Here is a 57,671-nt window from a genome sequence, read left to right on the forward strand (position 1 = left end):
CTGTTGGGATAACTTCGTATTTAACTCCGGAACTTGTTCATGGGATAACGCAGGAACTCAAAATCCAATACCAGCTGATGTAAACTGTTGGGACAACTGGGCTTTTAATGCGACCACTTGTATTTGGGATAACAACGGGACCCAACCTGGAAATATAACTGAGGAAAATCTAGAATTATGTAAAGACTCAACATTAACGTTACAAACGCAAACAAATATGTCTAATCCGAGTTATGCTTGGAGTACAGGAGCTATTACAAATAATATAACTATTAATAGTGCAGGAACTTTCACCGTTGATATTACTGGTGGGGTTTGTTCTTTTGAAACAAAAATTTTTAACGTGACGCTTTTAGAAACACCCATAATTGAAAATGTAATTTCTGATGGTAATAACATCATTATAACCACATCAAATACGGGAGATTTTATATATTCTTTAGACGGAAATGTTTATCAATCTAGTAATCTATTCTCAAATGTTGATGGTGGGCTTTATAATATATTTGTAAAACAGCAAAATTGTTTAAACACAATATCATTGGAGTATTTACATTTCTATATTCCAAAATTTTTCACCCCAAATAATGATGGTATTAAAGATAAGTTTAGTTTGGCAGGTATCGAAGTTTATAGCTCATCTGAAGTTTCTATCTTCAATCGTTACGGGAAGTTACTAAAATTCTCAAAAAATAGTGCGTTCAGTTGGGATGGAATTTTTAAAGGTGAAAACTTACCATCTGATGACTATTGGTATGTCATTATTATTGAGGGTAAAAGATTTACGGGACATTTTACATTAAAAAGATAAAATTCAACAAGAAATCTTCTTTTTTATTTCATCCAAAACATAAAGATAATCCTCTTGATTTTTCACAAAATCCCTATCCGAAACATCAATTATTAAAACATTCAGTTCTGTTTGTGATTTTATGTAATCCAGATAGCCACTATTGATTTTGTCCAAATATTCTGCTGGGATTTTTTGCTCATAGCTTCTGCCTCTTTTCTTGATGTTTTGCAGCAAACGCTCCGAGTTTTGATACAAGTAAATATACAGGTCGGGTTTGGGCATCTCTCTGTAAATAATATCAAAAAGGTTTCGATACAATCGATATTCGTCTTCCGCCAGGGTTATTTTGGCAAAGATTAATGATTTGAATATGTGATAATCGGCAACCAAAAAATCTTTGAACAAATCAAATTGAGCTAAATCATCTGATAGCTGTTGGTACCTGTCAGCAAGGAATGACATTTCGAGCGGAAAGGCATACCTATTTTGATCTTCATAGAATTTTGGCAAAAAGGGGTTGTCGGCAAAACGTTCCAAAACTGTCTTAGCATTAAAATCTTCCGAAATTTTAGTAGCCAAAGTAGTCTTTCCTGCCCCTATATTCCCTTCGAAAGCAACATAATTAAATTGAGCGAACGAAATATTCTCTAATGGACTTATTAAATGATGTGCCATTACACAATTACTTTTATCGGGGCAATCTTGAAGCAAAGTTGCAATTGATTTTTTGAGAACAGGATGTTCCCAGTCCACATTTAAATCCTGAATGGGCAACAAAACAAATTTCCTATCTTGCATCAAAGGATGTGGAATTTGAAGTTTTTCGGTTTCGATAATAACATTATCAAAAGCAATCAAATCGACATCTATAATTCGAGATTGATATCCTTTCCTTTGATTGCGAATTCGGCCTAATTTTTTTTCAATCTTTAGAACTTGAGTAAGAATTCTATGCGCTGAACTAAAAGTATTTAAAACTAAGGCACAGTTGTAGAATGGGTCACTTTCAAAACCCCAGGAGGGAGTCTCATATATTTTGGATACCTTAATAACCGTTCCAATCTCCTGATGTAATAATTCGATACAGTCCTTCACATTTTCAAGCCGATTCCCTTGATTGCTTCCTAGCGATAAAATGACCTGATGCTGTGATTTCATATTAAGCGCAAATTAACTAAAAGAATTTCAGAATAGAACTATATTTGCATAAAGTGTTGGTAACTAAATTCGGATATTGTGAATAAAAACTGTAACAATCCACCCTTTTTTGCTACTTATTAAAAAAAAATAATTATGAAGTTTTTAGGAAATGTATTTGCAACCATTATAGGTTTATTTGTCTTTTTAATGTTATTCTTTTTTGGAATCCTGATTATAGTTGCCATTTTTGGTGGGGAACCTGAAACGGTAACAGTCAAAAACAACTCAGTAATTGAATTGGATCTAAAAAACATAAAATATGATTATGCTGGAAAATACAAAGACCCCTGGATAAATATATTTTCAGACAAAAAAAGTGTGGGTTTAACTGACGTAATAAGTGCCATCGAAGACGCTAAAACTGATAGCGACATCAAAGGAATTTCCATTTTAAATGACGAGTCTTCTTTAGGAATGGCGCAAAGCAAAGCCTTGAGGGATAAACTGGAAAGCTTCAAAAAGTCTGGAAAGTTTGTAATGGCTTATGCCAATTCTTATTCGCAAAAAGAATATTACCTTAATTCTGTCGCTAGTCCCATTTATCTAAATCCTGTAGGTGAAATGGATTTCAAAGGATTGTCTGCTGAAATATTATTTTTCAAAGATCTTCAGGAAAAATCTGGCGTAAAAATGGAAGTGATCCGTCATGGTAAATACAAAAGCGCTGTAGAGCCTTTTCTAGCAAACGAAATGAGTGATGCTAACAGAGAACAGACTTCGGCTTTATTAAATTCTATTTGGAATTCAGTTGCTGCAGAAATCTCAAAAAGCAGGAATATCTCTATAAATAAACTAAACGAGATAGCCAATGGTCTTCTAGCCAGAACTCCAGAAATGGCAAAAGAGCAACATTTAGTAGATATTATAGCCTATGAAGATGTCTATCATGATGCCATTAGAAAAGCTTTAAAAGTAGAAAAAAACGAAGAATACAATAAAATCAGCATCTTCGATTATACTAAAAAAGCGATGACCACCTCAAAAATAAATGACGCTAAAGATGAAATAGCTATTATCTATGCACAAGGAGAAATCCAAAGCGGTGAAGGGGATGTCAATACAATAGGCGAAGGATCCATGCGTCGCTCTTTGCAGGAAGCACGAGAAAATAAAAACATAAAAGCAATCGTACTTCGTGTCGACAGTCCGGGTGGAAACGCATTGACCTCAGATTTAATTTGGAGAGAAGTTGAATTGACCAAAAAACTAAAGCCCGTAGTAGTCTCCATGGGAAATTATGCTGCTTCGGGTGGTTATTATATCGCCTGTAATGCACACAAAATCTTTGCGGAAAACACCACTATTACAGGTTCAATAGGGGTCTTCGGAATATTGCCTAATTTTAGTAAACTGACCTCAAAAATTGGAATCAACGCAGAGCAGGTGAATACTCATGAGAACTCTGCTGGCTACAGCCCGTTTGTTCCATTGGGCGATAAATTCAAAGCAGTAACACTTGAAGGAGTAGAACATATTTACAGTACTTTCGTGACCCATGTTGCCGAAGGACGAAAAATGACTTTTGCACAAGTAGATTCCATTGCTCAAGGAAGAGTTTGGTCTGGATCTCAAGCCATTAAAATCGGGCTTGTAGATAAAATTGGCGGATTAAATGATGCGATCAAGGAAGCGGCAACTTTAGCCAAAGTAAAAAAATACAATACCCGTAATTATCCCGAATACGATAAAGAGCTGGAAGATCTGTTAGCGAATTTACCCTTTGCACAATCCAAAGAATCATTCATAAAAGAGGAATTAGGAGAAGAAAATTATAAAGTACTGCAGGAAATAAAAAGAATGCAATCCCAAAAAGGAGTTCAGACTATGATGCCGTTTAAAATCAATATTCGATAAAAAGTCTTTTCTCGCTAAAAAATCCGTTTGAAAGCTTTTCAAACGGATTTTTTTTGGACTAATTATTCCTAAATAACCAACCATAATTTCAGATCTCAAACAACAAAATATAATTATTTAAGAAAACTTTAGTGGACGACTAATTCATAAAAGACTATTTTTATAATTAATTACAGAAGCGTTTTTGCTTAACAAACAGAAATAAACATAATACCTTATGTTAAAAAACATTTTAAAAGTCGTTGGAGTTATAATCATCTTAGTTATTGTCTCATTATTTGCAATTCCTTACTTTTTTAAAGATGAAATAAAAGCCAAAATTACTGATGCCATCAATCAAAAAGTGGATGCAAAAGTTAGTTTTGCAGATGCCAATTTAAGTCTTTTTAAAAATTTTCCCAATGCAAATGTCACCCTAGATCAATTGCTAATTATCAACAAAGCCCCATTTGAAGGAGACACCTTAATTTCTCTTGAGGAATTAAATTTAAAAATGTCTATTAAGGAACTTTTTAAAGGAAAAAATGAAGCCATCGACATTCAGGGAATCAGCTCAAAAAACGGACTAATAAACATCCTTTTCAATAAAGATGGCGTTGGAAACTATGACATCGCCTTGAAGGACAAAGTAAGCACTGATGAAAAAAGCAGTCCATTAGCATTAAACATTAAAAACTATAAATTTGAAAGTTTCAAGTTCAAGTACTTTGATGAAGTTTCAAAAATAAAAATGCTAATCGACAGCATAAATCATGAAGGTACCGGAGACTTCGCAGCTTCAAAACTAGATTTAGTTACAAAGTCTACTGCGAAAATTACACTAGATATGGACAAAGTCAACTATATGAACAATGTTCCTTTAACTTTGGACGCCGTTTTGGGCATCGATTTAGAAAAAAGCAAATACAGCTTCAAAGAAAACAAAGCGTTAATAAATCAATTGCCATTAGAATTTGATGGGTTTATCCAGCTGGTTGACGCCGGCCAGGAATATGATTTGAAATTCAAAACCCCGACCTCTTCTTTCAAAAATTTCTTAGGTATCATACCCGCGACCTACGCCTCAAGTTTAGATAATGTAAAAACAACAGGAGACTTTAAGGTGGCCGGTTTTGCAAAAGGGCTATATTCAGATGCCACTGTCCCTAAATTCAATGTCGCGATCACATCGAAGGACGCTTCATTCAAATATCCGAATTTACCCCAATCTGTTGAAAACATCCAAATTGACAGTAAAATCATCAATGAGACGGGGATTTTAAATGACACTTACATTAATCTAGACAAACTATCTTTTAAAATAGATCAGGATATTTTTAATGCCAATGCGAATATTACAAACATCACCCAGAATGCCATAGTTGATGCCGCTTTGAAAGGAACTATAAATTTAGCCAACCTATCCAAGGCCTATCCTATAAAATTAGACAAACCTTTGACCGGAATATTGAAAGCCGATGTGACCACTAAATTTGATATGGTTTCAGTTGAAAAAAGTCAATACGCAAATATTAAAAATACGGGTACAATGAGTCTGTCTGATTTTAAATACGCTGACGAAAACGGCAAAACAATGAATATTAGTAATGCTTTGGTACAGTTTAATCCTAGCATGGTCAATTTGAAACAATTTAATGCGACAACTGGAAAAAGCGACCTTAGCGTAACTGGAGTTTTGGAGAATTTTTATGGTTTCATTTTTAAAAACCAAGAGTTGAAAGGGAATTTTAACTTAAATTCCAATCAATTTACTGTTAGTGATTTCATGACTACGGAAGAAGATAGTGAAACGGCGTCGAAAAAAACAGAAGCCATGAAAATCCCTGCCTTCTTAAATTGCTCGCTTACAGCAAAAGCAAATACAGTGCTGTATGATAATTTGACTTTGAAAGACGTATCTGGGAAACTGATTGTCAAACACGAAAAACTGACATTAGAAAATATAAAAAGCTCCATTTTTGGTGGGACAATCGGATTGAACGGTGCCGTTTCCACAAAAGGAAAAACCCCTACTTTTGAAATGAATCTGGGACTAAACGAATTGGACATTGCACAATCGTTTACCCAACTGGAGATGCTAAAAAAGATTGCGCCAATTGCGGGAATTATAAATGGAAAATTAAATTCAACCATAAAATTGAATGGGTTTCTAAACGACAAAACATTGAGTCCCGATTTAAAAACATTGACCGGTGATTTGCTGGGACGACTTCTTTCGACTAACGTAAATCCAAGTAATTCGACCTTGTTGACTGCATTAGGTTCCAACTTGAAATTTATCGATGTTAGCAAGCTTGATTTCAACAACTTAAAAGCAGCAATAACCTTCAAAGACGGAATGGTAAACGTAAAGCCATTTGACATCAATTACAAGGATATTAAAGCTACTATTGGCGGAAGTCATGGTTTTGACCAGAAGATGAACTACAATTTAAAATTTGATGTTCCAGCCAAATATCTTGGAACAGAAGCCAATGCATTAATAGCTAAATTAACTCCAGCTGATGCAGCAAAAATGCAAAGCATCCCCATTAATGCAGTCTTGACAGGAAACTTTACAAATCCTAAAATCACTACCGATATAAAAAGTGCCGTGACAAACCTAACTAACCAATTAGTAGCACAACAAAAGCAGCGATTGTTAACTCAAGGAACTTCCGCTTTAAGCAATTACATTACTAAAAACCAGAAACCCGCTGACAGCACTAAAACAATTGTTCCAGTAACAAAAGAGGAGATTAAAACAAAAGCTGTCGAAGAAGTAAAAACAAAAGCAAACGATTTGCTCCAGGGGCTGTTTAAGCGAAAGAAAAAAGTTGTAGACACTACCAAAGTAAACTAATATCAAAAAGCCCAAAAGTAATAAACTTTTGGGCTTTTCTTTTATACCGAAATCCTCACGACATATCCCTCGGAACTGCGGATATTGAAGACTGTACCATCTTCAAATAGTAAGTACTGCCCTTTTATACCCGTTAATTTACCTTCAAAAGTCGGAGTTTTTTCAAGACTTAAACTTTTTACTTTGGTCGGATACTCCATAACGGGATAGTGCATTTCATACAAATCATTTTTGTTCAAAAAGAAATATTCCTGCACTTCTGTTGGTAATATCTTTTCGAGTTTTAACCTTTCTTCCATAAGATCAATATGCTCAATAGAATTTGTCAACATTTTACGCCAATTGGTTTTATCCGCATAATGGTCTTTTAAAGCTACCTCTGTAATTCCTGCTAAATAGCGATTGGGAACTTCAACGATCGAAATAGCCTGAATCGCACCTTGATCAATCCATCTTGTGGGCACTTGTGTTTTTCTAGTTACCCCTACTTTCACCTCGCTTGACAAAGCTAAATAAACGATATGGGGTTGCAGTTGTACTTTCTCTTCATATGCCAAATCTCTGTCTTGAATGCCAAGATGAGCGGTACTCAGTTCTGGTTTCATAATCCAATCTCCGACCGATGCACTAGAATAAAAACAATCATAACAGAATCCCTGACGATATATTTTTTTCTTTTTCCCGCAATTCAAACATTGGTAACCTGAAAAATTAATTTCAATTTTTTTGTTCAGTAATTGATTCACATTTAAAAAACTGTCCTCAAAAACCAAATAATATTGAATCGGATTTCCCAATTCAGTTTGCATTTTTTTTAGTACTCCCTCGTATTGCATAAATTATATTTCGTTTCTAATGCTCCTAATTCACAATAAGTTCGCCTTTTAAACCCTGAATTGGCGAGCGATTGTTAGGAGTTCTATATTTTTTTACTATTTTTGGTGATGTTGTAAAGTTAGTATTTGTTATTTGATATTCAAATCCTGATTGCAAAAACCTAATTATAAAATCTTAGCTTCTAAAATGCCTATACAGTTAATCAATTCATTTGCCTCTTGGGTTTTGAAACAGCGAATCCATCAGATTGAGCTTTTCATAAAATACCCCAATGAAGTTCAGGAAGAATTACTTATGAATTTAATTCAGTCATCAAAAAATACTGTTTTAGGTAAAGAATATGATTATGCTTCAATTAACTCCTACGCTACTTTTGCAGACAGAGTTCCTATCTCTACTTATGAAGAGTTACAACCGCAGATTGAGAGAACTCGTAAAGGTGAACAAAATGTTTTTTGGGAAACCCCAATAAAATGGTTTGCAAAATCCAGCGGTACAACCGATGCAAAAAGCAAATTTATTCCGGTGAGCAACGAAGCACTGGAAGACTGCCATTACAAAGGAAGTAAAGATTTATTATGCTTGTATTTAAATAACAATGCGGACTCGCAGCTTTTTCTTGGAAAAAGTCTTCGCCTTGGTGGAAGCGCTCAAATATATGAAGATAACAATACTTTTTTTGGCGATTTATCTGCAATATTGATTGAAAACATGCCTATTTGGGCTGAGTATAGCAGTACACCAAACAACCGGATTTCACTTATGTGTGAATGGGAAGCAAAGATTGCAGCCATAATTAATGAAACCAAAAAAGAAAATGTCACCAGTTTTGCGGGCGTCCCATCTTGGATGCTCGTTCTAATGAATAAAATGCTTGAAGATACCGGCAAAGGAAATCTATTTGAAATTTGGCCTAATCTAGAAGTCTATTTTCACGGTGGCGTAAGTTTTGAGCCTTACCGTGAACAGTACAAAAAAATACTCCCCCATAGGGATTTTAAATATTACGAAATATACAATGCTTCCGAAGGATTTTTTGCCATCCAGGACCTCAACAACTCTAGTGATCTATTGTTGATGTTGGACTACGGCATTTTTTACGAGTTTATCCCAATGGATACTTTTGGGACAATGGATCAAAAGACCATCCGATTGGCAGATGTAGAATTGTTTAAAAACTATGCGCTGGTAATTACTACCAATTCCGGATTATGGCGTTATTTAATTGGGGACACTGTGCGTTTTACCTCATTGAGTCCTTATCGAATTAGGGTCACGGGAAGGACTAAACACCACATCAATGTTTTTGGCGAAGAGTTAATGGTGGAAAACACAGATCAAGCAATTGCCAAAGCCTGCAAAGTAACTGATTCTGAAATAGTTGATTACACCGTCGCCCCCATATTTATGATAGACAGGGAAAAAGGAGCGCATGAATGGATGATTGAATTCAAAAAGAAACCGGCAGACATGGCGTTGTTTCAAAAAGTGCTGGATGAAACAATACAGTCAATCAATTCGGATTACGAGGCTAAAAGACACAATAATATGACCCTTAACCCGTTAGTATTAAACATAGCTCGTGAAAATCTGTTTTATGAGTGGCTAAAAGACCGTAACAAATTAGGCGGTCAGCATAAAATTCCCAGACTGTCGAACCAGAGAGACTATTTAGAACAGTTAAAAAACATGCAATCCAAAGTAATCCTATAAATGATAAAAATAATCCCCTTATTATTTGCTATTTTTATGTTAGTCTCTTGTGGACCACATAGAATGAGTTGTGGAGCAAGAGGAATTTGTGAAACCCCCGAAAAACAAGAAGCTCAAAAACCTAAACAAGCGGCTTCCGTTAAGGTATAAAACACACACAAAAGCCCCATTCAAAGAAACCAAGGTTTTTAATACAGTTTTATGGTAATTCTTCCATCATATCAATATGCCTGTCGTGATAGCCTAAAAGGTACAAAACCCCATCCAAACCAAGGCTTGATATTGAAGTAGAAGCACTTTCTTTCACCGTTGGTTTAGCATGAAAAGCAATTCCTAAACCTGCTAGGTTCAACATAGGTAAATCATTAGCACCATCACCCACAGCAATAGTTTGATTTATATGTAGACCTTCTTTTTCGGCAATGGCTTTTAGATATTCTGCTTTCTTTTTACCATCGACAATTTCACCTAAATATTTACCGGTCAACTTACCGTCTATAATTTCTAATTCATTGGCGTGAACGTAATCAATCCCCAATTCCTTTTGTAAGTAATGACCAAAATAAGTAAAACCTCCCGACAAAATAGCGGTTTTGTAGCCGTAATATTTTAAGGCTTTCATTAAGCGATGCGCTCCTTGCGTAATTGGTAGATTTTCAGCAACTGTTTTCAACACGTCTTCACTCAAACCCTCTAACAAAGCCATGCGCTGTTTGAAGCTTTCGCTAAAATCAATTTCACCATTCATAGCTGATTCTGTAATGGCTCGCACCTGCTCACCGACCCCTGCTAAATCTGCCAACTCATCAATTACTTCTGTCTGTATTAAGGTAGAATCCATATCAAAACACACTAGGCGTCTGTTTCTTCTATACATATTGTCTTCCTGAAAAGAAATGTCTACATTTAGAGTTCTAGAAATTTCCATAAAACTCGCAGTCATCGAGTTTTTATCCTCAATATGTCCTGCTACAGATAATTGTACGCAAGAACGAGGAAATTCCTCTTTTTCAAGAATGGAAACCCTACCTGTTAACCTTTTTATGGCATCGATATTTAAATTTTGGTCAGACATGATTCTTGTCACAGCAGACAATTGTACTGCCGTCAATGTTTCTCCCAGGATATTTATAATATAGCGCTGCTTGTGTTGTGTCTTTACCCAAATTTCATAATCAGCAATAGTAATAGGAATAAATTTAACCTTGATACCTAATTCATAGGCTTTAAACAATAAGTCTTTTAAAACAGGTCCTGAAGAGGAACCCGATTTTATTTCAAACAAAATACCAAGAGACAAGGTATCATGAATATCTGCTTGTCCGATATCTAAAACAATAGCATCATAGTTAGCCAATATAGAAGTCAAACCGGCAGTTACCCCAGGTTTGTCCTGACCCGAAACTTTTAATAAAATAATTTCTTTATCTTCTACTATCATTTTTGTTTTACTATTGATTTACTGCCAACAAAAATCGGTATTCTTCCGTTTATAAAAAAACATAATGTTTGTTTTTTCAAACAATAACAAATAGTTTAAATTATACACAAAAAAACCTGTTCAAATGACTGAACAGGTTTATATTTTTGAGAAAAACGCAATCCTTATGAAGCGATTTCCAATCTTTTTAACAAATTCTTATTTAGGGTTTCTTTTGCATATTTCACGTCAATTTCCAGTGTCTTATCATCAGAACTTGGTAATTCGTACATGGCATCAGTTAAGACCGCCTCGCATAGCGAACGCAATCCACGTGCCCCTAATTTATATTCTAGTGCTTTGTCAACGATAAAGTCCAAAGCCTCATCATTGATAGTGAACTCAACCTCATCCATCAGGAACAATTTAGTATATTGTTTGATCAATGCATTTTTAGGTTGTGTCAAAATAGCCCTTAAGGTTTCTCTGTCTAATGGATCCATGTGCGTCAATACTGGCAAACGGCCAATAATCTCAGGGATTAATCCAAAATCTTTGATATCCTTTGGGATAATGTACTGCAACAAATTTTCTTTGTCAATATTATCAACATTTTTTGAAGTCGAATACCCTACAGCTTGACGATTCAGTCGTTTCGAAATAATTTTTTCGATTCCGTCAAAAGCACCACCCGCGATAAACAAAATGTTTTGGGTGTTCACTTCTACAAATTTTTGGTCTGGGTGTTTACGTCCTCCTTTAGGCGGCACGTTTACAACTGTTCCTTCCAATAATTTCAGTAAAGCTTGCTGTACTCCTTCTCCGGAAACATCACGAGTAATAGATGGGTTATCGCTTTTACGAGCAATTTTGTCAATTTCATCAATAAACACAATTCCTCTTTCCGCTTTGGCTACATCATAATCCGCTGCCTGAAGCAAACGGGTTAAGATACTTTCGACATCTTCCCCTACATAACCTGCTTCAGTAAGAACTGTTGCATCTACGATTGCCAAAGGAACATCTAGCATTTTAGCAATGGTCTTAGCAACCAAAGTTTTACCAGTTCCTGTTTGACCTACCATGATGATATTACTTTTTTCAATCTCCACCTCATCTTCTTGTTGCTGTTGCATCAAACGTTTGTAGTGATTGTAAACCGCTACTGACATTACTTTTTTAGTCTGGTCTTGACCTATAACATATTGGTCTAAGAACGCCCTGATTTCTTTTGGTTTCTTTAAAATAAGATCCCCTAATGTTTTTGAGCCATCACCTGATTTTGTTTCTTCCAAAACAATTCCATGTGCTTGCTCGATACATTTATCACAAATATGTGCATCTATTCCTGCAATTAACAGTTGGGTATCCGGTTTCTTCCTCCCACAAAATGAACATTCTAATTTCTCTTTCGCCATCTTTTATAGTTAGCAGTGGTCAGCTTTCAGTGGTCAGTCTATATACTGCCTTCTGAATACTGAATACTTTATTTATCCTTTTTTCAACACTTCATCAATCATTCCGTATGCTTTTGCTTCTTCAGCTATCATCCAGTAATCGCGTTCGCTATCGCCGTGTACTTTATCAAATGTTTGTCCAGAATGGTGTGAAATGATTTTATACAATTCGTCTTTCAGTTTCAACATTTCTCTCAAGTTGATTTCCATGTCAGTCGCAACACCTTGTGCTCCTCCTGATGGTTGGTGAATCATTACTCTTGAGTGTGGCAATGCAGAACGTTTTCCCTCTGCACCTGCACATAACAATACCGCTCCCATAGAAGCAGCCATTCCTGTACAGATTGTTGCTACATCAGGTTTGATGTATTGCATCGTGTCATATATCCCTAATCCTGCATAAACGCTTCCTCCAGGGGAGTTCAAATAAATCTGAATGTCTTTTGAAGCATCTGCACTTTCAAGAAACAATAATTGTGCTTGAACAATATTTGCAATTTGGTCATCAATTCCTGTTCCCAGAAAAATAATCCTGTCCATCATCAATCTCGAAAAAACGTCTAATTGCGAAATATTCAGCTGACGTTCTTCAATGATATAAGGAGTCATGTTTGTAGGAGTCATTGCACCAACGATTTTATCGTAATACATCGCATTTACTCCGTGGTCCTTTGTAGCAAATTTTTTAAATTCTTTACCGTAGTTCATATTTTTGGTGTTCTAAGTTTAACGTTTATTATAGTGTCTTCTTTTATCTAAAGCAAAGGTCATACCTATTTACTAATGATGTCAAAATGTCCTCTTTTTAGCCCCGATTACCTCATTGGCATTTATTTTCATCGGAGTTCAGTGAACTTCGTTTTTAGTAAAAAGCTTTTGGCAAACTGTTTATTAGTTTTTTCATTTTTGTAAAGCGACTGCAAGAAGCTCTTACGAGAAGAATAAAAACTAAAACAGTTAAAAAAACTTGCAACGAAAAGCTGGATTAGCTTCTGACAGTTAATTCAAACAAAAGAGCGACAAAAGAAATTTCCTTTGCCGCTCAAATATACTTAATTTTTAGAAATTATTCTCCGTAAGACGCAGCAATAAATTCGTCGTAAGTAACTTCTTTTGTTGTTGGGTTTGCTTTTTCTTTAAACAATTCCAATAACTTCTCAGCCACAACTTGGTCAGAAAGTTTTTTTACTTCGTCTTGATTAGACAAAACTCTTGCAACAATTCCTTGAACTTCTTCGTCCGTAGGATTTGCTTGTCCGAATTGTGCCATTTGTTGACGGATATTTTTTGTAGTAAATGCTTTCAAATCTTCAAAAGTGATTTTGATGTCAGACTGAGCCATTGCTCTACCTTCAATCAATTGAAAACGCAATCCTCTTTCAGAACGTGCATATTCAACTTCAGCTTCTTCAGGTGATAATTTTTTCTCTCCAACAGTTTGCAACCATTTTTTCAGAAATTCTGAAGGCAAGTCAAATTTTGTACTTGAGATCAAGAATTCAGTAACATCTGCCAATAACTTTTGGTTTGATTGCTCCAAAAATTGAGATTCAGCATCTTCTTTGATCTTCGATTTCAACTCATCAAGTGAAGCTACAGCTCCAGGTCCAAAAAGTTTATCAAACAACTCTTGGTTCAATTCAGCTACTTCAGTTGTATTGATTGCTGAGATTGTAAAATCTACATCAACAGCAAGATCGTGAACATCATCATGACCTACTTTCATCACGTCCATCAATTGATGTGCATCTTCAAATAAATCTTTGGTGTTTACGGTAACAACATCACCTACTTTTTTACCAATGAATTTATCAGCAGTCGCTTTGTCTTTGAAAACATCCAAAGAGATTGTTGTTTCGTTGTTTATTTCTTTTTCTTCGTTTGTAAAAGTTCCAGTCAAATCTGATCCAGCAACTACAACTTCTTGAGGAATTGCAGTACCAAATTGTTTTTGGATACGTTCTACTTGACCATCAATCATCTTGTCGTCAGCAGAAACGATGTATTTCACGATATCGTTTTTAGCTTCTAAGTCTAATGTGAAGTCAGGAACTAAACCGATTTCATATTCAAAAACCAATTCTTCAGCAGTCCAATCAAAATGTTCGTCTACTTTAGGAAGTGGCGTTCCAAGAAGGTTTAATCTTTCCGCTTGCACGAAACGCTCTAAAGCTAAATCAACCACTTTTTGAACTTCTTCTTGTTTTATTGCTTTACCGTATTGTTTTTCAACAAGATCTTTAGGCACAGCGCCTTTTCTAAATCCTTTAACGGTTGCCAAAGGCATCTTTTCGTTTATTCTTTTTTGTACTTGACCTTTATAGTCCATGTGCACAATTGTCATTACAATTGTTTCATTTACTGCGTCAATAGCTACTCTTTTGATATCCATCTTCTTCTTTAATTTACATGATAAAATTCGACTGCAAAATTAGAAAATATATCTAAGCCAACCAAGCTTTTTTATCCCCTATCCTCAAGCCTAGGAATGCTATGGAATTTCAGCCAATTCTAAGTCCAAAAATCAGCTGCCTTCCCTTTATTTTGGGCGTGACCGCAAGGGTCAGGCTGTTCGTTCCCGCTTTTATTGTTTTGCCCTGCGGGACAAAACAATAAAGAGCTCCACTTCCATCCTTCACGCTGAAGGAGTGCCCAGCAATAAAAAAACCTTTTGGTGTTTTATAAAATAATTAGTATATATTTGATAATTAGTAAGGTCAGATTTTAGTCAGATCTAGCTATCATAAATAGGGATGATAGGTGTGATTATTGCAAACCTATATACTAGTTGTACTCAAGCGTCAAACTCCGAAATAGAAAAAAAAAAAAAAAATGAAAAATTTAACTTTCTCACTGTTAATATTAGCCTCTGTATCTGTGTTTTCCCAAAATTATGATTATCAGGTCTACTCCTATCTAAAAGAGGGTACAAAAGCACCAAATACTCATTATATAGGAGAAGCTTGGTTGAATGCCATTATTCACGATGACAAAGAATTGGGCTATAATATTACAAAAGCAACCTTTAAAGCCAACTCAACCTTGGATTGGCATAAACACAGTTCTGCACAAGTCTTAATAATTGTTAAAGGAGAAGCCTATTATCAGGAGAGAGGAAATGAACCTGTAATTTTGAAAACAGGTGATATAATTAAATGTGAGAAAGATATCGAACACTGGCATTCTTCAAGCAAGTTTAGTACTGTAACTTATTTGGCTTTATATGGTGGTGAACAGCCAACTACTTGGACTGAAATAGTGACGCAAGAATATTATGACAAGGTAGCCCAAAGGCTTAAAAGCAATTGAAAATCATCAAAGTTTATAAACCCAGCTGCGCAAAGACTTCCTGTGCAGCTGCGCAAAGTCTCCTGACTTTGAGCTCTTCTAAAAATCAGCTTACAAACCAAGGTCGGAATTAAGTCTTCAGACTTTAAAACTATGTATTGTTGCTCATACTTTACAAAACTATTCCAATATAAAACCTCTAAAAGCCCGCTGCGCAAAGTCTTCCTGTGCAGCTGCGCAAAGTCTCCTGACTTTGATCTCTTCTAAAAATCAGCTTACAAACCAAGGTCGGAATTAAGTCTTCAGACTTTAAAACTATGTATTGTTGCTTATACTTTACAAAACTATTCCAATATAAAACACCCCAGCTGCGCAAAGTCTCCTGACTTTGTGCCCTTTTATAAATAACCCTACAAGCCATATTTACCTATTGATTTGAGCTTCCCCTATGCAAATTTAGTGGAAGTCGCATTTTTACCCCCAGCTGCGCAAAGTCTCCTGACTTTGAGCCCCCTTTAAAAATGACTTTACAAACCATATTTACCTACTGATTTGAGCTTCCCCTATGCAAATCTAGTGGAAGTCGCGTTTTTAATCGTACTTTCGTTCACCCAGAAACACTCATTTTCATAAGTTTTAAAAGGCTAGAGGAGCAATGTGTGCCATAAAAACAGTCAAAAACAAATGATTAAAAAAATCCTATTAACACCATTTCAAAAATTTATTAAAACTGAAAGTTTAGCAGGAATATTGCTGTTTGGAGCAACAATTATCGCTCTAATTTGGGCGAATTCAGGTTACGGCGCGTCTTATGAAAGTTTATGGCAATACAAGATTGGAATATCCTTTCAAGAATTCGAATTAAAAAAGCCTTTGATTTTATGGATTAATGACGGTTTGATGGCTATTTTCTTTTTTGTGATTGGGTTAGAATTGAAAAGAGAATTATTAATTGGAGAAATAAACACCGTAAAAAAAGCAGCCTTTCCTTTTATTGCGGCTTTAGGCGGAGTCATAGTACCTGTTGCCCTCTATTTGTTTTTAAATAAAAACCCAGATACTGTAAAAGGCTGGGGAATACCAATGGCAACAGACATTGCTTTTGCATTAGCCATTTTAAGCACTTTAGGAAAAAGAGTGCCCTTGAGTTTAAAAATATTTCTTACGGCTTTTGCAATTATAGATGACATTGCAGCAGTTCTTGTCATCGCTATCTTTTACAGTGTAAATATCAATTGGCTTTTTATTTTATACGGTATTATTCTTATTGTCCTTTTGGGTTTATTGTACTACAAACACAAATTTTCATTAGACATCGGCTTAGTTTTGGCTGTTATTATCTGGTTCCTATTCCTTAAATCAGGGATACATCCAACAATTGCAGGTGTTCTTTTGGCATTTACAATTCCTATAAAAAGAAAACTTAAGATAAAATCATTTTCAGAAAGTCTTACCTCTATTTCTAACACTATCGTTAAGGTATCAGATGATGATGAAAATCATTTGCTGGCAAAAGATGAAATGAAAAGTATTGATAATTTAGATGCTTTAACTTCTGAAGTTCGATCACCTCTGCAACATCTTGAAAAAAAATTACATAGCTGGATTTCCTACTTAATATTACCACTATTTGCATTTGCAAATGCAGGAGTTGTAATAAGCACTAATTATGATTTTAACTTTTCTTTGATGACTACGATTGCAGTCAGCCTCCTTGTTGGTAAATTTATTGGAGTTGCATTATTTTCGTATTTGGGTATTAAATTCAACCTAACCGAATTACCTTCAGGCGTAACATTCAAGCAAATATTAGGCGTTTCAGCCATTGCAGGCGTTGGATTTACAATGTCAATATTTATAGCCAATTTAGCTTTTGGGAGCGATTTGATAAGTGTTAATTCCGCAAAAGTTGGAATTATCATTGGATCAATTATTTCTGGTATACTGGGATACTCTATCTTGCGATTAAGCAGTAAAAGTGAACCTACAACTAAGTAACCAGCTGCGCAAAGTCTCCTGACTTTGAGCTCTTTTAAAAATCACATTATAAGTCCTATTTGCCTGCTGATTTGAGAGTCCCATTTTCAAATTTAGTGGAAGTAGCGTTTCTTAATAGTACTTTCGTTCAACCACAAATAATCATTTTCATAAGTTTTAAAAGGCTAGAGGAACAATATGTACCATAAACAAATGATTAAAAAAAATTAAGGCACTAAAAATTCACCAGACCAATCATCATCAATTCTAGTAAACAAAACCCTTAAATGATTAGGACGATTTAAACGTAAATATTCAATTGTGTTGGGTACGAGTTTTACTGGAGAGAAATAATTTTCATTTGTATCGTAACTCAGCTCCTCAGGATTTATTATTGGAGTACCAGGTGCAATACTTGTGGTATAATCTTTTTTAGATTCCTGTTGTACCGTGTGCCAGTAAGTAGCGATTTGTTCTTTGTCTGTTATTAATTCGGCTTTGCCTTCGATCCGAATTTGCAATAGTTTTTTAGAATCATAAAATAAGGCGCTAAATTCAGAATTATTTTGAATATCTTTTATTTTTTGAGTTCTTTTGTCGGTATAAATCACCAAACTTGAGTCCAATAATGTTTTTCGCAACACAACCGTGCGTTGCCTTGGTTGGCCATTTTCATTTGTAGCCAAGACAAAATATCGAAAGGGATGTCTTTTTTTTGCGTGTCCGTTAATTAGTTCTCGTTTCGCTTCTTCTAGGTATTGATTTTTCAATTGTATTGATTTAATTAAAACAAAATTAGACTTTACTCATTTAAAAATATTTCTAATTATAAATGAATTTTGATATGGATTTATAATGAAAGGCTTGCTGTTTTTTAATCTTAATTAAAAAATGATAGCAATTTAAATTTTCAATAAAATTAAGGTTATTTCTTCTATTTTAAAAAAGAAAGTACCCATTTTGGTTAGGAATCTATTCCTCATATACATGCCACTTTGAGTTGGTCAAATAAATGGAATCATAAAACCGTTTAAATAAATAACAATGACGGAAACCTTAACAAAACAAGCGAAATAAATTGACAAGTTTAATAGATTGCAGTATAACAATACGCCCTAAAGCTTGCAGCAAAAAGATTATTTAAGAAGGGGTTACCGCTGCATTAAGTACAGAAATTAATAGTATGCTGACATATACAACGGTATAATCATAGATGATCGCATTAATTCCTTACTACAGAATAGTAATGTCGATACTTTAATTACTGTGGACACCCTTCTTTAACAAAATTAATCCCCTGCGACTCCAAAATCTATGTACTTCACGAAAACATTATATCAAAACAGTGTTTGTCGATCCCTAATTTAAATAAAAATGGGGATATGTTTTACCATCTCCCCATTTTAATAATTAAGTATTCAATAATACTCTAGTTTGTAATCGTAATTGTTCCGTTCATAGAAGCATGAAACTGACAGTTGTAATACAACGTGTTTGGTGCATTCATAGGAACAGTAAAAGTTATCGTACCAGTTACAGCTCCATTTCTTGTAACTCCTGAATTATATGCATTTGCAGTTCCCGTACCTTGAATGGTATTTATATAGAAAGGATGCCCTGCAGCAGACATATTAAAAGTGTAGGTACCTCCTCTTTTAAAGGTAAAGTTTGGATTATTAGAGTTGGTAAGCCCTTCGCCATTAAAAACATAAGATGAAGTACCGTTAGCCGTTACACTGTATGTTTTTGCTTCTGTACCTCCTACGTTTGACCCAATATTTCCTTGAGCAAGTAGAGTTGCTAGTTTGTCACCACTCAAATGAACATTTATATACCCGTCAAAATCAAGTAGCGCTTGATAAGTGATAGCACTACCATTGTCAAGGGCTTTGAATGTTGTTATACTTTTTCCAGTAGTTCCATCAACTGGCTTTAATGTTAGAGCTATATCTCCACCATCAGCAGCATTATTCAAGTGTATGTGCGCAGTATGAGATCCTCCTTGAGGAGTATTGAGTAATTCTAATTCTATACTCACTGTGGCATCACTGTTTTCAATAAAGGTAGCCCTTCCAGAAACTCCTGCAGTACCAACTGTTCCTAAATCATAGACTTTAGAATTGACAACCGTGACTGTTGGGACATCATCTTTGCTACAGCTGCTAAAGATGAAGGGAGTTACGAACACGAGAGCGAGTAACCTTTTTCTTAAATATTTAATTTGTTTAATGTTTAGCTGTTAATGTTAAAAACATATGGGGAAAAATATATGAAAAACAATTGTTTTGTTTGATGAAATAAGAATTTTCCTGGTAAAAAGTTTTTATAATAATTACAAGTACCATTACACAAGAAAATATAATGATGTTTTTTTCTGCTGATATTTTGTATTTTGCAACGGCATTTAATTCTAAAATAACGACATGAATACAACCCACACCGATATTATTATCATAGGAGCTGGATTATCCGGCATAGGTGCGGCCTGCCATTTGTCCCGAAAAAACCCAGACAAAACCTATGTTGTTTTAGAAGCAAGGGCAGAACTTGGAGGTACCTGGAGTTTGTTTCAATACCCTGGAATCCGCTCCGATTCGGATATGTATACCTTTGGCTATTCCTTTAAAACATGGGAGGACCAAAAGTCTTTCGCTGACGGACCGTCCATTTTAAAATACCTGAATGAAGCCGCAGACGAATATAAAGTGCGCGATCATATCATATACGAGCAACGCGCTCTGACTTATAACTTCGATACAAAAGAGAAGATATGGACGATCACTACGGTAAATACTGCCACGGAAGAAGAAACGGCTTACACCTGCCAATTTATCTTTAGCTGCAGCGGTTATTACAATTATAACAAAGGCTACACTCCTGAATTTAAGGATCAATCCCATTTTGAAGGTGAAATAATCCATCCTCAAAAATGGCCTAAAAAACTAGATGTCGCCGATAAAAAAGTGGTCATTATTGGCAGCGGAGCCACAGCTGTCACCATCGTTCCAGAACTTGCTGCAGCAGGGGCAGAAGTTGTCATGCTACAACGGTCGCCAACCTATATTGCTGCTTTGCCCAATAAAGATAAAATTGCTGCACACCTCAAAAGGCTTTTTCCCAAAAAAGTAGCCTATAAACTGATTCGTTATAAGAACATTTTTTATGGTATTGTCTTTTTCAATCTATGTAAGTTCTTCCCAGAGGCAATGAAAAGGTTTATAATAAATGGTGCTAAAAAAGGGCTTGGTGACTTTCCCGTGGACCCTCATTTTATACCTAACTATAATCCATGGGAGCAACGTTTTTGCATTGCCCCAAACGGAGATTTTTTTAGAGCTATCAGAAAAGGGAAGGCATCGGTAGTTACCGAGCATATTGATCGTTTTCTAACAAATGGAATCTTATTAAAATCGGGCAAGACACTAGACGCCGACATTATAATCACTGCAACTGGGCTTGATTTGGTGGCTTTTGGAGGAGTAAAGATCAAACTAGATTCAGAACCCTTTGATATTTCTAAATCCTTTGTCTACAAAGGCCTCATGTTAAGCGAACTGCCTAACTTCTTTATTTTTGTTGGTTATACCAATGCTTCGTGGACGTTGAAAAGCGACCTTACCAGCGAATATATTTCTCGAGTTTTAAAGTATTTAGACAAGCACAATTATAAAGCTTTACAAGCAAAAGTAGTTGAGACAAATTTAAAGCCTATTCCCCTACTCAACCTAAATTCCGGATACATTAACAGAGCGTCAAATATGCTTCCTAGCCAAGGGAACAAAGCACCATGGCGTGTTTACCAAAATTATGTTCTAGATTATAAAATGCTTCGTGTGGATGCCGTCAAAGACAAACGACTTCGCTTTTTCAAATAAACAAAGTTCAAGAGTAGCTAATAGTAAAGAATCGGCTAATCATAATCAGAACATTGAATGGAGCTTTAACACCGCTCTGCAAAGTATTCTTTCAAATAATAAATTTGTTCTATACAACGCAGCGCAGATATCTTGTCAATACCTTAGCATATTCCGTGATAAAAAAATAGTACAAATTATAATAAGCAACAATATAAATGAACCGCATAAAAGCCATACTTCCCATAATCGTTGTTGCTCAATTTTTCTGTACCTCTTTATGGTTTGCAAGTAATGCTCTGATGAGCGACTTAGTAAGCAATTTTGGTCTTACGGCAAGTGCCGTTGGTCAGCTGACCTCAGCCGTTCAATTTGGTTTTATACTAGGCACTTTGGTCTTTGCACTATTGGCAATAGCCGACCGCTTTTCTCCTTCAAAAGTATTCCTGATCTGTGCAGTACTTGGAGCGGTATTCAACACAGGTATATTGTGGGAAGCGAATACTTTAGTCACAATTATCTCAATCCGATTCCTGACTGGTTTTTTCCTTGCCGGCATCTATCCTGTTGGGATGAAAATAGCCGCCGATTATTTTGAAAAAGGATTGGGAAAATCACTGGGGTTTTTAGTTGGCGCCTTAGTATTGGGAACCGCATTTCCACATTTATTAAAAGGAATGACGAAAGCTTTCCCTTGGGAATCCGTAATAATCACCACTTCTTCCCTTGCCGTTCTTGGCGGTTTAATGATGCTAATTTTGGTTCCAGATGGTCCTTATCGCAAACAAAGCCGCGGCATCAGGCTGTCGGCTTTCTTTGGCATATTTAGAAATCAAAACTTGCGTGCTGCCGCTTTTGGCTATTTTGGGCATATGTGGGAGTTATACGCTTTTTGGACTTTTACTCCGCTGATGCTCAAAACCTACAGCGATTTCCACCCTGAAACAAACTTCAACATCCCTGTTTTGTCTTTCCTGATCATCGGGATTGGAGGCTTAGCCTGCGTGCTCAGTGGCTACTTCTCAGAAAATTTTGGTACAAAAAAAATCGCATTTATAAGCTTGTCATTGTCTTGTGCTTGCTGCCTTGGCTCCCCGTTCCTGTTTACAATAGAATCTAAAGGTATATTTATCGCATTTATGCTTTTTTGGGGAATGACGGTCGTAGCAGATTCTCCGCTATTCTCCACTCTAATTGCCCAGAATGCAGCGGCAGAAATAAAAGGAACAGCACTTACCATCGTGAATAGCATTGGTTTCGCCATCACGATAATTAGTATCCAATTGATCAGTTCACTGAAAACATCAACCGACTCTAACAGTATTTATATCTGCTTAGCCATCGGACCTATTTTTGGTTTATTGGCTTTAGCGAAAGAAAAAAAAGCATCTGACTTCACATTACATAAAAATGCCCCCGAATAACGCACGGATTTTTGGGGCATTATTTTAAACAAAATCCTTATAGCTCCACTAATTCTTTTTTTAGACTTGGCGTTTCTCTATTTATAGCTTTCCAATTGAAATTTCCAGCATATTTGTATTTTATGCTACCCTTTTCATCTAAAGCAAATAACGTAATCCATTCATTATCGCACAATTCTCTTATAGACCCATGCTTCTCTAAAACACCATTGATTGCATCCGTTGGCGCTTCAACAACCACATTTAATCGCTGTGGCAAATGTTGATAAGATGTGCCATCATGTACAGATTGCAAAGGCAGTCCTATTCTCAAATCACCTGCTGATCCTTCAAATACACCTATTCCACCAGAAACATTGTGCAGCGTTTTATTACCAGCGCCTAACTTGTTATTGTCAGCGGTACTAGCAAAATATTGTAAATTGATCCAACTTGTTACAACCATTGGGGCAGTCATAATGGCTTCTAAGATCTTAAAATCTTCATCTGTTTGCCATTTGTACGAGTGTAGAAATGACTTCCCTTCGAAATCCAGTCCAGAAGTTTTGTAGCGGGGAGCGATAACAAACGTGTTGCATCCAGCTAGTCCCCACTCAGGTCTCACTTGAGACCAATCTTTACTTCGCCTCAACACAGAAGCGTGCACATCGTTCGATTTGATTTTCATTCGCAGCGCACGCTCTTCTCTTGCCGCTTGACTTGTATTTTTAAGTACATTTTTAATTTCTTCTAGGAGATGAAAATGGCTACATGGAACATTTCTTTCTCCGAGGATTGAAATCTCGTCTGTAGTGGTATCATGCAAGCAAGCCACAAAATGCGTGTCAGAAGGAATACTGACTCCTTTTTCGCTGAGCCCTAAACGAACAGCGGGGTCGTTTAAAATTTTCTCTGCCGTCATTGCATTTATTTCTCCCGAATGACCTCCACAAGCACCGCAATCCAATCCTGTTGCATGGGGATTGTTTACCGTTGTAGCGCCATGACCTGTAATCATAATCAAAGCTGCCATTTGTTCTTTTAGACCCATTGCCGTGAGTGCCGATGCAGCCATATTAATTTTGTCCTTCAGCGGAATTTCTGACACATCTACATCTCGACCTTTTTTTAGCAATTTTTCCAATCCATCTGTATTCGGATCTTCTGTAGGACGTGTCCAACCAAATGAATCGCTCAGTAATTTTGGGAGATAGGACAAGCCCAACGGACTTACAAAACCGAAGGAAGCAATAGCTCCTTTTCTGAATAATTTCCAGTTTTTATCAAATTGATGTTTTTCAGTTCTTTTCTTCGCTGCCTTCAATAGGTCTTGCTTGTCTGCCAGCGTTTCTTTTACGATTGCTCCAGTCGGGATCAAAACAGGACATTGATTTTTGCCCTGTTTATGTGCAATCGGAACATATTTGATTGAAAAACCAAAGAACCCAGCAAAACCAATGGTTTCTATTTCTGGATCAAGCTTTTCCAGATTTCGTCTGTACAGTTCTGAACGAACATCGATACAGAAAACTGCTTGAGCTTTCGGTCTTTTAAGTGCCTTTTCTTCAGCTTTGTTATTCTTAAATTTCAAAACTAGTTGGCGCTGAAGCGCAAAATCATAGGCATTTTGCAAGATTAATTTGGTTTCCAAATGCTCATCATAATGACCGCTTTCAATTTGAAGTTTATAGGTCGCCAAACTAATGTCCCAAGTTGCTGCAATCCCATTTTCTGCGAAACTCTCATAGACAGCTAATTCCCAAGCCAACAAGATACTTAAAAATGAAGATAAGTTTGTCGATTTCCCACCATACATACTATTGTTCCAATCTTTTCCTGCGATAAAAGAAGACCAGCCTACCAATTTCAAAAGCAACGTATGAAGATAAATCTCCTGAAGTTCTTTTGGAACTTTTAATGTGCTAAGTACGACATCTGCGACTTCAAATGGATCATCAGGTAGTAGTTTAATCGTACTTCTAAATTTTTTAATCCGCATCAAATCCGTAGATAAATCAACTTTTGCATCATTTTTCCAAGAAACAAATAGGTCTTCATCAGGATTTGTTGTGTTCCATAAAGCTTGGTGTTCATCAAAGTAAGCTGATGCCCAAGAGGAAAGAAGGTCCACAAAAGAGTCATTTACAACAATAGGTGATAGTTCCTCCGCAAGGTCAACTATTGTAGTAAATTTGTAGGGTGTTTCGGGCACGCTAGATAACAGCTGCGCTCTATTTTTTAACAGTTCTATTTCAGTTATTCGAAATTCATTTTTATCCAAGGCCCTTTTAATATCGCTATCAAGAATCGCTTGCTGTTTAATTTGATCGAGATAAAATTCCAAAGGCATCGTCATATTAATATCCGACCTCTCTTTTAGTAGTCTTGCTGCACTGTTGAAACTAAACTCCGAAAGTCCAAGATACGGATTTACTGCAACACTATTTTTTAAAGGCCAAGCTGGTGCAATTCGCTTACAGCTCTTTAAGATCACTTCGTTTAAATTTTGATTTTCCATTTGAAAGCTCTTTATATGTTGAGTTGCTATTCGTTTAATAAAACTATTTGATGTGCTTGTAATTTGATTTTATTAGGCGGTCTACAAGAAGATTAAGATAGAAACCGTTTCGAACGTGTACGCCAAGTTTCATATACACTGTTCCTTTTTTTAATAAGGGTGATAAAAGATAGGTTAAAACCGTAATGAAAAACACTATTAACATTGAAGTAGAGAGAAAAATCATTAATTCACTCGGCTTAGCTATTGGAGGAATTTGAGTACCTAGAGTGAAGCGTATTAACTCCTCTAATCCAAAGAATAACATTAGGACAAGCACCGTTGCTCCCATTATTTTAAGTATCGATGAATAGTAATTGTTTGAATCCACTGCGTTTATGATAAGATTCAAAACTCCCGTAAACACCACCCCACCTATTATCAATAGTTGGTATTCTGAACTAGTCGTAACTCCCCAAAAGGATGATATGAGAAGAAATAATGCAACTGAAATGGCGAATCCTATAATCATCCTTCCCACGCTTCCTTTTCTAGAATAAGTAGAGGCTTCCTTTGTGATGGCCTTTTCGACCATGCTACCAGAAGAAAGAAAAGAATGTGCCTTAAAGAAAGAGTGCGCAACCAAGTGGAGCAAAGAAACAGCGTAAAGCCCTAACCCACAAGCCATCATCGAAAATCCCATATGAGCGACACTCGAATAAGCAAGTGATGTTTTTACGTTTGGCTGAGTTGTGAACACAAGCGCGCCATACAGAGCGGTTGTTGCTCCCAAAACAAATAAGAAAACAGGTGCAATCAATACCACATTCAAAAGATATGCAAAGCGAATCATCAGAAAAGGCCCTGCATTCAACAAGCCGGCATGGAGTAAAGCTGAAACAGGAGTTGGAGCTTCCATCACTTCGATTAACCAACCGTGGAAAGGAATCTGTGCTGATTTGAGGGCCGCAGTTAAAACTAAAAGCACCGCAGCAATTTCAAGTGAAATCGAAACAGCATGCAATTGTAATTGCTTTAGTTCTTCAAAAATGAGACTCAAATTTCCAGAGCCAAATTCAATATAAATCAAGCTAAGCGCAATAAAAAGGGACAGGTCTCCCAATCGAGCTACAATGAATTTCTTTCTTGCTGCAATTCTTGCCTTTTTGCGATTCGGATAAAACAGAATCAATTTATTAAGCGCTAAACTTGTGAAGACCCAGGCAATGAATAATCCAAAAATATTTCCAGACAACACTAGCAACTGAACTAAACCAATAGTCAAAGCCAGCTCACTTATAAACTTTGCCTGATTCGAGTCACCTTCAAGATAATTATAACTGAATCTTAAAACAACAATTGCGATGATGGATATCATCGAAAACATAATTAAACTAAGTGGATCGATACGTATTAAAAATCCTAGATCATAGATTCCTATTAATCCACTTTCGATCATTCCAAAATTAAACAACCAAACTGCTCCAACCAAAGAAATAATAGTGGCTAGCAACGAAGCGATTCTGGTAAGATTAGTTAGGGAATTCAGATTAGAAGGTTTATTGGGAACAAATCCAGCTACAAAAAACATAGTAATTGGGATAATAAATAAAATGCAAAGGGCAACTTCCATCATGTCTGTTTCGTTTTATATTCAATGCAAAATAACAGCTTAGAATTCATATATTTTTATTTATACTTATTATGTAATGTATTAAATATTTTAATGATAAAAACGGACTAATCTCTAATTTGGAATAAGATTATTTCCTTAGTTTCTAGTTATAAAAACATAGTTGCTTTTCAAAGAAGGCTTTACTACTAACAACAACTATGCACCAGCAATTACCGGCCGTCGACCTACAAACTGTTGAGCTCATTTCAGCACTTTAGCCTGGACGTTTTTTCTATTAATATGATTCTTATATTCCGAAAAATCTAAAAACAAATAATTGGGGCTTAAAGCATAGGTACTGGGAGCATGGAAATCTCAAGGCTCTGCTAATTATTCTTGTGCAGCTCCTCAAAGTCTCCTGACTTTGGACCCTTTTAAAACTTCTTCCAGACGGTGCCGTTTATACCATAATTGCATTTAGCTCGGATTTACATAAAAATGCCCCCAAATAGTTTTTTGGGGGCATTTTTTTAAACCGATAAAATAGTTTTATTTTTATTTAAAGCAATTAGCTGAACTGTGCAGCCACATATTCAATTAAACTTTCATCGCCCATTTTATTAGAAGTACTTTCTTTGGACTCAACATTTTTATACTGTGCAGTCTCATTCAAATAATTAATGAATTGTTCCTGAGCAATACCGGTTCCGGTCACGTGCAGCTCATCAACATTTTGCATGTGGGCAGTGATATCTTTGAATAGTTTATGAAGCAAATCCCTTTCGGCATTGTCTGCTCCACTTTCGCTTGTATGAACAAATTGATCGTCCACTTTTTCGTGACCCAATATTACGAAATTACCTGAATCTACATTTTCTTTACCTACAATAGTTGCACTATGTGAATCCATCCAAACTCCAAATTGTTTTTTGTTATTTTTTGACATAATTATATATTTATTATATTAATACTTGCATTAAACTTTGAAAATCTTGCCCTGACAATACAGCTTACATTTCTCTTCAGCCAATGACCTTTAAAGATAAATGAACTGCATTACAGCACTTTTGATTGAAAAAAGCTGTCAACCTACAGCAAGCTAAAGAAAACATCTAGGCCTTCCCTTAAAAAAAAGTTAATTGGGATTCTTTTGGGTTCCGCTAGCATCAATAATGATCTATATCACCAAATTCTTAATCTTACGCTGGCAAAGTCTGCTAAATGGAGACCGTTTTAAATGTTATTTGCCGTTGCGATTTACGGGCATAATCCTCAAGTTCCTGCTAATAAACCAATGAACAATAGTATTTTAATTATGTTCTGCTAAAATCAAGGCAAGCGTGAAATGTATTCAAGCGCGGCGTCAAGAGACAAGGGAATTAAATCAGTCAAGCATAATGCTGCTGAGGCAACAATCGACAATCAGACAGCCTAAGCAATTTTATACAATTCAAATTCATAATTACGTTGTGACATACGTCACAAGATAATTAGCAGCCCACAGCTTTTCCAAGATTAATACTTCAAATCGAGCTATGGTAACCAATTGTACGATGAAAAAATTCATCAAAAAAAGGAGATACACATTTAAATAAATCGTAAATTTAGTTTGAGACCATAAACCTAAATTCTGTTGGCTATTAGAACTTTTAATCCTGTACAAGACACAATTGACAATAAGAAGGATTGATAGCTTATTTCAGAAAAAGGCCGTTCATAACGACATACTTTGTTTCTTAGTTCAAAAAAACGAATTTTATTTACGGTTGATGCCTATTTATTTACAAGCTAATACATTTAGCAATAAAGCGATCAGATATGAGGAAAATTCAAAAAACAGTCTGGGTAGCCGCTATCTTATTGCTATTATGTAGCTTTTCGATCAATGCGCAACAAAGCTACCAAACACGGGAAGGGATTGTACAAGTTATTGGCTCGTACAGAGATTCAATCGTAATTGCCAACAGCGATCATTTGTTTGTTTTACTCAATTATCAAAATGCTGAAATCGTGTTATCTCTTGATCTAGCCACTTTACGTACCGAAACGGAGTCGTTGAATGTGACACTCATAAATTTACCTCAAAAACCGATACTTCTTGAGGGGAAGCTAAACATTCCCTACGTGAACACATTGCAGCATCCAGATCAGGAACTAAATTTCACTGCACAACTGCGTATGAATAAAATCGTGAATACAATATATGCAAACGGAGTACTGAAACAGATTACGAGCACTGAAACCTTTTCGTCTATGCTTACGATTAATTTTAAATTGCGATTAAGCGATTTCAAGATCTTTGTACCAGAAGATTGGAGCGACGAGATAACCATACGAATCTATCAGGCGCTGCTCAAAGACCAATGAGGTAAAAAAACTTGGATATGAACTTGTAAAGCAAAATAAAAAACACTTATAAAAGATTTTTACAAGTGTTTAATTAAATATTTATTGTCTAATAATCCACATCCGTTATTTAGGACGAGACACTTTAAGATTGTGTCTACAATTGATCGATTGCTTTCTTTAATCGATCTCGTATTTCCGTTGCAATTTCAGCAAGTTCTTTATTTTCTACTGCTTGCATTGAAGCCGCAGGATCAACCGCAGAAACCTCTATCTGGCCTGCGACTTTCTCCTGAACTATCACGTTACAAGGCAACATCGTACCTATTTTATCTTCTGCCAACAAGGCTTTGTAAGCGAATGGCGGGTTACAGGCACCCAGAATCGTATAATTATAAAAATCCACGTCCAGTTTTTTCTTTAATGTCGATTTCAGATCAATTTCAGTCAGTATTCCGAATCCCTCAGATTTTAAGGCTTCTGTTACTTTTTGAATAGCATTTTCGAAGTTGTCATTAATTGTTTTACTAAAATAATATTCCATGATTGTTTTATTTTTCAAATTAAAATCATTTTCTTTTTCTGTATCTATGTGCTGCTGCTAATAATACTAGCGCAAAAATCAATATTGAGACCCACCAAAAAAAGTGCATTCCCATAAATGAGTAGGATTGCATATGCATTTCTCCATTTCCATTACTAAACATAGCTTTGTGTTTTAAGGGTTAAACAAAAGTTTTGAGGACTCGATCTATTTTTACTTCTTGTCTTTCATTTTTTTCATGTCCATTTTGTCGCCCTTCATTTTTTCCATCATGTCCATCATTTTCTCGCTTCCCATCATCTCTTTACACATTCCAGACATCATGGCTTTGTCATCTTCAGCCGCAGACATCATTTCTGCCATCATGCTTTTCATCATTTCAGGATCTCCTTTCATCATTTTCTTCATATGCTCCATCATCATTTTCTTCATTTCCGGGCTTTTCTCCATCATCGCCATCATATCGGCATGTTTGTCTTTCATCATCTCAGGATTTTCTTTCATCATTTCCATCATTTCAGTATGCTTGTCCTTCATCTTTTTACCCTCCTTTTCCTGCGTCATCATTTTGCCCATCTTTCTTTCCATCAGTATTCCCATCATTTCTTTAGACATGCTTTCATCAGTAGCAATCGTGTTCATGATTTCCATTCTTTTATCTGATTTTGATAAAACCTGATTTGTTGATTGGCAAGAATAGAGTAGTCCCATTAATCCAATTGATAAAGTAATTTTTTGTAGTGTTTTCATGATATTGTTGTTTTTTTTAAATTTAAAGTTATTACTTCATTCATTAAAGTTTTAGCCCTCTCAAGCGCAATGCATTTGCGATAACGGAAACCGAGCTAAAGCTCATTGCCAGAGCGGCAATCATCGGAGAAAGTAAAATTCCGAAAAACGGATATAGAACCCCAGCGGCAATTGGTATTCCAAGTGCGTTGTAAAAGAAAGCAAAGAATAAATTTTGGTTTATATTTTTCATTACCTCATGACTCAATTTTTTAGCTTTGACAATTCCTTGCAAATCCCCTTTCACCAAGGTTATCTTGGCACTTTCAATCGCCACGTCGGTTCCAGTTCCCATTGCTATTCCAATATCGGCTTGAGCCAAAGCAGGAGCGTCATTTATTCCGTCACCGGCCATCGCAACAATTTTACCTTCTGCTTGCAATCTTTTTATTTCTTTCAATTTATCCTCTGGCAAACAACCTGCAATAAAAGAAGTCAACTGCAGTTCATCAGCGACAGCCTTAGCTGTGTTTTTGTTGTCGCCAGTTAGCATGATGACCTCGATCCCTTGACTCATCAGCTCTTTTATGGCGGCTACGCTTGTCGCCTTTATCGCATCGGTGATTGTAACGTAGCCTATAACGGTTTTCTCTACCGAGATATATGAAACTGTTTTACCCAGTTTTTGCTCAGCTATAATTTTATTTTCAATCTCCTCCGACACCGAAGCTTTTACTTCCTCCATGAGTTTTTTATTACCCAAAGCGACATTTTTATTCTCTACTGTACCGGTTACTCCTTTTCCAGTTACTGACTCAAAATCCTTGACTTCAATTAATGAAAGCTTTTTCGTTTTTGCAAAATTCACCACGGCTTGCGCCAAAGGGTGCTCGCTGTATTGATTAAGTGATGCTATACTTTGCAGTAAATCATCCTCTTGATTGTTAGTCGAAAACACCTTTTCTACTGATGGTTTCCCTTCTGTAATTGTTCCTGTTTTATCCGTAATTAAAACATCGACCTTGTTCATGTTCTCTAATGCCTCGGCGTTTTTAATCAAAACTCCCGACTGCGCACCTTTTCCTACCCCCACCATTACTGACATGGGAGTTGCTAATCCCAATGCGCATGGACAGGCTATAATCAAAACGGCAACCGCATTTATAAATCCGTAGATTAAGGCATCGCCCTCAGGACCGAATTTGGCCCAAACAAAGAAAGTAATCACCGAAACGGCAACGACGATGGGCACAAAATATTTGGATATTTTATCGGCTAATTTTTGGATCGGCGCTCTAGATCGACTGGCATCGTTTACCATTTGTACAATTTGCGAAAGCAAGGTTTCTGAACCAATTTTTTCAGCAACCATAACAAAGGATTTATTACCATTGATTGTGCCTGCAATAACTGCATCATCCTTTTTTTTATCAAGAGGAATAGGTTCACCAGAAATCATCGATTCATCGATTGTACTTTCGCCTTCAGATATTTTGCCGTCTACAGGAATTTTTTCTCCTGGCTTTACTCGAAGCAAATTTCCTTTTTTGATGTCATGAATAGAGATGACTGTCTCTTTTCCGTTTTCTACCAAAGTTGCTTCAGTAGGTGCCAACTTCATTAATTCCTTTATTGCTCCGCTCGTTTGGCTGTGCGCCCTAGCTTCTAACAATTGCCCTAATAAAACTAGTGTTAATATTACTGTTGTCGCTTCAAAATACAAGTGAACAGTTCCACTTTCCGTTTTAAATTCAGCGGGAAAAACATTTGGAAAAAAAAGTGCGAAAAGACTAAATAAGAAAGCCACTCCCGAACCAATTCCTATAAGCGTAAACATGTTTAGATTCCAAGTCAGTATTGATTTCCAAGCGCGTACGAAGAACATCCAAGCGGCATAAAAAACGACCGGCAATGACAATGCAAACTGAACCCAATTCCATATTTTCATGTCCATGATTTGTAGCAAAGGATTGTTTGGTATCATCTCAGACATTGCTATTATAAAAATAGGAACTGTAAAAAGCAGTGCTATTTTCATTTTATGAAGCAAATCGAGGTAGGTTTTATTTTCTTCGCTATCGACTGGTTTCATAGGAACTAAATCCATTCCGCAAATAGGGCACGAACCGGGTGCATCTTGAATTACTTCTGGGTGCATCGGGCAGGTATAAAGTGGTTTTTCTACGGTAAGTTCGGGCGCTTTAACTAAATCCATTCCGCACACAGGGCAATCTCCGGCTTTTTCATACACTTTGTCTTCCTCACAATGCATGGGGCAATAGTATTTCCCGGGGGCAATAGCAGTTGATGAAACATCCTTTTTATCCGATTCCTTCTTGCTGCTGCAACAGGGTTTTTCTGCTGGTTTTTTTTCTGATTCGGATACTTTTTCTAAATGCATACCGCATACAGGGCAATCTCCCGCTTTGTCATACACTTTATCGCCTTCACAATGCATGGGACAATAATATTCAGTGCTGGAGTTGGGCATTTCCTCCCCAGTATGCTGATGATGCTCATTGCCAATAGATTTCTCCATTGGTTCTTTTTTTATTTTTGCGGACGAATCTGTGAAGTGACTCATCTCTATTGTATACTTCCCAACAGCTGTTAATGCTTCTTGTAATTTCTCAGTTGGAACGTGGTTTTCCATTGTTATGGTTGCAATTGCAGGGTCTAAAGAAACGACCGCATGAACCTCATCAATTGCATTCAGTGTTTTTTCCACCTTAGTTCGACAACCGTCGCAGGACATTCCACTAACATTATAGGTATGTATCATTTTTTCGCTATTTTAAGTTAGCAATACAAATATCCGAATGGAATGGCCTTTTTTAGTTACACAATTATGGTAGTAATTTATATAATTTATAAACTGTCAATTTGCTTTCTGCTATAGTCTTCCAATTTTCTGAAATGCGTCGGAGAAAAACCAGTCACTTTTTTAAACTGATTACTCAAATGGGCTGCACTACTATAATTGAGTTGAAATGCAATTTCGCTTAGGGTAAATTCATCGTAAACCAATAATTCTTTTACTTTTTCGACTTTATGAGCGATAAAATAATGTTCGATTGTGCTGCCCTCTATATCTGAAAATAACTTACTCAAAGTGCTATAATCTTGCCTCAATTCTTCTGATAAATAAGTAGATAAATTAATTTTTATATTTTCGTTTCGATGATGAACCAAATCAACGATAAGATTTTTAATCTGCTCAATCGTCTTGCTTGTTTCATCTTGCAACAATTCAAAACCAAGATTTTTTAGATTATGTGCCAACTCTTTTATGTCCTCTTCTACTAATTCACGCGATAGTTCTATCTCTCCTAATTTTATTGAAATAATTGGAAGCTCCATTTTTTCCAATTCTGATTTCACAGCCACTTCGCAACGACCACAAACCATGTTTTTTATGTATAACTTCATTTTAAAGTTGTTTTTACAACGTTCTATCAAAGTTCAGCCTTTTAAGTGTCAAAAAGAAACTTTTTATAGAATATTAAGTATTTAAAATACTTATAAGCTCCTAAATAAACATTTTACATATCCATTCCTGCCATAGGATCACTGCCTTTTCTAAATTTATATTCGCTGTTAATAGCATAAGCTCCAGTGATGACTACTTTTTTAACTGGATCTAAAGCTGATTTAATTTCAATCATTCCTTTCGATTCCGCTCCCGTTTCGACCATTACATTTTCAAAAATGCCATGGCTTTTTTCGACCCAGATATAGGTGGCATTTTCTTCCCTGATTACTGCATCGATAGGAATAAACATTCCTTTTAGATTGGATTGCGTTAGTCTGGCTACTGCCTGCATACCCGGTTTTAAAAGTAAATTTGGATTGGGCACTTCCATTCTGATTAATAGCAATCTGGAATCCGGATTTATCTCGGGATTGATGAACGATATTTTTGCGTTAATTTCTTTATTCGGATAATCCGCAAAAGACAGCTTTGCCAACTGTCCAATTTTTAAACTTTTAACGTAGTTCACGTTTACTTGTGTTTCAAGCCAGAGACTATTTAAATGAGCTACTTTAATTATGGCAGCGCCCTCCATAACATAACTACCTTCTGTTACCGTAATTTCCGAAACATAACCGCTATGGGTACTATAAAAAGTAGTGTAGGGCGAAATTTGGGAACTCGTTTTAATACTTTCGATTTGGCTACTTGACAAGCCAAAGAACAGTAGCTTTTGCTTGGCCGCATTCAACATGTTTTTTGCATTTTTACCAAAATCGCCAGGCATGGACAACTGTTTATTTGCCGTGAAATAATCTTGTTTAGCTATAGCAATATCTTCACTGTAGATTTGGTAAACAGCCTGGTTTTTTTGGATATAATCCCCCTCAGTTTTAAAGTATAATTTCTCGATTCGCCCCATAACCCTAGCAGAAATGGTTTTCATTCCTTGCTGATCAATCGTCAAAACTCCATTGTAATTTTCTACCAGACTATTTTCCGATTCAGAAATTGTCATTACACTGATATTACCCAGTTGTATCTGCTGGTCACTTAGTGCAATCTCATTAGAAGCGGAATTGTCCTTCTTCATTGGCGTTAGGTCCATGTGACAAATAGGGCATTTCCCCGGTTTGTGCTCCTTAACTTGGGGATCCATTGAACAGGTATAATAAATATTTTCTTCCGCCTGAAGTGCACTACGTTCTTCCTTGTTTTTGCCGTTGCAGGCAGCAAGCACGACGAATACTATAAATAGAAAACTAATTTTTTTTATATTTTTCATAATTATTCCGTTTTTATAAAGCTTCCGCTATCGATCAAATACTGCGCATTTCTGGCAAGGCTATCCCCGCTAGAGACCCCTTCGATAACTTGAACAAAGTCATTGATTTCGATTCCTGTTCTTATCACTGCCGTTTTAAAACCATTCTGTTTCTTGACAAAAACTATCTTTTTGTTTCCTATGCTTACCAAAGCCTGTTTTCTCAGCCAAATTCCTTTTATTGGATTTGTTTCTATAATTCCCTGCAGCCTCAAACCGACGGGAAGTTTTAAATTTTTATTATCGAGGTACACCCTTACTCGATTGGTTTTTTCGTTTTGGTTGAGTTGTGTCTCGACAAAGTTCACTTTCGCATTGAAATAGTCCTTTTCGTCTAACTCGGATGAAATTCTGATTGGCTGATTGACTTTTACCAGACTATTATAGCCCTGTATAACATTAAAGACACCCCAAACTTTATCCGTATTCACCAATTTAAAAACAACTTCGTTTTTCTTGATATAATCTCCCTCCTTTAAAGACAAAGAAGTCGTTGTTGTCTCGGCGCTTTGCATATTCCCTATTCTGCTTTTATCCATGCTTTCCGTTCCCTCAACAATTCCACTACTTGGACTGTAAATGGTCACTACCGGATTTACTCTTTTCGCTGCGGCCAATGAATTAATTTGCCGGGCGCTAATTCCGTAGAGCAATAATTTTTGTTTTGATGCTTCTATGATTGAAGCATTTTCTGGGTCATTGGATATCAAATAAATATAATTTTGCTGCTCTGTCAGTAATTCTGGGCTGTACAAATCAAATAATTTTTGGCCTTTATTCACTTTTTGAAACTTGTAATTCACATACATTTTTTCTATCCTACCACCGATTCTTGCAGCTATGTTTACGGACGAATTAGGATCGTAGGCAACAAGTCCCGGTAAATGTATCTCACTGCTTATCGTCGTATCTTTAGGCGTCGTAGTTAAAAAATCCCCTACCACAAATAGATCTGTAGGTCGCAGTAAATGTTCTATCGAATGACTTTCCTCAGGCTGTTTTTCGCTCACTTTTTTCACCAAATTCATTCCGCAAATAGGGCAACTCCCCGGCTCGTTTCTTATGATTTGAGGATGCATAGGACATGTGTAAACGTCCTCTTGATGTAAATGCGCAGTTTGATTATTTGATTTTTCCACAAAATAATAAATTGTGAATCCAACAGTCAGAACCGCGATAGCCAACAAACTATATTTTAAAAATTTATTCATAATTATTTCGTTTCGAGTTGTTTTTCGATTTCTACCTGAGTACTCAAAATAGCCTGAAGTTTATCTAATTTGTCGATATGAGCCATGTTTAATGCTTCCCATGAATCCAACACGACAAACAAATCACCCGTGTTGTTTTGCCATACAAGAATTGCTGTGTCATAATTTCTTCGCAATGCTGGAATAATACTTTTTTCAGCAATATCATACTGCCTTTTAAGATTTTTAAATTCGGTTTGCATCCCTAAAATCATACCCGATGCCTCATTTAGAATCATTTGTTTTTGCCATTCCAAACTTTCGTTTTTTATCTTGATACTATTGATCGTCGCTTTATTCATTTTTGTGGACCAAGGCATCGGAATGCTTACCATACCCATCAATGAAAATTGCTGCGGACGGTCGCCAAAAGCAAACATATGATCGTATTTCACGCCAAACTCCGGCAACAATTTCGATTTTTCAATTATAATTTTCAACTGATTCAATTCCATTGTTCTTTCGATCGCTTGCACATCGCTCCGGTTTTGAGAAAGCGAAGTACTGTCTGATTCCACTACATTATATTCATTTAATGTATAGTTCGTATCGATTTCGAAGTCCGTGTTTTTATCCCTTGCCATTAAGGTGTTCAGCACGATTCTTTTTTGGGATATGCCGTTTTGCATCATGACCAACATGCTTTGCAATCCACTGTATTGCGATTTCGCCTTATAATACGTTGGCAGTTTATCCATGTTGTACTGATAGCGTATTTCCATACTCTTTATCATATACTCCAAAAGCAACAAATTGTCATTAGCAATTTTTATTTTTTTATCCAATACTACCCATTGATAATAATTTGCCTTTGCCAAGGCATTCAACTGATTGACGGTGTAACTTTTGTTTTCGGCTTCTACTGAAGACATGGCATTCATATAATCAGAATCGGCCTTCAGTTTAGCAGCATTGGGAATCATTTGCGTAAAGCCTAGCATATAAGCCCCCATCCCCTGATTCATTTCGTTAGCATTCCACATTTTTACGTCGTAAGGCGCCATAAACAAACCAGTGTTAATTTGCGGTGGCATCCAGGTTTTTGCTCCCTTGGCCGCTGCATTCATACTTTGAATGTCGGCATCATACATTTTCAACTGTGGGTTATTGGTTTTAATCGTGCTCAAAACGGCATCCAATGAAAGTGTTTGCCCATTTACATTTGCAAAGCCAAAAATCAAACAACCTATAATGATATACTTTTTAATGTTTCGCATCGATAATATCTATTTTACCTTTTGTTCTTAATTCGCGTAATTTTGTCATTTCAAAAACAACTGGCGTTACTAATAATACATAAATAGTTGAAGTTATTGTCCCTCCAATAAGTGGAACCGTAATAGGAATCATTACATCAGCCCCAGTTCCTGTTGACCATAAAATGGGGATTAACCCAAACAAAGCGACCGATACCGTCATTAACTTAGGACGCAATCTTTTTGCAGAGCCAAAAATAATATAGTCCCGTAAGATGTCTTCCGTAAGTGTCTCTCTACTGTTTCCATGTTTTTCCACCATTTTGACCATGGCTTCATTTAAATAAATCGTAATTAACATCGCAGTTTCAATGGCCAGGCCAAACAAAGCGATGAAACCAACCGCGACAGCCACCGATAGATTAATATCGTAAAAGTAAACCATGAAAATCCCTCCAATTAAAGCAAATGGCACCGTAATCATAGTGATGAACGCCTCCTTCATGGAACGATAGGTAAAATATAAAATGAGGAATATGATGATGACAACTAGTGGCAATATTAGGCCTAATGTTTTGTTAGCCCGAATTTGGTTTTCCCATTGTCCGCTCCATTCCATATAATAACCTTTTGGCATTTTAGTAATCATTGCATTTAGCTTGTCTTGGGCTTCCTTCACCGTACTCCCTAAGTCCCGACCACGAACATTAAACAAAACGCTCCCACGAAGCATTGCATTTTCACTATTAATCATAGGAGGCCCATCGCTAATTTTAATATCGGCAACGGTTTCTAATGGTATTGGCCCAAAATCCATTGTTTGAACCTGAAGTTTTTTTAAGGATTCAAGACTGTTTCTATATTCTTGCGCATATCTTGCATTGACTGAAAACCGCTCTCTTCCTTCGATTGTTGTTGTTAATGTCATCCCACCAATGGCTGCTTCAACAACGCTATTCACATCATCAACACTAAGACCATATCTGCCTATCACTTCTCGTTTAGCAACGATATCAATGTATTTTCCTCCAGTAATAGGTTCTGCAAATAAATCTTTCACTCCCTCAGTACCTTCCAATGCTTTTTTAATTTTTTGAGATAGAACATCTATGGTGTCTAAACTGGCGCCATATATTTTTATTCCCACATCAGTTCTGATACCCGTAGAAAGCATATTAATTCGATTAATGATTGGCTGCGTGAAACCATTCGTCACTCCGGGAATTTGTAACTTATTATTTATTTCCGTAATGATATCGCTTTTCGTTGTTCCTTCTCTCCATTCATTCTCCGGCTTCAGCAAAATTATGGTCTCAATCATGCTAATCGGACTGTTGTCTGTTGCAGTATTAGCTCTACCCGCTTTTCCCAAAACATGGGTCACCTCCGGAATCGATTTTATCAATTTGTCCTGAACCTGCAATATTCGTTTTACCTCTCCATTAGAAACATCGGGTAAGGTTACAGGCATAAATAAAATACTACCTTCATCTAAAGGCGGCATAAATTCGGACCCCAGTCGGGTAAACATCAAACCACCTATCAATAAAGCAACGATATTTACCGCCAATACTGATTTTCTCCATTTGAGACAAAAAGTCAAAATAGGCGTATAGATACTTTCCAGTTTTCTGTTAATTGGATTCTTACTTTCGGGACGAAGTTTTCCTTTCAGCAAAAAGCTAATTAGAACTGGAGTAAGTGTTATGGCTAAAAAAGCATCGACGATTAATATAAATGACTTTGTCCAGGCCAGCGGACTGAATAACTTTCCTTCCATTCCCGTCAATAAAAAAACAGGCAAAAAGGAAGCGATCACAATTAATGTGGAATAAAACACGCCTGGTCCAACTAATTTTGAGGAGTCCTCGATCAGCTTCATTCTCTCTTCAGGAGGCAGCGGATCGTGCTGTTTTTTGAATATTTTTTTAAATACTTTTTTCATCACTGTTAATTAATGATTATTGTCCAATTCTTCTTGTCTCTCAGAGATGCTCCGATAGGCATTTTCTACCATTACGATTCCATCATCAACAACAACACCTATTGCCAGCGCAATGCCGGTTAGGGACATAATATTGGATGAAATCCCGAAAGCCTCTAATAAAATAAAACCTATGGCAACGGATATGGGCAATTGTATCAAAATTATCAGCGCGCTTCGCCAATGAAAAAGAAACAACAAAACGATAATAGACACCACAATCATCTCCTCTATCAAAGTCCCTTTAACCGATTCGATTGCTTTTTCTATAAGTACACTTCTGTCATAGGAAGTCTTGAAGGAAACACCTTCCGGCAATCCTTTTGCGAGTTCTTTCATTTTGAGCTTTACGGCCTCTATCACCTTATCGGCGTTTTCTCCGTAGCGCATCACCACGATTCCGCCTACAACTTCCCCTTCTCCATTAGCATCAAAAATCCCCACACGTGACTCTCCACCCATTTGTACTGACCCTATATCACTCACCTTTACAGGCACCGAATTGTAATTTTTGACGGCAATATCTTCCACATCTTTTATGTTTTTAATATAGCCTAATCCCCTGACTATATAGGACATATTGCTCATTTCAAATTTCCTTCCTCCTACATCATTGTTACTGGTTTTTACAGCTTTCATCACCTCCATCATACTAACATTATAGTACTGCATTTTTAAAGGGTCCAAAACAAGCTGGTATTGTTTTTCGAAGCCCCCAAAGGAAGCCACTTCAGCTACTCCGGGAACGGTTTGCAGGGCAAACTTCACGTACCAATCCTGAAGGGCGCGTTGCTCACCCAAGTCCATTCCATTGGTTTCCAAATGGTACCAAAAAATGTGGCCTACGCCGGTTCCATCGGGACCCAGAGTAGGGACAACATTTTCAGGCAACAAACGCTGTGCATAATTTAACCGTTCCAATACACGGGTTCTTGCCCAATATGGATCTACATTTTCTTCAAAGATTACATAGACAAAACTCATCCCAAACATGGAAGAGGCGCGGATATTTTTGATTTTGGGTATCCCCTGTAAATTGGAAACCAGTGGGTATGTCACCTGGTCTTCAATCACCTGAGGACTTCTGCCCATCCATTCCGTAAAAACGATGACTTGGTTTTCAGATAAGTCAGGAATGGCGTCTATAGGATTTTGTTCTACGCTGTAAATCCCCCAGCCAAATAAACAGGCTGAAACAAGCAAGACAACCATTCTGTTTTTTAATGAAAATGATATTAATTTTTCTACCATAATAGCTTACTCTTTTTATGAAAGACTGTCTTTCATTTTATCTATCCAATGGATTCTTCTTACCACTCGTTAGTAATTCCACCACATGTCAACATTTCAGATCCATAATAAGGATTCTTGATGTCTTTAGTTTCACTGATCCAATACCCACTTTTCCCTTGATCGTACATTGGACAGTAGTCTCTGTATATTTTTATGTCTGTTCCGAAAATTTTAATCAATTCGTTAACGTCTTTGCTCAACAAAGCAAAATGTGCTCTTTGGCTGTCGATTTTTCCTGAATTATCAGCAATCTGTGCGGCATGTGCTTTGGCATCATCGGCAAGATCTGCGTACTCCTTTTTAAATTCAGCTTCAATTTTATCAGATTTCAAATTGTTGAAAGTCGTATTTAATTCTTTTGCTGCATTGGCCGCTTCTTTGGAATCATCTTTGGCAAGTCCATTTTTTAATTTCAAGTAATTGCTCAAAATTCCATCAATAGAAAATGATGATTTACTCAATGGTTCCGCTTCTTTCTTAACTTCTTCAGGAGCAGTTGCCGCTGGGGTAAATGGCTCTGTCAATTCCATACCGCAGACAGAACAGGCTTCCCCTTGTTTTCCGTAAACTTCAGGATGCATTGGGCAAGAATATAGTTGGCTTTCAGCCCCCACTTCCGTATTTTCTTTGTCAATGCTTTCCGTTTTGTTATCCTTACAAGACGCGAATGCTAAGATTATTGACAGTAGACTTAATTTTAATATGTTTTTCATTTTGCTTTTTTTTAATGTTCTTATTTTTTTTCTTTCCTATCGTATTGACAACAACCCGGCAGTCGCTTATATGAAGACTCTGGGGCTACATTATTTTCGCTGTCATAACCTGCCAAGGCAATACGTTTTAGGATTTCATCCTGATTGGTTTTGGTAGTATCATAAGTAATCAGAGCTATTTTGCTGTCTTTATTCCAATCTACAATTGCTGTGTTTTTAAGACTTCCAGCTTTTTCGATTTTGGCTTTGCACATTCCGCAATTGCCCAAAACTTTAACGTTTTGCGTTTTTGCGTTTTTTATTTGCGCATTGGAAATCGTGATTGACAGCAATACCATTATAGCCGTCACCGCTATTTTTAGTGATTTCATTTTATAAATAATTTAAAGTTAAATAAGCTGCACAATGATTAAGCCACAGCAACCAAACTGTAATTTAACAACTGAGATAGCCGATAAATAGATGATTTTAAAGCAGTATTTGCTTTGAATTTGACAGAATATTGGCTGTCAAAAAAAGATTTTAGCCTATTTTGGGTATAAGCCAAATGGAAGAGTATCCAGCAGAAGTGAAGGATACGGATTGATAAAACTTTTGTTTTTTTGTAGAAAAATTAAAGACGTTGTCATCAATTTCTATAGGAATAGAAGAAACTATCCCTATGTTTAAAGACGAAACACTGCACATAGCGTGTCCACACTTTCCATTGCAACCGCTGTGCTTCTTGTTTTTTGACTTGGAGTCCTTACTGCAACAATCTTTCATGCCCGTTTTTGAAGACATTTCTTTAGAACAAGATTTTTTTGCCAAATTGTCACCACATGCAAAGGCTGAGCTTGGCATCAAGAAGATGCCAAGCAAAACGATTAGTAACATGTGGGCTTTTTTCATTTTATAATTTAATCTGTGACAAAATTACTGAAACTATATTAGTTCATCACTAAAAAATTGTTAATATCAAACTTCTAATCAATAACTTTTGCTGTTGATCTATTTATTTTCACCTAATATCTGATACATGATAGACTGTAAGAGGGACAAGATAATACTAAACAACAAAGCAGTCCAGAAAGTATCCACACTAAAACCTCCTACAATATTATCACACAATAAGATAATAATTGCATTTATAACCAATAGAAATAGCCCTAAGCTTATAAATGTAATTGGCAATGTTAATATAACGATGATGGGTTTAATAAAAATATTAAGTAATCCGAGAACAACGGCTACAATTAAGGCTGTGGAGAAGCCGTCTAAATGAACTCCTGTCATGAAGTTGGCAATAAGTACAACCAAAGCTGATGTAATAAGAATTCTGATGATTAATTTCATATATTTTTGTTTTTACTAAATATACCACTATTTTTTTTAGTAGGTTTTATTTTAAAAAAGAAATCGCCATTTCATGAAACATTTTCGGGTTCTCAGCATGAAGCCAATGACCTACATTAGGAATAGTTTCAATTTTTGCATTAGGAAAATGTTTTTTTATGTTTTCAAAATCACTGTCTAAAATATAATCGGAGTTTCCGCCACGGATAAAAAGCGCGGGCCTCTGAAAAACGGCGGTTTCTGGAAGCGCGACCCCTATTTCGTCCATTTTTCTGGTAAAAACGGATAGATTGAATCGAAAAGCCAATTGTCCCGGCTCTTGCCAGTATAAACTTTTCATCAAGAACTGTCTAGTACCAAAATCAGTTATGTATTCTGAAAGAATCCCTTCTACTTCAGACCGACTAGGTTTTGTGGAGAAATCAACGGCATTTAAACCTGCCAAAATGGATTGATGGTGCTGGGGATAGAATTTGGGACCAATGTCAGCGATAATCAATTTATCTACCATTTCTGGATAAGTGGCTGCAAACAACATCGCTGTTTTTCCTCCCATAGAATGCCCTATAATATCAATATTGTTTAAATTTTTCCCTTGGCAATATTCATAGATGTCATGGGACAATATCTCGTAACTAAATTCTTCTGACTGTATGCTCCTGCCGTGATTGCGCATATCCAGCATGTGAACTTGAAAACCTTCTGTCGCAAATTGCATACCTAGTGTTTTCCAGTTGTCTAACATTCCAAGAAATCCGTGAAGTATTAATAATGGTTTTCCTGTTCCTTCTATTTTTGAATAAAGCATTACTTATTAGTTTTTGGGGAGCGCGTGAGGGATAATAGCGAAAATCCTTTTTGATTATGGAGCGAAAGCGAAATAATTAAAAAGATTGTAGCGGATAGCCCGACCCGCTTTTTTTTGCGGGTCACGCCCCAATTATTTTATTTTAATTTTTGCAAATACATATTAACCACATTGTCTAAGCCTAAGTACAAAGATTCCGCAATTAGAGCGTGCCCTATAGAGACCTCTAGTAAACCAGGAATATTTTGCTTGAAAAACTGAATGTTATCCAAACTCAAATCATGACCGGCGTTGATTCCTAAACCTAGCTCATTAGCCAGAACGGCAGATTTAACATAAGGGTCTATTCCGCTTTTGTTGCCTAAGGCATATTGATGCGCAAAGGCCTCAGTGTACAATTCGATTCGTTCCGTTCCTATCATTTTTGCCCCTTCGATCATTTCGAGAACGGGATCTACAAATATGGAAGTTCGGATTCCATTGCGCTGAAATTCCTGGACAATTTCAGTCAGAAAACCAGCATGCTTTATGGTGTTCCAACCTGCATTTGAGGTAATGTCATCTACCGCATCAGGAACTAAGGTAACTTGAGTTGGTTTTATTTCAAGAACTAAATCAATAAATGACTTTTCTGGATTTCCTTCTATGTTGTATTCTGTATAAACTATTGATTTTAAATCGCGAGCATCTTGATACCTTATATGGCGCTCATCAGGTCGGGGGTGAATGGTGATTCCCTCTGCACCAAATTTTTGAATATCGGTTGCAACCTTTAGTAAATCAGGTACATTCCCTCCACGAGCATTACGTAAAGTCGCTATTTTGTTGATATTTACACTTAACTTTGTCATTAGAATACTTTTTGATTTTATAATGTAGGTTTAATCTAGACAAAAATACAAAGTAAAAGGTAGCCGTTTTTGCGTTTTTTTGATTATTTTGCATAAAAATTAAGAAGACTATTTAACATGGAAATCACAAACTACATCACCACTGATTTTAAAGCTATTGACAGCCAAGAAACTATTGCGACTGTTAAAGATTTTTTCATGGAATTAAATTACTCTCATTTTCCTGTTCTTGAAGAAGGGGTCTTCATTGGCAGTATTGCCTCTGACGACATCGAAACTTTCGATAATGATAAAAAAGTGACTGATTACAAATACACTCTCGAACCTTTTTTTGCCAGAACAGATTCTATTTGGATTGAAGTTTTAGAGATTTTTGCAAAAAATCATACTAATTTAGCACCTGTTTTGGACCAAAACAACAACTACGTTGGCTACTATGAGATAGAGGACATTATGAGCTTTTTTCACCAAACACCTTTTTTAAAAGAACCTGGAAAAATAATAAAAGTTAAAAAGGGAGCCATGGACTATTCTATGAGCCAAATTACTCAAATAGTGGAAAGCAACAATGGTAAACTATTAGGTCTATTTATTTCTGAATCGGACCTTAATAATATCGAAGTGACTATTAAAATAAACTTAGGTGCCATAAATGAGATCGTCCAAACTTTCAGAAGGTATGGTTATGAAATCACATCTGACCACCACGAAGACAATTATATAAACACATTAAAAGAACGTTCGGACTATTTAGACAAATACCTTAATATGTAATTGTTTATTCGTTTATTGACATAGCCTTTATAGATCGAATCAAAAATTAATAAGCAAAAGATTAAGTAGCCTAATGAAAGTAGCCATTTACGGTCAATATTACCAGAACAGTACAGAACCAATCATCAGAGATATTTTTGTGTTTTTTAATCAAAACAACGTAGAATTAGTTATTGAGGCTGATTTTTTGAAAATGCTCTATGAAAAGGAACTAATAAAAAAAGAATACAATACTTTTTCGTCTCACACGGAATTAGATCACAACTTTGACATGTTAATAAGCATTGGTGGCGACGGAACAATATTAAGGGCGGCCACCTTAGTTCGAGATTCGGGCGTACCAATTCTCGGTATAAATGCTGGTAGATTAGGATTTCTGGCAACTGTTCAAAAAGAAAATATTGATGAGTTTCTACAAATTGTCATCGACAAAAAATATACAATTTCAAAAAGAACCCTATTAAGTTTATCGTGTGACCCTCCTAATGCGGCACTTCAAGATATTAACTTCGCAATGAATGAAGTTTCTGTTAGTCGCAAAGACACAACCTCTATGATCACTATAGATACTTTTTTAAACGGAGAGATCCTGAACTCCTATTGGGCAGATGGACTAATAATATCTACACCAACAGGATCAACGGGCTATTCTCTTAGTTGTGGCGGACCAATACTCACCCCAGATGTAAGAGGATTGGTGATTACACCAATCGCTCCACACAACCTAAACGCAAGACCACTTGTCATCCCTGACGAAACTGAAATTAAATTAAAAGTTTCTGGTAGAGAAGAAAACTATTTGGTTTCATTGGACTCTAGGATTACTTCAGTTGGAAACGAATCAATACTGACCATAAAAAAAACCCCTTTCCAAATAAATATGGTAGAGATACCAGAAGAAACCTTTCTAAAAACCCTTCGTGGCAAATTGCTTTGGGGTGAAGACAAAAGGAATTAAATTTTTAGTTGCTCTTCTATACGATATTATCTTTTTTTTTCGTTTAGCTTAAAAAACTTCAATTAATATCAGTCGACTAGTCCATAAGTGAAATAATAATGACATTTAACACAATGGATGTTGATTCCTATCGATAATTATTATATTTGCACGCAATTTTAAATTAAAATGACTAAAATCTTCATCTTATTTATATGCTTATTATCGAGTATAGCCATACGATCTCAGATACATGAAGTTGGATTATTTCTAGGCGGTAGTAATTACATAGGAGATGTAGGACCTACCACTTATATAACTCCCAACGAGCCAGCATTTGGCCTACTTTATAAGTGGAATAAAAGTCCCAGGCACTCTTATCGTTTTTCCTATACACAATCAAAAATAACCTCCAGTGATCTGGATTCAAAAGAACCCGCTAGAAGTGAAAGAGGGAATCATTTTGAAAATAGCGTAAAAGAAGTATCTTTAGGCCTTGAGTTTAATTTTTTTGATTTTAATCTTCATAAATTGGGGAACAAAATCACTCCATACGTTTATTCAGGAGTAAGTTATTTTAGCTATAACGAACTCTTCGTGTTTTCAAGAGAAACAAAAGTTGACAAAAGCTCAAGTTCATTTGCCATTCCGATGATTTTAGGCGTTAAGTCAACTATTTCACGTAGTTTGATTTTAGCAATGGAAATCGGAGCTCGATACACTCTTACTGACAATCTTGACGGAAACAACCCCAAGAATGAAAGTTTGAAAAGATTACAATTTGGAAATATAAATAATAATGATTGGTACGTTTTTTCAGGATTTACATTAACGTATACCTTTGGCGAAAAACCTTGTTATTGTGCAGACTAAAAAAATGAATTTACTTCAAAAAATAGACACTAATAATTTACCTCGACACTTAGCCATCATTATGGACGGAAATGGGCGTTGGGCTAAACAACAAGGATTCTTAAGGGCTTTTGGTCATGAGAGCGGGACAAAATCTGTAAAAATCATAATTGAGACCTGCGCAAGATTAGGCATAGAAAGCCTAACTCTCTACGCATTCTCTACTGAGAACTGGAACAGACCTAAGCTAGAAGTTGATACTTTAATGAAAATATTAATCAAATCATTAAAAAAAGAACTTGTAACATTACAAAACAACGACATCAAGTTGAACACGATCGGAAATTTGGAGAAAATGCCAAAATCCGCTCAAAAAGAACTTCTTGATGTGATTGAAAAAACAAAAACAAATACTAAGATGACTTTAACTCTAGCATTGAGTTATGGATCAAGGGAAGAAATTATAAACGCAGTAAAAAACATCAGCGATAAAGTTAAAAATAATATAATTTCAATAGACACTATTGACGATTCCATTATAAATGAGCATCTTTACACGCAAAATTTACCGGACGTAGATTTATTAATAAGAACAAGTGGAGAGCATAGGATAAGTAATTTTCTGCTATGGCAAATAGCCTATGCAGAATTGTATTTTACTGATGTATTGTGGCCAGACTTTAAAGAAGATGATTTATATGAGGCTATTATTAGTTATCAAAAAAGAGAACGTAGATTTGGAAAAACAAGTGAACAAATTAAATAATTTTTTAGTGTTAAATAAAAGTATAAAAGCAGTCCTCACCCTTCTCATTTTGGGAAGTTTTTCACAGATAAAAGCTCAAGAACGAGTTCCTTTTGATCAAGGTAAAAAATACATACTAGCCGACGTTGTACTAACCAACAAAATAAGTTTCAATGACCAAACGGTTGTCACTTTTGCCGGGCTTGAAAAAGGACAAGAAATTACGGTCCCTGGGGAACAAATAAGTAATGCAATAAAAAAACTGGGGAAACTAGGCCTTTTTGATGAGATATCATTTTATATAAACAGAATCCAAAACGATAGTATATATCTAGATTTGGAAATTAACGAACTCCCTAAACTATCTAACGTTAAGTTCGTTGGTATTAAAAAAAATAAAACTGATGCTTTAATAAAAGACAACAGCTTGACAAAAAGCAAAGTTGTCAATGAAAACCTTATTACGACAACAAAAAACTACATAGAGAATAAATATAAAAAAGACGGTTACTACAATACGAAAGTAAACATCAACGTTATCAAAGACACCTCAACAATAAACCAAGTCAATATGGTTGTAAACGTTGATAAGGGTGAAAAGATAAAAATTAATGAAATTAATTTTATTGGCAACGAAAAAATATCTGATAGAAGTTTACGAAAGTCTATGAAAGATACCAAGCAAAAAAATATATTTCGAATTTTGAAAGCTTCAAAATTCATAAAAGAAAAATACAAAACAGATTTGGAAAAAGTCATTGCTTCCTATAAAGAGCAAGGATACAGAGATGCTAGAATCCTATCTGATTCCATTACCTATAATAAAGACAAAAACGCATTATTTATAAATATAAATGTAGAAGAAGGAAATAAATATTATTTTGGTAATGTTAAATTTTTAGGAAACACAGTTTATTCAGATCAGTCTCTGGGCCGAATGCTAGGTGTCAAAAAAGGAGAAACCTATAATGGTGTCCTTCTTGAAAAAAGAATTGCAGATAAATCGAAACCTGACGGAGAAGACATAACAAATTTATATCAAAATAGTGGTTATTTATTTTCTACTGTTAATGCTGTAGAAGTTAAAACAGTAAACGACACTATTGATTTCGAAATAAGAGTAAATGAAGGACCATTAGCATACTTCAATAAAATTACAGTTGTTGGAAACGACAAAACAAATGACCGTGTAATTTACAGGGAATTAAGAACAAAGCCTGGAGAAAAATACAATAAAGAATTACTTATAAGAACCATTCGTGAAATCGGACAATTAGGATTTTTTGATCCTGAAGCCATAAACCCTGACTTCAAAAATGTAGATGCTGCAGCAGGTACTGTGGATATCGAATATCAACTTGTAGAAAAGGGTTCTAGCCAGATTGAGCTTCAAGGAGGTTATGGTGGTGGTGGTTTCATTGGGACAGTAGGATTATCATTTAACAATTTTTCTGCCAGAAATATATTCAATAAAGAAGCCTATAAACCATTACCTATGGGTGATGGACAAAAGGTATCACTAAGACTGCAAGCAAGTACCTATTTCCAAACATATAGTATGTCATTTTCAGAACCTTGGTTTGGACAGAAGAAGCCTGTACAGTTTAGTTCTTCTATATCATACAGTAAACAATTCTTGAATAATTTCATAACTCAAAGAGTAGACAAAGAAAAAAGTTTTAATATTTTAACTTTATCTGTAGGATTAGCTAAAAGATTGACAGTACCAGATGACTTTTTTGTATTATCACAATCAGTAAGCTACCAACATTATGATTTAAAGAACTATAACACTGGATTGTTTACATTTGGAAACGGAGCTTCGAGGAATTTCGCATACACAGTAGGACTAACGAGAAATAATAAAGGAGTAAACCCAATTTTTCCAACCTATGGTTCAGAATTTAGTCTTTCTGCTAAATTAACTCCACCCTACTCATTACTAAACGGTACAGACTATGCCACGTTAGGGGATAAAGAAGAATATAAATTAAAGAATACCGTAGAGAGGTCAAATCAGGTCGATGCAAACGGCAATACAGTTAACATAGGTGATTACATTGACGCTGCAGGAAATAAGGTGTTCAATTATCAAGATGCGGCAGCGGACCCAGCTATAGTAGATCAAAAGAAATTTAATTGGTTAGAATATTACAAAATAAAATTTAAAGCCGACTGGTATACTAAAGTTTATGGTAAATTAGTACTGCGAACGTTAACGGAATTCGGTTTCTTAGGCGCTTATAATCAGGACAGAGGGATCGTTCCTTTTGAAAGGTTTTATGTAGGGGGAGATGGACTAGCAAATTTCGCAATGGATGGTAGAGAAACGGTACAATTGAGAGGATACCCAAACAACTCGTTGACACCGATAAATAATAACGGAGAACAACTTGGAGCAACGGTTTACAATAAGTTTTCATTAGAAATGCGTTACCCTATAACATTGAAGTCATCCGCATCTATATATGCATTGGCGTTTTTGGAAGCAGGTTCTTCATATGAAGATTTTAAAAGTTATAATCCATTTACATTAAACAGATCCGCAGGAGTTGGCTTACGTGTGTTTATGCCAGCATTTGGATTATTAGGTATCGATTTCGCTAAAGGTTTTGATGCCCTGCCAGGGCAAACACAACCAAATGGATGGGAAACCCATTTCATTATTGGACAACAATTTTAAAAGAATGCAGTAAGATTTTCTAATATCAAAGGCTATGAGAAAACATTTTTTAATTCCGATTTTAGCGTTGATTGTAGTAAACACTATTCAATCACAAACCAGAGGAACCAAAATAGGATACATCGATATGGAGTACATTTTACAAAATGTACCAAACTATATCGAAGCCAATGTCCAGTTAGAGCAAAAAGCGCAAAAATGGAAACAAGAAATTGAATCCAAAAAAATAGAAATTGATAAAATAAAAGAAGCACTTAAGGCAGAAAAAGCATTACTAACGAAAGGACTAATAGAGGAAAGAGAAATTGAAATCAAGTTTCTTGAAAACGAAATGTTAGATTTTCAGCAAAAAAGATTTGGGCCTTATGGGCTTTTGATGACACAAAAATCTATATTGGTAAAGCCAATCCAAGATCAAGTCTTTACTGCAGTACAAGATATTGCAGAAACAAAAAAATATGATTTTATATTTGATAAATCATCGGACTTGACAATGCTTTTTTCAGCAAAAAGGTTCGACCTCAGCGATCAAGTGTTAAGGGTTTTGAATAGGGCAGAAAAACGGGAAGAGCAGACAAAGAAGCAAATTGATGCAGAAGATGCTAAAGAGAGCAAAGACGATGCAGATGCCGATAACCCAGAATTAGCTGAGCGACAAAAAGTGTTAGAAGAGAGAAAAAATGCAAGAGATAAAATCATCGCTGATAGAAAATTAGCTCAAGAGGAAAAGAAACAAGCAGCCGAGCAAGCGCGACAAAAAATAATCGATGATAGAGAAGCTAAAAAAAATGGCACGGTTTCTGATTCTACCGCTACAGATAGCAAAAAAGCAGCCATAATTGATGCTACAGAAGCTGCAAAATTAGCTGTTGAAGAAGCCAAACAAAATCAAAATGACGCAAGGGCAAAGGTGTTAGAAGATCGCAAAAAAGTGATCGAAGACCGTAAAAGAGCAGTAGAAGAAAGACGCGTAAGAATGCTTGAAGTACGCGATTCTATAAAAAAATCAAAAGAAGACCAGGTTAAACTAAAACAATAATTAATTACTTAATATTTTAAAAACGATGAAACAAATCAAAACTTTATTAATTGCTGCACTATTTATGTTCGGAGCAAATCAAACTATTAACGCACAAGCAAAAACAGCACATGTTGACGTAAGTGAAATTATGGCAAAAATGCCGGCAATGCTAGATGCCCAAAAACAGCTAGAACAATTAAGCGGAACATATGATTCTGATTATAAAAAAATGGTTGAAGAATACCAAGCAAAACTAAAAAAATACGAAGCAGAGTCTGCTACAGTTACTGATTTAATAAACGGTGATCGTTCTAAAGAAGTTCAAGACATGCAAAAAAGAATTGTAGACTTTAGAGACAATGCTCAAAAAGAACTACAACAAAAGGAATCTGATATCGTAAAACCATTGATGGAAAAAGTGAGAACTTCTATACAAAAAGTAGGGAAAGCCAAAGGATACCAATATGTATTAGATGGTTCAACTCTTTTACTTGCTGAAGGTCCAAACTTGACTGCTGACGTTAAAAAAGACTTAGGTTTCTAGTAAATACAAACCAATATATTTTTAAAAACCGCTCATACTAAATAAAGGATGAGCGGTTTTTTTGTTATAAAATTATTTAGGTTATATTAGCAACAGACATTAACTTTGTTTTGATGGATAACAATCAACCGATAGGCATTTTCGACTCAGGCATAGGAGGCACTTCAATTTGGAAAGAAATCCATAATTTGCTCCCCAATGAAAAAACAATATACTTGGCCGACAGCAAGAATGCTCCTTACGGACAGAAATCCAAAAGAGAGATTATTGGATTAAGCATAAAGAACACAGACCTACTGCTCGAAATGGGCTGTAAATTAATCGTAGTTGCCTGTAACACGGCGACCACTAATGCTATCCGGGAACTAAGAGAAAAATATGAAGTTCCATTCATTGGAATTGAACCGGCCCTAAAACCTGCAGTAGCGAATTCTAAGACTCAAATTATAGGAATCCTAGCTACTCAAGGGACATTAAACAGCGAACTATTCAATAAGACAACTGAGATGTTTCGTAACACTAAAATAGTAGAACAAGTAGGCCATGGATTAGTGCAGTTAATTGAGAACGGCAATATGAATTCGCCCGAAATGACAAGACTTCTCCACTCCTACTTAATTCCTATGATTGAAGCCGATATCGATTATCTGGTATTGGGTTGCAGCCACTATCCGTATCTCATCCCACAAATAAAGAACATTCTTCCTCAGCATATCCAAATTATTGATTCTGGACGAGCAGTTGCCAAACAAACACAGAGGATACTCAAGGAGCAAGTCGGACTTTCTTCAACACCTTCAAACGAAGCTGTCTTTTACACCAACAGCAATCCGAAAGTACTGAGGGGAATTCTAGAAAATAGATACGAAGTTATTGAGAAAGATTTTTAGCACTTTTAAACTATTCTTCTTTGAACCAACTAGAATACATTACATAATTATCTGATATACGGGCAATTTCTCCTGCGAAATTAGATTGATCAATGTCCTTAACCTTTTTGGCGGGAACACCTGCCCAAATCGATCCAGATTCGACAATTGTATTTTGAGTTATGACTGCTCCAGCCGCTACAATAGAGTTGCTCTGTACTATGCAGTTATCCATAACTATGGCTCCCATTCCTATCAAAACATTATCGTGGATTGTGCAACCATGAACTATAGCGTTGTGACCGATTGAAACGTTGTTCCCTATAATTGTTCCATGCTTTTTATAAGTACAATGTACTATAGCACCATCTTGGATATTTACCTTGTTTCCAATTTTTATAAAATTGACATCTCCTCTGATAACTGCATGAAACCAAACACTGCATGAATCACCAAAAATTACGTCTCCAACAATAGTTGCATTTTCGGCTACGTAACAGTCGTTCGGTATTACGGGGGTTTTCCCGTTCACAGATTTTATTAACATTGAATATATAAGTTAGAATTAATTAATGGCTGGACACTTACATTCATATTTAACCGGCTTACAGAACAAATCAACACCCAAGGTGATTTGATGATAGCCTCCACTGTCAAACTTAATAGGACCCATTACATGCGAATATGTATAGGCGACCATAAACTTATTCAAATTGACCCCTACAATCGGAGTAACGTATTGCAGTTTTTGTTTAGACACGCCATTTCCGTCAGCATATTCAGCGCCGTCAAAACTTCTTCGATAAGAAAGGGCTCCCCAAACTTTTCCGAAGTTCATGTTTTTATAAGCTTTTATGTTTAGATCTATAGATTTTTCTTTGGTTTGATCAACAAGTTGAAACAGAATGGACGGTTCTAGCATTACGCGATCTAGGTCACCAAACACATAACCGACACTCAACAAATATTTCCTTAAGTTGTCACTTTCATATTCCGTATAAATGTCCCTTCGCATTTCAATCGCATTTTTTACAGTACCGTGCACATACAAATCCAAATAATTGTATGATGCTCCAAAGTCCACATTAAAATAGGAGTCTTTTTGCACCACGGTACCATCAATAATTGGGTCAAAATCACCAGACTGTAAAAAACTTGTCTCATCTAACTGGCTCTGGATCAATCCACCACTTATACCAAATGACAGTTGATTCAAATCAATTTCATCCCTAGAAAACATAAGATGATATGCGTAGGTTAATTTGATTCCTTTTTGAGAATGATACCCATTTTTATCATTAAAAAGAATAATTCCCGCTCCTGCTTTTTCACTCACCCTACCGTTAAAACTTAAGGTCTGAAGTTCAGGTGCATCATCCTGACTAAGCCACTGCTTCCTTCCGGTGAGTCTGAGTTTGGCACAATTTGCAGCACCAGCCATCGAAGGATGAATCAAATAATAGTTATCTGACAAATAATCCGAGTATACAGGAATTCCCTCTTGAGAAAAAGAATAAGATGTAGCAAGAAAGAACACTAATAAAATTCTAAATTTGATGTGCATTGAGATACTATTATTTAAATTTAACGTTAGCGTAAAAGAACAGATCATCTAAAATTCATCTGAAGAACTAAAATAAAGTTAATTTATTCATTATTATATCAAATATAGTTATTCGTGCAAAATAACTTTCCTAAATTTGTAGAAATTTACAAAAGTTATGACAAAAGTTACCATTAAAGAAACGCAAAACCCAACTATTATAAAGTTTGAATTCGAAGATTTTATTACTCAAAACGAAAGTTATGAGTTCAAAAATATTGATGATGCAAAAGCATCCCCTCTAGCGCAAAAGTTATTTCACTTAGCTTTCGTAAAAACGGTTTACATCTCCGGGAATTTTATAGCTATTGAAAAATATAGCATCGTGGAATGGGATGATGTAAAAGATGCCGTTGCGGAACAAATTGACACTTTCGTTAACAATGGAGGGATCATTCTTACAGTCGAAGAAAACAAAACTAAAAAGCAACCCATAACCGTTTACGGTGAAACAACGCCTAATCCTGCAGCTTTAAAATTTGTCGTTAGTCGCATGCTAACTAAGAAAGCAATAGAGTTTAAAAATATAGATCAAACGGCTCCTTCTCCTTTAGCAAGGGAATTATTTAAGTTTTCATACGTAAAAGAAGTATTTATTGACGAAAATTACATTTCAGTTACAAAATATGAAGTAAACAACTGGGAAGAGATCACGTTAGAGATTAGAAGCTTTATTAAGCAGTATATAGAAAATGGAGGAATTGTGCTTGACGAAACCGTAATTGTAGCCAAAGAAAATCAAGAAAAAACCAAAAACGAGGATTTTGACAAGTTGGATGTTACCTCGCAACAAATCATCAATATCCTAGAAGAATATGTAAAACCTGCTGTGGCAGCTGATGGAGGAAATATTATTTTTGATTCTTACAATGAGCAAGATAAAATCGTAAAAGTGATCCTTCAAGGTGCTTGTAGCGGTTGTCCTTCATCAACATTTACGTTAAAATCTGGTATTGAGAACATGCTAAAGAGTATGCTAAACGACGATAAAATTCAAGTAGAGGCAGTAAACGATTAAGTAATTTAAATATTAATCCGCTTATTTTCATATACTTAAAAAGCACTTCATCTATATTTTCAATGTCACTATGAAATTTTTAGTTAAATTTATATACCACTAAAAAAATAGAAATTATATCCGTAGCAAAGGCTATTGATTTACTTTCCAATTCAAGTGTTAGCAGAAAAGAGCCAGCTCAAAAAGGCCTTACTAGAGCATCACAAACTGCAAAAAATATAAAATCGTTATATATGAAAGACCAAAGTGCCTAATACGCGACTGTAAAATATCTGAATATCAGTCACTCTTAACCTTGCATTCGGACTAGAATACCTCTATTAAGAAAAAAAGCGTTTCCTATGAAACGCTTTTTTTATGATATTTTTCTTAGAAATAAATAGTTGAGGCTAGCTTTCTATTCTTCTAGCTACTAAATTGCAATTAGTTGAGAGTTCTAGCACAGTTATGACCTTGTAAAAAAAAATCAAAAATTAGATTTTTTATTTCTTTTTTGGAGTGGTTATCAAAAAATCCTTCAAATAAAAGGGTTCAAAATAAGCGACATCAACGGTGTCGCCCATTTTATATTTTTCAAAGCTGAGTACACTCATTTCATTTGCCGAAGGATATTTTATTTTTTCCAGGAATACAAAATTTTCTTTGACTAAAACAGCTTCGCACTTCTCAGTACAATCTCCGACAAAATAAAGCGTTTCTTCAAAACTTTCGAAAGAGTTCTCGCTAATTATTTCAGCCTCGACATTTCTTACCCGTTCAAAGTCTGCCGTAAAAATAGAGCTGTATACTTCCATTCTGCGTGCATCAATCATTGGAACAATCAGACCTGCAGAAATAGTTGCTTGTGAAGCTAGCACCTTCAATGTATCTACTGCGATCAAAGGAAGCCCTAATGCAAAACACAGCCCTTTAGCGGCTGAAACACCGATACGAAGTCCTGTATAAGATCCTGGGCCTTTACTGACCGCAATAGCCGATAAATCTTTATAGACTATTCCTGCTTCCTTTAAACTTGCCTCTATAAAAACATGCAATCTTTCTGCATGAGAATAGCCTTCTTCCGCAATTTCTTTGCAAATTATGGTCTTACCTTCTTTAGCTATAGAAACAGAACAGTTTTTAGTAGATGTCTCGATGTTGAGAATATAATCCAATCTTCAGTATTTATGATATTAATTTTGACCATTTTCAGGATGGACATCCTAATATGACACCAATTTTATTTCTTTGGCTTATCTGCTTTCTCATAAACCATGTCTCCAGAATTGAGTTCTTTAGCTACCGTTGTATAAGGACCTGTGATTACAACATCTCCTTTTTTTAGACCACTTTTAACTTCAATGTTGGCATCGTCTTGAATTCCTGTCTTGATGATTCGTATTTTAGCCTTGTCTCCTACTTTCACAAAAACACACTCGAATTTTTTGTCACTTTTAGGGGCTGCATTTTTTTCATCAAGATCTTTCTGTGTTTTCAACTCTTTAACTGCTGTAGTATCTGATTTTATAACTACCGCACTTATAGGTACGGACAGAACATTTTTCTTTGTTTTGGTGCTAATATCGACCGTTGCGGTCATTCCCGGTCTAAATGGGGAATAAGCACTCGGCTTACCTACCACTAAATCTTGATAAGATTCTTTTAAAATTCTTATTTTAACTTTAAAATTGGTTACCTGATCTGATGTTAGTGTACTGCTTGCTGAATTCGAAATACTAGTAACAACTCCTTTAAACTGCTTTTTTAAATAGGCGTCAACTAGAACTTTAGCAACATCCCCTTCTTTTATTTTTACGATATCATTCTCATTTACATCAACTTCAACTTCCATATTATTCAAGTTGGCGACCCTTAGAATCTCAGTACCCGTCATTTGTTGTGTCCCCAGTACTCGTTCACCTAACTCCACATTAAGTACAGAGATTGTACCGTCAGCCGGAGCATAAATAGTTGTTCTTCCTAAGTTATCTCTCGCCTCATTTACCGAAGCTGAAGCACTTTGAACATTAAAATAAGCAGTTTGTTTGGCT

General features: G+C 35.9%; 48 protein-coding genes and 2 pseudogenes (1 of these 50 running past the window's edge). 21 read left to right on the forward strand and 29 right to left on the reverse strand.

What is annotated here, in order from left to right:
- A partial coding sequence (locus ACEN2H_RS03530) for a T9SS type B sorting domain-containing protein (protein ID WP_441730463.1) occupies positions 1 to 811 on the forward strand: 811 nt, incomplete at its 5' end.
- A 3-nt stretch (positions 812 to 814) separates the two neighbouring features.
- Here ACEN2H_RS03530 and folK read toward each other — a convergent pair.
- Positions 815 to 1,951, reverse strand: coding sequence for a 2-amino-4-hydroxy-6-hydroxymethyldihydropteridine diphosphokinase (folK, locus tag ACEN2H_RS03535; protein WP_441730465.1), 1,137 nt, complete (start codon positions 1,949 to 1,951; stop codon positions 815 to 817).
- 135 nt (positions 1,952 to 2,086) lie between these two features.
- Between folK and sppA the strand changes: the two genes are divergently transcribed.
- A complete protein-coding gene (sppA, locus tag ACEN2H_RS03540) occupies positions 2,087 to 3,847 on the forward strand; it encodes a signal peptide peptidase SppA (protein ID WP_441730467.1) in 1,761 nt (586 codons plus the stop codon).
- A 217-nt stretch (positions 3,848 to 4,064) separates the two neighbouring features.
- Positions 4,065 to 6,689: an AsmA family protein gene (locus ACEN2H_RS03545; RefSeq protein ID WP_441730469.1), complete on the forward strand. Its 2,625-nt coding sequence runs from the start codon at positions 4,065 to 4,067 to the stop codon at positions 6,687 to 6,689.
- Positions 6,690 to 6,730: 41 nt separating this feature from the next.
- Here ACEN2H_RS03545 and ACEN2H_RS03550 read toward each other — a convergent pair whose 3' ends face one another.
- A complete protein-coding gene (locus ACEN2H_RS03550) occupies positions 6,731 to 7,525 on the reverse strand; it encodes a DUF2797 domain-containing protein (protein ID WP_441730471.1) in 795 nt (264 codons plus the stop codon).
- Between the two features lie 187 nt (positions 7,526 to 7,712).
- Here ACEN2H_RS03550 and ACEN2H_RS03555 point away from each other — a divergent pair, with 187 nt between their 5' ends.
- Positions 7,713 to 9,239 (forward strand): GH3 auxin-responsive promoter family protein, encoded by a 1,527-nt coding sequence (locus ACEN2H_RS03555; protein ID WP_441730473.1) that lies wholly within the window; start codon positions 7,713 to 7,715, stop codon positions 9,237 to 9,239.
- Positions 9,240 to 9,389 (forward strand): hypothetical protein, encoded by a 150-nt coding sequence (locus ACEN2H_RS03560; RefSeq protein ID WP_441730474.1) that lies wholly within the window; start codon positions 9,240 to 9,242, stop codon positions 9,387 to 9,389. It abuts the gene before it with no gap.
- A 49-nt stretch (positions 9,390 to 9,438) separates the two neighbouring features.
- Here the strand turns inward: ACEN2H_RS03560 and serB are convergent, their stop codons facing one another.
- The 4 genes from serB to ACEN2H_RS03580 form a co-directional block, all read right to left on the reverse strand.
- Positions 9,439 to 10,680, reverse strand: a complete 1,242-nt coding sequence (gene serB / locus ACEN2H_RS03565) for a phosphoserine phosphatase SerB (RefSeq protein ID WP_441730476.1) — start codon at positions 10,678 to 10,680, stop codon at positions 9,439 to 9,441.
- A gap of 164 nt (positions 10,681 to 10,844) precedes the next feature.
- Positions 10,845 to 12,077 (reverse strand): ATP-dependent Clp protease ATP-binding subunit ClpX, encoded by a 1,233-nt coding sequence (clpX, locus tag ACEN2H_RS03570; protein WP_441730478.1) that lies wholly within the window; start codon positions 12,075 to 12,077, stop codon positions 10,845 to 10,847.
- A 72-nt stretch (positions 12,078 to 12,149) separates the two neighbouring features.
- Complete coding sequence (gene clpP / locus ACEN2H_RS03575; RefSeq protein ID WP_441730480.1) at positions 12,150 to 12,824, reverse strand: ATP-dependent Clp endopeptidase proteolytic subunit ClpP; 675 nt, start codon at positions 12,822 to 12,824, stop codon at positions 12,150 to 12,152.
- A 358-nt stretch (positions 12,825 to 13,182) separates the two neighbouring features.
- Complete coding sequence (locus ACEN2H_RS03580) at positions 13,183 to 14,508, reverse strand: trigger factor (RefSeq protein ID WP_441730482.1); 1,326 nt, start codon at positions 14,506 to 14,508, stop codon at positions 13,183 to 13,185.
- A gap of 440 nt (positions 14,509 to 14,948) precedes the next feature.
- Between ACEN2H_RS03580 and ACEN2H_RS03585 the strand changes: the two genes are divergently transcribed.
- Positions 14,949 to 15,425, forward strand: a complete 477-nt coding sequence (locus tag ACEN2H_RS03585) for a cupin domain-containing protein (protein WP_441730484.1) — start codon at positions 14,949 to 14,951, stop codon at positions 15,423 to 15,425.
- A 663-nt stretch (positions 15,426 to 16,088) separates the two neighbouring features.
- On the forward strand, positions 16,089 to 17,402 hold the full coding sequence (nhaA, locus tag ACEN2H_RS03590; RefSeq protein ID WP_441730486.1) for a Na+/H+ antiporter NhaA: 1,314 nt from the start codon (positions 16,089 to 16,091) through the stop codon (positions 17,400 to 17,402).
- A gap of 206 nt (positions 17,403 to 17,608) precedes the next feature.
- Here nhaA and ACEN2H_RS03595 read toward each other — a convergent pair whose 3' ends face one another.
- Together ACEN2H_RS03595 and ACEN2H_RS03600 are read right to left on the reverse strand one after the other, a co-directional pair.
- A complete protein-coding gene (locus tag ACEN2H_RS03595) occupies positions 17,609 to 18,151 on the reverse strand; it encodes a pyridoxamine 5'-phosphate oxidase family protein (protein WP_441730488.1) in 543 nt (180 codons plus the stop codon).
- 659 nt (positions 18,152 to 18,810) lie between these two features.
- Positions 18,811 to 19,569 (reverse strand): cupredoxin domain-containing protein, encoded by a 759-nt coding sequence (locus tag ACEN2H_RS03600; protein WP_441730490.1) that lies wholly within the window; start codon positions 19,567 to 19,569, stop codon positions 18,811 to 18,813.
- 235 nt (positions 19,570 to 19,804) lie between these two features.
- On the opposite strand from ACEN2H_RS03600, the gene ACEN2H_RS03605 reads away from it, so the two are divergent.
- Together ACEN2H_RS03605 and ACEN2H_RS03610 are read left to right on the forward strand one after the other, a co-directional pair.
- Positions 19,805 to 21,256: a flavin-containing monooxygenase gene (locus ACEN2H_RS03605; protein ID WP_441730492.1), complete on the forward strand. Its 1,452-nt coding sequence runs from the start codon at positions 19,805 to 19,807 to the stop codon at positions 21,254 to 21,256.
- A 197-nt stretch (positions 21,257 to 21,453) separates the two neighbouring features.
- Entirely contained in the window at positions 21,454 to 22,659 is a 1,206-nt protein-coding gene (locus ACEN2H_RS03610; RefSeq protein WP_441730493.1) for an MFS transporter, read from the forward strand.
- Between the two features lie 37 nt (positions 22,660 to 22,696).
- Here ACEN2H_RS03610 and ACEN2H_RS03615 read toward each other — a convergent pair whose 3' ends face one another.
- From ACEN2H_RS03615 to ACEN2H_RS03625, 3 genes are all read right to left on the reverse strand, one after another.
- Complete coding sequence (locus ACEN2H_RS03615; protein ID WP_441730494.1) at positions 22,697 to 25,156, reverse strand: YbcC family protein; 2,460 nt, start codon at positions 25,154 to 25,156, stop codon at positions 22,697 to 22,699.
- A gap of 43 nt (positions 25,157 to 25,199) precedes the next feature.
- Positions 25,200 to 26,771: a proton-conducting transporter transmembrane domain-containing protein gene (locus tag ACEN2H_RS03620; RefSeq protein WP_441730496.1), complete on the reverse strand. Its 1,572-nt coding sequence runs from the start codon at positions 26,769 to 26,771 to the stop codon at positions 25,200 to 25,202.
- Between the two features lie 547 nt (positions 26,772 to 27,318).
- The gene (locus ACEN2H_RS03625; RefSeq protein ID WP_441730497.1) at positions 27,319 to 27,696 is read right to left on the reverse strand and encodes a hypothetical protein; all 378 of its coding nucleotides are present in this window, start codon (positions 27,694 to 27,696) and stop codon (positions 27,319 to 27,321) included.
- Positions 27,697 to 28,095: 399 nt separating this feature from the next.
- Between ACEN2H_RS03625 and ACEN2H_RS03630 the strand changes: the two genes are divergently transcribed.
- Both ACEN2H_RS03630 and ACEN2H_RS03635 read left to right on the forward strand, forming a co-directional pair.
- Complete coding sequence (locus tag ACEN2H_RS03630) at positions 28,096 to 28,185, forward strand: DUF1508 domain-containing protein (protein WP_441730499.1); 90 nt, start codon at positions 28,096 to 28,098, stop codon at positions 28,183 to 28,185.
- 383 nt (positions 28,186 to 28,568) lie between these two features.
- On the forward strand, positions 28,569 to 29,117 hold the full coding sequence (locus tag ACEN2H_RS03635) for a hypothetical protein (protein WP_441730501.1): 549 nt from the start codon (positions 28,569 to 28,571) through the stop codon (positions 29,115 to 29,117).
- Between the two features lie 136 nt (positions 29,118 to 29,253).
- On the opposite strand, the gene ACEN2H_RS03640 is transcribed toward ACEN2H_RS03635, so the two are convergent.
- The 14 genes and pseudogenes from ACEN2H_RS03640 to ACEN2H_RS03705 form a co-directional block, all read right to left on the reverse strand.
- The gene (locus ACEN2H_RS03640) at positions 29,254 to 29,640 is read right to left on the reverse strand and encodes a DUF302 domain-containing protein (RefSeq protein WP_441730503.1); all 387 of its coding nucleotides are present in this window, start codon (positions 29,638 to 29,640) and stop codon (positions 29,254 to 29,256) included.
- Positions 29,641 to 29,853: 213 nt separating this feature from the next.
- Positions 29,854 to 30,390 (reverse strand): membrane or secreted protein, encoded by a 537-nt coding sequence (locus tag ACEN2H_RS03645; RefSeq protein ID WP_441730505.1) that lies wholly within the window; start codon positions 30,388 to 30,390, stop codon positions 29,854 to 29,856.
- Between the two features lie 43 nt (positions 30,391 to 30,433).
- Positions 30,434 to 33,151, reverse strand: coding sequence for a heavy metal translocating P-type ATPase (locus ACEN2H_RS03650; RefSeq protein WP_441730507.1), 2,718 nt, complete (start codon positions 33,149 to 33,151; stop codon positions 30,434 to 30,436).
- Positions 33,152 to 33,237: 86 nt separating this feature from the next.
- On the reverse strand, positions 33,238 to 33,798 hold the full coding sequence (locus ACEN2H_RS03655; protein WP_441730509.1) for a helix-turn-helix domain-containing protein: 561 nt from the start codon (positions 33,796 to 33,798) through the stop codon (positions 33,238 to 33,240).
- A gap of 113 nt (positions 33,799 to 33,911) precedes the next feature.
- A complete protein-coding gene (locus tag ACEN2H_RS03660; RefSeq protein WP_441730511.1) occupies positions 33,912 to 35,126 on the reverse strand; it encodes an efflux RND transporter periplasmic adaptor subunit in 1,215 nt (404 codons plus the stop codon).
- Positions 35,127 to 35,128: 2 nt separating this feature from the next.
- On the reverse strand, positions 35,129 to 36,376 hold the full coding sequence (locus tag ACEN2H_RS03665) for an efflux RND transporter periplasmic adaptor subunit (protein ID WP_441730512.1): 1,248 nt from the start codon (positions 36,374 to 36,376) through the stop codon (positions 35,129 to 35,131).
- 2 nt (positions 36,377 to 36,378) lie between these two features.
- Positions 36,379 to 37,632: a TolC family protein gene (locus tag ACEN2H_RS03670; protein WP_441730514.1), complete on the reverse strand. Its 1,254-nt coding sequence runs from the start codon at positions 37,630 to 37,632 to the stop codon at positions 36,379 to 36,381.
- Positions 37,619 to 40,846: pseudogene (locus ACEN2H_RS03675) on the reverse strand (efflux RND transporter permease subunit). Before ACEN2H_RS03675 ends, ACEN2H_RS03670 begins: the two are co-directional and overlap by 14 nt.
- A 59-nt stretch (positions 40,847 to 40,905) precedes the next feature.
- On the reverse strand, positions 40,906 to 41,601 hold the full coding sequence (locus tag ACEN2H_RS03680) for a DUF3347 domain-containing protein (protein ID WP_441730516.1): 696 nt from the start codon (positions 41,599 to 41,601) through the stop codon (positions 40,906 to 40,908).
- A 26-nt stretch (positions 41,602 to 41,627) separates the two neighbouring features.
- Positions 41,628 to 41,972 (reverse strand): annotated as a pseudogene (locus tag ACEN2H_RS03685) (heavy-metal-associated domain-containing protein); the annotation flags it as partial.
- Positions 41,973 to 42,123: 151 nt separating this feature from the next.
- A complete protein-coding gene (locus ACEN2H_RS03690; RefSeq protein WP_441730518.1) occupies positions 42,124 to 42,492 on the reverse strand; it encodes a hypothetical protein in 369 nt (122 codons plus the stop codon).
- Between the two features lie 99 nt (positions 42,493 to 42,591).
- Positions 42,592 to 42,936: a phage holin family protein gene (locus ACEN2H_RS03695; protein ID WP_441730519.1), complete on the reverse strand. Its 345-nt coding sequence runs from the start codon at positions 42,934 to 42,936 to the stop codon at positions 42,592 to 42,594.
- Between the two features lie 46 nt (positions 42,937 to 42,982).
- Positions 42,983 to 43,744, reverse strand: a complete 762-nt coding sequence (locus tag ACEN2H_RS03700) for an alpha/beta fold hydrolase (RefSeq protein WP_441730521.1) — start codon at positions 43,742 to 43,744, stop codon at positions 42,983 to 42,985.
- Between the two features lie 137 nt (positions 43,745 to 43,881).
- Complete coding sequence (locus ACEN2H_RS03705; protein WP_441730523.1) at positions 43,882 to 44,595, reverse strand: pyridoxine 5'-phosphate synthase; 714 nt, start codon at positions 44,593 to 44,595, stop codon at positions 43,882 to 43,884.
- Positions 44,596 to 44,712: 117 nt separating this feature from the next.
- On the opposite strand from ACEN2H_RS03705, the gene ACEN2H_RS03710 reads away from it, so the two are divergent.
- The 8 genes from ACEN2H_RS03710 to murI all read left to right on the forward strand — a co-directional run bounded on the left by ACEN2H_RS03710 (position 44,713) and on the right by murI (position 53,041).
- Positions 44,713 to 45,369, forward strand: a complete 657-nt coding sequence (locus ACEN2H_RS03710; RefSeq protein ID WP_441730525.1) for a CBS domain-containing protein — start codon at positions 44,713 to 44,715, stop codon at positions 45,367 to 45,369.
- Positions 45,370 to 45,442: 73 nt separating this feature from the next.
- A complete protein-coding gene (locus ACEN2H_RS03715; RefSeq protein WP_441730527.1) occupies positions 45,443 to 46,327 on the forward strand; it encodes an NAD kinase in 885 nt (294 codons plus the stop codon).
- 168 nt (positions 46,328 to 46,495) lie between these two features.
- Positions 46,496 to 47,179, forward strand: coding sequence for a DUF6089 family protein (locus tag ACEN2H_RS03720; RefSeq protein WP_441730529.1), 684 nt, complete (start codon positions 46,496 to 46,498; stop codon positions 47,177 to 47,179).
- Positions 47,180 to 47,183: 4 nt separating this feature from the next.
- A complete protein-coding gene (locus ACEN2H_RS03725; RefSeq protein ID WP_441730531.1) occupies positions 47,184 to 47,924 on the forward strand; it encodes an isoprenyl transferase in 741 nt (246 codons plus the stop codon).
- Positions 47,857 to 50,586: an outer membrane protein assembly factor BamA gene (bamA, locus tag ACEN2H_RS03730; protein WP_441730533.1), complete on the forward strand. Its 2,730-nt coding sequence runs from the start codon at positions 47,857 to 47,859 to the stop codon at positions 50,584 to 50,586. Before ACEN2H_RS03725 ends, bamA begins: the two co-directional genes overlap by 68 nt.
- A 34-nt stretch (positions 50,587 to 50,620) precedes the next feature.
- Positions 50,621 to 51,625, forward strand: a complete 1,005-nt coding sequence (locus ACEN2H_RS03735; protein ID WP_441730535.1) for an OmpH family outer membrane protein — start codon at positions 50,621 to 50,623, stop codon at positions 51,623 to 51,625.
- A gap of 25 nt (positions 51,626 to 51,650) precedes the next feature.
- The gene (locus ACEN2H_RS03740) at positions 51,651 to 52,151 is read left to right on the forward strand and encodes an OmpH family outer membrane protein (RefSeq protein ID WP_441730537.1); all 501 of its coding nucleotides are present in this window, start codon (positions 51,651 to 51,653) and stop codon (positions 52,149 to 52,151) included.
- A 113-nt stretch (positions 52,152 to 52,264) separates the two neighbouring features.
- Positions 52,265 to 53,041, forward strand: coding sequence for a glutamate racemase (gene murI / locus ACEN2H_RS03745; RefSeq protein WP_441730539.1), 777 nt, complete (start codon positions 52,265 to 52,267; stop codon positions 53,039 to 53,041).
- A gap of 10 nt (positions 53,042 to 53,051) precedes the next feature.
- Here the strand turns inward: murI and ACEN2H_RS03750 are convergent, their stop codons facing one another.
- Positions 53,052 to 53,567: a gamma carbonic anhydrase family protein gene (locus ACEN2H_RS03750; RefSeq protein WP_441730541.1), complete on the reverse strand. Its 516-nt coding sequence runs from the start codon at positions 53,565 to 53,567 to the stop codon at positions 53,052 to 53,054.
- Between the two features lie 18 nt (positions 53,568 to 53,585).
- A complete protein-coding gene (locus tag ACEN2H_RS03755; protein ID WP_441730543.1) occupies positions 53,586 to 54,584 on the reverse strand; it encodes a PorP/SprF family type IX secretion system membrane protein in 999 nt (332 codons plus the stop codon).
- A gap of 157 nt (positions 54,585 to 54,741) precedes the next feature.
- On the opposite strand from ACEN2H_RS03755, the gene ACEN2H_RS03760 reads away from it, so the two are divergent.
- Positions 54,742 to 55,641 carry a NifU family protein gene (locus tag ACEN2H_RS03760; protein ID WP_441730545.1) on the forward strand — a complete coding sequence of 300 codons (900 nt, stop codon included), beginning with the start codon at positions 54,742 to 54,744 and terminating at the stop codon, positions 55,639 to 55,641.
- A gap of 134 nt (positions 55,642 to 55,775) precedes the next feature.
- Positions 55,776 to 55,895 (forward strand): dodecin domain-containing protein, encoded by a 120-nt coding sequence (locus ACEN2H_RS03765; protein WP_441730733.1) that lies wholly within the window; start codon positions 55,776 to 55,778, stop codon positions 55,893 to 55,895.
- 228 nt (positions 55,896 to 56,123) lie between these two features.
- On the opposite strand, the gene tsaB is transcribed toward ACEN2H_RS03765, so the two are convergent.
- Positions 56,124 to 56,795 (reverse strand): tRNA (adenosine(37)-N6)-threonylcarbamoyltransferase complex dimerization subunit type 1 TsaB, encoded by a 672-nt coding sequence (gene tsaB / locus ACEN2H_RS03770; RefSeq protein ID WP_441730547.1) that lies wholly within the window; start codon positions 56,793 to 56,795, stop codon positions 56,124 to 56,126.
- A 65-nt stretch (positions 56,796 to 56,860) separates the two neighbouring features.
- On the reverse strand, positions 56,861 to 57,671 hold the 3' portion of the coding sequence (locus ACEN2H_RS03775) for an efflux RND transporter periplasmic adaptor subunit (RefSeq protein ID WP_441730549.1). Its footprint extends 479 nt past the window's final position; 811 of the gene's 1,290 nt are visible here — the last part of the coding sequence; its start codon lies off the right edge, out of view; it ends in the stop codon at positions 56,861 to 56,863.

The sequence above is a fragment of the Flavobacterium sp. W22_SRS_FP1 genome, assembly GCF_052113685.1.
Classification (GTDB): Bacteria; Bacteroidota; Bacteroidia; order Flavobacteriales; family Flavobacteriaceae; genus Flavobacterium.

Excerpts from the sequence above, each read along its gene's own strand:
- folK (WP_441730465.1), bottom strand. The coding sequence starts at position 1,951 with ATGAAATCACAGCATCAGGTCATTTTATCGCTAGGAAGCAATCAAGGG.
- sppA (WP_441730467.1), top strand. The coding sequence starts at position 2,087 with ATGAAGTTTTTAGGAAATGTATTTGCAACCATTATAGGTTTATTTGTC.
- ACEN2H_RS03545 (WP_441730469.1), top strand. The coding sequence starts at position 4,065 with ATGTTAAAAAACATTTTAAAAGTCGTTGGAGTTATAATCATCTTAGTT.
- ACEN2H_RS03550 (WP_441730471.1), bottom strand. The coding sequence starts at position 7,525 with ATGCAATACGAGGGAGTACTAAAAAAAATGCAAACTGAATTGGGAAAT.
- ACEN2H_RS03555 (WP_441730473.1), top strand. The coding sequence starts at position 7,713 with ATGCCTATACAGTTAATCAATTCATTTGCCTCTTGGGTTTTGAAACAG.
- ACEN2H_RS03560 (WP_441730474.1), top strand. The coding sequence starts at position 9,240 with ATGATAAAAATAATCCCCTTATTATTTGCTATTTTTATGTTAGTCTCT.
- serB (WP_441730476.1), bottom strand. The coding sequence starts at position 10,680 with ATGATAGTAGAAGATAAAGAAATTATTTTATTAAAAGTTTCGGGTCAG.
- clpX (WP_441730478.1), bottom strand. The coding sequence starts at position 12,077 with ATGGCGAAAGAGAAATTAGAATGTTCATTTTGTGGGAGGAAGAAACCG.
- clpP (WP_441730480.1), bottom strand. The coding sequence starts at position 12,824 with ATGAACTACGGTAAAGAATTTAAAAAATTTGCTACAAAGGACCACGGA.
- ACEN2H_RS03580 (WP_441730482.1), bottom strand. The coding sequence starts at position 14,508 with ATGGATATCAAAAGAGTAGCTATTGACGCAGTAAATGAAACAATTGTA.
- ACEN2H_RS03585 (WP_441730484.1), top strand. The coding sequence starts at position 14,949 with ATGAAAAATTTAACTTTCTCACTGTTAATATTAGCCTCTGTATCTGTG.
- nhaA (WP_441730486.1), top strand. The coding sequence starts at position 16,089 with ATGATTAAAAAAATCCTATTAACACCATTTCAAAAATTTATTAAAACT.
- ACEN2H_RS03605 (WP_441730492.1), top strand. The coding sequence starts at position 19,805 with ATGAATACAACCCACACCGATATTATTATCATAGGAGCTGGATTATCC.
- ACEN2H_RS03610 (WP_441730493.1), top strand. The coding sequence starts at position 21,454 with ATGAACCGCATAAAAGCCATACTTCCCATAATCGTTGTTGCTCAATTT.
- ACEN2H_RS03615 (WP_441730494.1), bottom strand. The coding sequence starts at position 25,156 with ATGGAAAATCAAAATTTAAACGAAGTGATCTTAAAGAGCTGTAAGCGA.
- ACEN2H_RS03620 (WP_441730496.1), bottom strand. The coding sequence starts at position 26,771 with ATGATGGAAGTTGCCCTTTGCATTTTATTTATTATCCCAATTACTATG.
- ACEN2H_RS03625 (WP_441730497.1), bottom strand. The coding sequence starts at position 27,696 with ATGTCAAAAAATAACAAAAAACAATTTGGAGTTTGGATGGATTCACAT.
- ACEN2H_RS03630 (WP_441730499.1), top strand. The coding sequence starts at position 28,096 with ATGTATTCAAGCGCGGCGTCAAGAGACAAGGGAATTAAATCAGTCAAG.
- ACEN2H_RS03635 (WP_441730501.1), top strand. The coding sequence starts at position 28,569 with ATGAGGAAAATTCAAAAAACAGTCTGGGTAGCCGCTATCTTATTGCTA.
- ACEN2H_RS03640 (WP_441730503.1), bottom strand. The coding sequence starts at position 29,640 with ATGGAATATTATTTTAGTAAAACAATTAATGACAACTTCGAAAATGCT.
- ACEN2H_RS03645 (WP_441730505.1), bottom strand. The coding sequence starts at position 30,390 with ATGAAAACACTACAAAAAATTACTTTATCAATTGGATTAATGGGACTA.
- ACEN2H_RS03650 (WP_441730507.1), bottom strand. The coding sequence starts at position 33,151 with ATGATACATACCTATAATGTTAGTGGAATGTCCTGCGACGGTTGTCGA.
- ACEN2H_RS03655 (WP_441730509.1), bottom strand. The coding sequence starts at position 33,798 with ATGAAGTTATACATAAAAAACATGGTTTGTGGTCGTTGCGAAGTGGCT.
- ACEN2H_RS03660 (WP_441730511.1), bottom strand. The coding sequence starts at position 35,126 with ATGAAAAATATAAAAAAAATTAGTTTTCTATTTATAGTATTCGTCGTG.
- ACEN2H_RS03665 (WP_441730512.1), bottom strand. The coding sequence starts at position 36,376 with ATGAATAAATTTTTAAAATATAGTTTGTTGGCTATCGCGGTTCTGACT.
- ACEN2H_RS03670 (WP_441730514.1), bottom strand. The coding sequence starts at position 37,632 with ATGCGAAACATTAAAAAGTATATCATTATAGGTTGTTTGATTTTTGGC.
- ACEN2H_RS03680 (WP_441730516.1), bottom strand. The coding sequence starts at position 41,601 with ATGAAAAACATATTAAAATTAAGTCTACTGTCAATAATCTTAGCATTC.
- ACEN2H_RS03690 (WP_441730518.1), bottom strand. The coding sequence starts at position 42,492 with ATGAAAAAAGCCCACATGTTACTAATCGTTTTGCTTGGCATCTTCTTG.
- ACEN2H_RS03695 (WP_441730519.1), bottom strand. The coding sequence starts at position 42,936 with ATGAAATTAATCATCAGAATTCTTATTACATCAGCTTTGGTTGTACTT.
- ACEN2H_RS03700 (WP_441730521.1), bottom strand. The coding sequence starts at position 43,744 with ATGCTTTATTCAAAAATAGAAGGAACAGGAAAACCATTATTAATACTT.
- ACEN2H_RS03705 (WP_441730523.1), bottom strand. The coding sequence starts at position 44,595 with ATGACAAAGTTAAGTGTAAATATCAACAAAATAGCGACTTTACGTAAT.
- ACEN2H_RS03710 (WP_441730525.1), top strand. The coding sequence starts at position 44,713 with ATGGAAATCACAAACTACATCACCACTGATTTTAAAGCTATTGACAGC.
- ACEN2H_RS03715 (WP_441730527.1), top strand. The coding sequence starts at position 45,443 with ATGAAAGTAGCCATTTACGGTCAATATTACCAGAACAGTACAGAACCA.
- ACEN2H_RS03720 (WP_441730529.1), top strand. The coding sequence starts at position 46,496 with ATGACTAAAATCTTCATCTTATTTATATGCTTATTATCGAGTATAGCC.
- ACEN2H_RS03725 (WP_441730531.1), top strand. The coding sequence starts at position 47,184 with ATGAATTTACTTCAAAAAATAGACACTAATAATTTACCTCGACACTTA.
- bamA (WP_441730533.1), top strand. The coding sequence starts at position 47,857 with ATGAGGCTATTATTAGTTATCAAAAAAGAGAACGTAGATTTGGAAAAA.
- ACEN2H_RS03735 (WP_441730535.1), top strand. The coding sequence starts at position 50,621 with ATGAGAAAACATTTTTTAATTCCGATTTTAGCGTTGATTGTAGTAAAC.
- ACEN2H_RS03740 (WP_441730537.1), top strand. The coding sequence starts at position 51,651 with ATGAAACAAATCAAAACTTTATTAATTGCTGCACTATTTATGTTCGGA.
- murI (WP_441730539.1), top strand. The coding sequence starts at position 52,265 with ATGGATAACAATCAACCGATAGGCATTTTCGACTCAGGCATAGGAGGC.
- ACEN2H_RS03750 (WP_441730541.1), bottom strand. The coding sequence starts at position 53,567 with ATGTTAATAAAATCTGTGAACGGGAAAACCCCCGTAATACCGAACGAC.
- ACEN2H_RS03755 (WP_441730543.1), bottom strand. The coding sequence starts at position 54,584 with ATGCACATCAAATTTAGAATTTTATTAGTGTTCTTTCTTGCTACATCT.
- ACEN2H_RS03760 (WP_441730545.1), top strand. The coding sequence starts at position 54,742 with ATGACAAAAGTTACCATTAAAGAAACGCAAAACCCAACTATTATAAAG.